The following is a 40,903-nucleotide window of genomic DNA, read 5'->3' as shown; positions in this document are numbered from 1 at the left end:
TCACCCGTCCGCCGCTCGTCAGCGAATTAGCAAGCTAATTCCTGTTACCGCTCGACTTGCATGTGTTAGGCCTGCCGCCAGCGTTCAATCTGAGCCATGATCAAACTCTTCAATTAAAGTTCTGTTGATTCTCTACTTAATAAAAAGCGTCGAATCGGCTCAATGATTTTTACTGATATTCTTGTTTCATTCTTCTCGCGAAGAAATGAAGCATAAATTGACTGTGTCATCTTGCGATGATTAAGGTCACTCAGTTCATTGATAAATCTTTCGACTTAAAATTTCACGAGTGCCCACACAGATTGCATGGTCAAATTGTTAAAGAACAACACTTAAAATCAAATTAATGCTTTAGCACCAACCATTCTTTGAAGTGGACGGACATTTTATCCAAATGCATTACCGTGTCAAGCACTTTGTAATGATTCGTTATCCGTGCATCGATTAACCGGCTATTCACCGTTTCGATGGGCTGCATTATAGATAATCAGAAACTCTTGGCAAGTAAAAAAAAACAAAAGAAAACCAACTGACTGCTTTCCCACCAAAGATGGCATTCTCGCACCAATCCGAACAATTTCAACACTATTATTTAAAGATCTTTACGAAGGGAGCTATCAGTAAATTAAGTAGTGAGCATCTACATTCTGGCATCAAGATTGTATGGCTAATAAAAGTGAAACTAACTTAATCAAGAGTATTTCAAATGAGTAAAGATATTTTAGCTTATAAGAAAGGAATACAAGTATGAACTTATCCCAACGATGCGCTTTCGGAGGGAAAGAGCATTGCCCATATCCAACATTAACAGCAAACCACTTTTGCCATCATATACCACTATGTATATATAGAGCCTAAACACGATGAAACGATGCAATCAATTATGGTTAGCGTTTGGCGGATGCATCTTAACTTATGTCGCGTGGGCTCAGTTGGGTACTGATAGCTTATTGCTCTGCGCAATCATTCTTTTTCCATTTATCATCAATCACTCATTTACTATATGCGTCTTCTTTATTCTTTTTTCTTACTTTCGCTTACATGAAGCTTTTCCTGTTTTAATGCCATTTCATATTCCATTGTTACTAGCAACTTTTAGCATTGCAGGGTTATGCATCCATCTATGGTTAAAACGAGATGAGATTCATTGGCATTCGTTGCAGACATTTTTTTTACTATTCAGTTTTTGGGTCTTCATCTCATGTTTGTTGGCGACGAATCGAGCCGAGGCATTCGCAACATTTAACAATAGCTTTATTAAAATAATCATTATGGTTTTTGCTATTAGCTGGCTACCGACTAAACAAAAACAATTAAAGCCGATACCTATTTTATTAATACTTTGTGGTGTCAGCCTCTCTATTCTTGCTTTATATAATCGGATCAACGGTATTGGGTTAGTAGAAGGTACTCGCGTCACTATTGGGCGAGATATCGGTTCAATCTTGGGTGATCCAAATGATTTATCCCTTGCTCTTCTATTCCCTCTTTCTTTTGCATTAACGAATATTTTTCAAGGCAACAAAGCACAGCGTACTATGACCGCCTTGTTTATGATCATTTTGGTCAGCGGCATTATAGCCACTCAAAGCCGAGGTGGATTACTTGGTATTACTTCCGCTTTCTTTACTTTAATGTTGCTACGCAGCCGCTCAATTGTCATTCCCTCAATAATCAGTGGTATTGGATTAATACTCCTCGTGGTATTTGCAGGTATAAGCGATCGATCTTCAGGAGGATCAGGAGAAGAAGGGATTGATGAGTCTTCAATGGGTCGCTTATTTGCATGGGAAGCTGCATTTAGAATGGCACTCGCAAACCCTTTGACAGGCGTTGGACTTGATAATTTTTATTTTAACTACTTTTTTTACTCCCCCCACTGGGACGGCAAGAATCATGCTGTACACAGTACATGGTTTCAAATTTTAGGTGAAACTGGCTTTATTGGCTTTCTCTTGTTTATTTGCTTACTTGTAGGAACTTTTACGCTGAGCTATCGGTTACTAAACCGCCTACGCAATCATGAAATGAAACCTATCGCAGAAGGGTTATGGATAGGGCTGATCACTTTTTGTGTTAGTGGCACCTTTCTCACCCAAGGAACAACATGGCCGTTATATATATTGATTAGCTTATTAATCGCCTTAGACAGGCTGACAAGTAATGTCACGACCGCACACTCAATATCGACACAATGACAATCTTTACGGCAGAGTTCACCCAATTTAAGGCTTAAATTGCAATTTGCAAAAACGGAAGTACAAAAAAAACTAAGGAATATTTATGGAATTTCTCGTATTTGGTGAAGATTGGGGGCGCCACCCTTCAAGTAGCCAACACTTACTTTCAGTATTAATGCATGATCATTCTGTAACTTGGATAAACTCCATAGGGTTAAGGCAACCCAACTTTACAATGCGAGATTTAAAACGCATTAATGAAAAAATCACTACCGCACTCACAAATTATGAACCACCAGCAATATCTATAAAGCCAAGAAAAATAATCAACCCCTTAGTATGGCCTTTAGCTAAAAGCGCTAACATGCTAAAAATAAATCAGTTTTTATTAAGACGACAAATTCCACCAAAGAAATACCATCGAATCATATGGGCTGCCCTACCTACAGCAGTTGACTATCTCGAGATAAGTGAAAGCGATTTGGTCATTTATTATTGTGGTGATGATTTTTCAGCCCTTGCAGGTGTTGACCATCAATATGTCGTAGAAGCTGAACAGCGCCTTATTCAAGTATCCGATATCATCCTTACCGCAAGCCCGACTCTGCAGCAAAAATTTCCACAAGATAAAACCTGGCTTCTTCCTCATGGTGTGGCTATCAATAACTTTAAACAACCGACCTCGAAGCCTACTGAAATATGTGTAGATCAACCTAGCATTGGATTTTATGGCAGCATTAACAATTGGTTAGATATTAAACTGCTAAAATGTTTAGCAGAATCTCGGCCACATATGAATTTTTACCTTGTAGGTAGAAAAGATGTTGACCCCTTTGAACTTAAGCAGCTCTCGAATATCCATTTTTTACCAGCCTGTCCTCACAATCAACTACCAGGGTATTTACAGCATTGGTCCATTGCCATTTTACCTTTTGTTGATAATCCCCAAATACAAGCTTGTAATCCTTTAAAGCTAAGGGAATATCTCGCTTCTGGATGCCCAGTAATTAGCTCCAACTTTCCTGCCGCAACGGAATACCAACCACTGGTCACCATTGCAACAACTGTTAATCAATGGCTTGAAGCAATCGATAAGTTAAGTCAGTTATCAGAATTAGAACGACAACATTATGCGAATAGAGCACAAGATAAAGTGAAAGATGAAAGCTGGGAAAATAGGGCCCAAGAAGTACTCCAATTAATTTCATCTACCTTAAAACAAAAGAAATATTCGAGTTAACCTCACATTAGGCATTTTTTTTGCTAAACCTTTCTGTATGCGGTAAACAAAAAGGAGAGACAGATGAAATGGATTGGGTACGTTATTTTAACGTCATTTTTATGGGGTTGTGCAAGTTCACCACAAACAAGCCAAAAACTGGAGCTATTTTTTAGCCCAGAACAAATATCATTAACAGCAGAACAAACACGAAAAATTAACGTTTTTTTAGACAATAATCCTTATAACCAACTAACGGTATACGTTGGCCCTGCAAACTTAGACGATAGATTCAAAGCTTTATTACAAAGCCAAAAACGTATTAAAGCGGTGAACAAATTATCACAAATGAAAAATATACCAATGCGGTTGGAGTTTGCACCACAGCAAGCAGCCGATACGCTGTTAATTCAGAGTCAGTAATATGCGACATTTATTGTTTGCTCGGCTCTACCCTTTGCTTCATGCCTTATGGCGCTATCGGTATTTAATTTTAATTCCGATCATTATCATGCCTATTCTAATGACAACGGGCGGCTTATTTAAAGCTAAGCGATACTATTCCGAGACAACAATTTTAGTACAAGAGTCTGCACTGCTAAATCCATTTTTGGAAGACCTCTCAATTTCGGTCAACTTAAAACAACGCATTAAAGCGTTGCAAGTCATCATTCATAGCCGAAATATTTTAGAAAATGTTACTCATGATTTAAATCTAGCGCCACCAGATGACTTACTACAAACAGATAATATGATTAACCTACTGCGTAAAAACTTATCTCTATCGCTACTTGGTAATGATCTTGTTCAACTTAGCCTAACCTGGCAAACGCCATCAGAAATTCCTTTGATTTTAAATAAAGTCTCTGATGTTTTTAAAGAAAAATTACGCGCTCCAGGACGAGCATCTGTTGATGGTTCAGAACTCTTTTTACAACGACAATTAGAAACAACCCAATTGGATCTCGAATTAGCTGAAAGTGCGCTGGCGAAATTCAAAGCAGCCAACGCTAATAACCTACCTCAATTACAAGGTGCAAAAGCACAAAATGACCGCCAGCTAGCCAATCAAACCCGTGAAACTGAACTGAATTTACTACAAGCTAAAAGTAAGCGAGCGAATCTCTACCAAAGGCTAGCCAGCACGAACCCTATCGTTGGCATCTTAGAACAAGAGATAGTCAAATTTGAGGCTGAACTTGCAATATTACGCGCGAGTTATACAGACCAACACTCATCCGTAAAAGGTGTGATCCGACGACTTAATCGCTTAAAGCAGGAAAGATCCCGTCTAGTTGATGAGCAACAAACGTTGAACCCACAGGAAATAAATCAACTGTGGCAGCGAATCGCGAACAGTAATCAAAGTAACGACCCAACTAAACAACCGATATTATTAAGTCAATTTGAAAAACTGCAACATGCAGAAAGCCAAATACAAGCACTAAGCGAAGAACTCACCTTATTAAAAGAACAAACCAACGAACTATCAGAAAAGCGGATGGAATTCGCTGATTTAGAAAAACAGTTGAAAATTTTACAGCGAAATTACGACGTTAAATCAAAAGTCTACAACCAACTATTTGAACGTTATGAGATGGCTAAAGTAACAGGGCACCTTGGACGCTTTGAAGAACCAGAAAAATTAAAAGTGATTGTGCAGCCAATAGAGCCTAAGAGACCACTGAATTGGCCATGGTGGATCAATTTTTGCTTGGGTATTGTTGTTGGTTTTGGATTAGGGGCTTCCCTTGCTGGAATTGTCATCCTCTTTGATACACGTCTTTATCAAACCAACCATATTGCCAAATTAACACAATCACAGGTACTGGTTCGAGTACCTCTGTTTTAGGGGGAGTCTAATGGAACACATCACATTACAAGTTGTTCAACATCTACAACCAGGGGGAATAGAAAAGCTCGTGCTAAATCTCGCTCGGTTTGCCTCCCCTTGCCATAACGTGTTTATCGTCGCGCTAGAAGGCAATAAAGAAACTGCCATAAAGCAGTGGCCTGAATTACGCTCTTTCGAATCACAATTATTTTTTCTCAACAAACCTATTGGTATGAATGTTTCAACGGTTATCAAGTTAAAGAAGTTGATAGCAAAACTGAATGTAACAATGCTTCATTCACACCATATCGGGCCTTTGTTTTATAGCCGGCTAGCATTGCTGGGACATAGCGCAACACACATACATACTGAACACGATAGTTGGCATCTCGCCGATAAAAAGCAGTGCCGCATGACTCGTTACTTACTAAATACCAATAGAGTAAAACTCATTGCTGATGCACCAAGAGTTGCCTATCAGCTAGAAAAGATATTATTACTCAGCCCAGATCATGTGATTTGCAATGGAATTGATACTCAGTATTTCACGCCAGGTAATCAGCTCATCGCACGGAAACAATTTAACCTACCGTTAGATAAGAAACTAATTGGCTGTGCCGGCCGACTGGTTAAAGAAAAAGGCATTGATACATTAATTAGAGCTCTTCATGACCTACCTGAAGATCACCACCTTGTTATAGCTGGTGATGGAACTCAATCACTACAATTACGCGCAGAAGCACAAAAATGGCTGGTTACCGATCGTATACATTGGCTTGGTTATTGCGCTCAAATGCGTAATTTCTACCGTGCGATAGATATCTTTTGTATGCCATCACGTCAAGAGGGGCTCCCTCTTGCATTATTAGAAGCACAATCTTGTGGCAATAGTATTGTTGCTACGACGGTAGGCGCTATACCTGATCTTATTTGCCCGCAAACAGGAATATTAGTTCCGCCTGATGATGAAACAGCGCTTACAAAAGCATTAATACAAGTGTTAGAACAAGACCCAAATGCAGCGAATCAAACAGTACAGTTCATTCAACACCAAGCAGACGTGAGAGCCATGACTGCTGCATATGAAGCATTATCTTGTTAAATAAACCTTAAACTCGAGGCTGTCATGATTTTAGGATGGATCATTTTATTTGTAATAACTGCCGTTATTATCTATCACCATTTTGTTTATACCGCAGCGTTAGTTTGGTTGGGAAACAAAAGAAAAGATGAAATAAAAGAAAAGCACAAAGACCCATTAATTTTTCCCAGTATCTCTCTCATCATGCCCGCTCATAATGAAGAGGCTTACATTGAAGCCAAGCTCGCGAATATATTAATGCTCGATTATCCGGCTGAAAAATTACAGGTTTTAATCTGCTGTGATGGTTGTAGTGATAATACCGCTGAAATTATTGCACAGTATGAATCACAATTTACCGCCGCGGGAATAAGTCTTAAATGCTGGGTCAAAAAAAACAACCGAGGAAAACTAGCCCGCCTCAATGAATTAATGACTTATGCAAAAAACAAAACCGATATTATTTCTCTTACCGATACCTCAGCTTTAATATCGATTGATGCTTTAAAACAAGTTGCTAGAAGTTTTGAAAATGAACAAACAGGTGCAATTACTTGCAGCTATTTACTCGCCTCTCCTTCTGAAGGTGAAAATCAATATTGGCAATGGCAGAATAATATCCGTTTTGCTGAGTCTCAATTAGGCAGCGTTATCGGAGGAAATGGGGCATTTTATGCCATGAGATCTCATCTCTACTCTCCCCTTCCCGAAGATACGATAAATGATGATTTCATCTTACCGATGATGGTATTAAAGCAAGGCTTTAACGTTATCTTTAATCAAAACATCAACAGTGTTGAGATTGCCCCGACAAGTCAAAATGAAAACCATCAAAGGCGACAAAGGATTGGAGCCGGTAATTTACAACAATTAGTACGTTGTCAATTCATCTTCACCCACAAAAGCCTGAGAGTCCGTTGGTTGTTTACTTCCGGTAAGGGCCTTCGCACAGTGATGCCATTCCTATTCGTGGGTTATTTTATTACTTCAGTATTAATGGCATTACAAGGCTCGGTATTGGCCTTGAGTATGGTGATTAGTCAATTATCCATATACGGCATTGCATCTCTACCGCTAATCAATATCCATTCAAAGATGATCAATAAAGTTCATTACATTATCGGGGCATACTATTCCTCTTTACTTGGCATGCTACGGTATTTGAACGGACAATTTAAGCAAGGATGGCGCCATTTACCGCCCCTGAGTAACTATCAAACACAATCGACCCAAACGATAAAGCGAATGAGCGATATCATTTTTAGCTGCATTGGTCTTACTCTAACACTGCCACTATGGCCATTCATCGCCTTCGCCATTAAATCTGATTCCTCAGGTCCTATCTTTTATCGTCAAATACGAGTCGGTCAAATAAGTGAAACAAAAGTAGAATTATTTGAAATATTTAAGTTTCGCACCATGACAAATGATGCTGAAAAAAAATCTGGCGCGGTATGGGCGACAAAAAATGACCCTCGAATAACCAATACTGGCCGTTTTTTACGAGCAACACGTTTGGATGAACTTCCACAATTCATTAATGTAATAAGAGGCGACATGTCCTTAATTGGTCCCCGTCCTGAACGACCAGAAATGTGCGGTAATTTGCAAAATGCATTGCCATTTTATTTAGAAAGAACGACAGGACTTCGACCAGGCCTAACCGGTTTAGCGCAGGTTAATAGTGGTTACGACAATGATCTTGAGGATGTAAAAAATAAAATAGCTTGGGATCACGCTTACGCCATCGCATTAAGCTCACCAATACAATGGCTTCGAATGGATTTGTATATTCTATTCAAAACATCTTACATCATGTTTGCCAAGCGAGGGCAATAACTGGCACACGCTTTGTATTACTGCTTATGAGTCCAAACATCCTATATAAGGCGGTTATATGTTAACTCTTTCCCAGCCAGCAGTAGCACTTTCTTTAGAGCATGAATTCGATGTCCAGAGTGCCAGGCAACTAGAAGTTGAATTTGAAACCTTAAGTAATACAGAAAAAAATGAGCTAGTAATTGATATGACACACGTACAATTTATTGACTCTTGTGGAATCGGTGCCATTGTTTTCTTATACAAACGTCTAAAAAGTCGTAATAAAAATTTGTGTCTACTCAATGTTAATGGTCAGCCTAGAAAGCTCATGCAAATGCTACGAATAGATAAAGTTATACCTCTGGTCACTTCTGCGGAGTTTTTATGATATGGAGACTGATCTGCTTGCTTACACCATTAGCCTTAGGAGGCTGCACTTTATGGCCGCCCGTAGAGGATAATGATCCAGATCCTCCGGTTCAAGTACAGCTTCGCCAACTAGAGCATCACAGTTTTGAACTGCAAATATTAGCAACTCGTGGTGCCAAGCTTTGTTTACCGGGTCAATATCAAAAGCTTGAGTACCTTTATTTAAAAGCGCGCGATGAGGCAAAAGCTGGGTTTGATAAAGATGCTGAAATCACCTTACTTCAATACAAGACCCAACAAGCTGTTATTCAAACTCAAATGGACTGGCTTGAATATCACACCACATGCTTTGACCATAGCTATTCAGAAGTTGAGCTAAAAGAAAAACTCCTTGTTTTCATGGCACTTGATAATCAATTTGCGTTAAATCGTGTAGAGCTCTTACCTGATTATCAACAAGCATTACGTTATGCCGCAACAATATTGAAGCGACAATCTCATTGGCACCTTCAACTTACAGGCCATACCGACTCATTAGGTACTAGTGATAGCAACATCCAACTAGGAATGAAAAGAGCTTCAGCCGTTAAACGATTTCTGATTGAACAGGGGGTTAAATCAAACCAAATAGCGGTATTTAGTGCAGGAGAAAGTATGGCTATGGATGATACTCACTCACGAACCCAACGCCTTGCAAATAGAAAAGTTGAGGCACAAGTTCTTGTTGAACATCACGCACAATCTTTACACCGTGTGTACTCACTAAAAGACTGGAACGCAGTAAGAGAATCATTATGAGAAGAATGCTCCTACTTCTTCTGCTAATAATGCCTTTTTCTTACGTATGGGGAGATACATTAACACCCGGTGATCGGGTTTTTTTACAACTTCCTGGTGAGGAGGCTTTTGATGATCCTTACACGATTAATGACCAAGGGCAATTACGGTTACCTGAAGTAGGCTTAGTCAATGTTGCAGGGTTAACCGTGATAGACGCCGAACAGCGTGTACGTCAAAAACTCGCATCTATATATCGCAACCTTGATGAATTTAAACTCACGATAATGGAGCAACTTATTCGAATTAAGGTGCTTGGCTATGTAGAAAAGCCAGGAACAGTATCACTTAAACCTGGAAGCAATGTACAAATGGCACTTTCCGCTGCTGGCGGGGCAAGACCAGGGGCACAATTAGATAAGTTCAAATTACTACGTAATAGCAATACCAAAATATTCAATTATAAAGCCTATCTAGATTCTGGCGATCAGACTCTGCTACCCAGCCTTAAAGGTGGAGATACTATTTTCATCCCTGCCTCTCCATTATTAGGCAACATCGAAATGAATTTTGATGATATGTCGATACATGAAAGAGGAGATGCCGACGAGGCACAAGGCATAACTATTTTCGGAGAGTTACGCAATCCAGGTACTTTCAGCTTCAAGCCTAATATGACGGTTGTCGATGCATTAATGCGAGCCAACGGTGTTACTCGTTATGCCGATGTAACAAAAATACGCGTGATTACCGATGGGATGTCTTATCGTTTCAATTTAAGTACCTACCTTGAAACTGGAGATACCAGTAATCTTCCTCCGATAAAACCAGGCACAACCATCTTTGCCCCAATTGAAGCACCTGAAAAAACGAGTACCGACGATACTCAAGGTGTCACCATTTTTGGTGAATTACACAAACCCGGCACCTTCAGCTTCAAACCGAATATGAACGTCGTCGACGCATTAATGCGGGCAGAAGGTGTTACCCGTTATGCTGATGTCACGAAAATACGCGTCATAACAGATAATGTTCCCAGCCAATTTGATTTAAAAGTCTACCTTGATACTGGTAAAACAGACAACATGCCAGAAGTTAAACCAGGTACGACCATTTTTGTTCCTATTGAAGTAAAAGATATCAACACAACCTCACGAACCATCTACGTGATGGGCGAGGTAAAAGCCGCAGGGCCCTATGAAACATCACCAGGTACAAGTTTCATCGATGTTCTTGCAAATGCAGGCGGGCCAACTCGTTTTGCTGATACTACGAATATAAAAATATTAAGTAATACAAAGGCTCCTATCGCAATTAACTTGGTTGAATATGCACAGAACCCAGCCCAATATACCCTTCCTACAATGTCCCCCGGAGATGTGATTTTCATACCTGAAAAAGTTGACCTTAATGAAAAGTCATGGCTAAAAGTGACCAATGATCGTGCAATCAAAATTATGGGGGCGGTCTATAAACCAGGTCGTTACGAATGGCATGACAGCATGACATTCATGGATTTACTCGCTCACTCTGGTGGCCCAAAACAACAAGCTAATCTCAGTAACATACGAATAATTAAAGAATCGACTGCTGAAAATAAAGGGCATGAGGTTCAGTTTTTCGACTTACAAGCGTTTACTAAACAAGGGAGCCCAACGAATTTACTTCCTAATTTAAATGCCAGCGATACAGTCATCGTCGATGAATTACCTCATGATCCTACCGATAATAAAGCCGGTTGGGTTAGACAGGCAGCTAAAGATTCCATTTATATTTTTGGTGAAGTAGGAGCGCCTGGTCGCTATGCTTTTAACCAAGAACTTGGTTTTTTAGATATTCTTTCCGCGGCCGATGGCCCAAATAGTGAAGCTGACATTCAAGAAATATTAATTAGCCACAGAAATGGTAAAACAAGTCGAGTGACACGTTTTGATTTAGCTCGATACTTTGAAACAGGCAATGAAAAGGTGTTGCCAAAAGTGAATGCTGGCGATGTTATTTATGTGCCAAAAACTGAAAGTGTCGCAGATACAAAAGCCGTCAAAGTCATTGGTGCCGTCAATACTCCTGGACGCTATAAATGGAATAACCAGATGTCTTTTCTTGATTTACTCGCGATGGCTGGCGGCCCAAAACAGGAAGCCAATATTAGTAATATTCGCATTATTAAAGAGAGTCGAGTTGGGAAAGAAAATGTCATTTATTTTGATCTCGAAAGCTTTATAAATGAAGGGGGTAGTTTTGCAGGTCTTCCTCGATTAGAATCAGGCGATACTATTGTTATTGATGAATTACCTCACGACCCTTCCGACAATAAAGCAAGTTGGATACGCCAATCATCAGATGATTCGATTTATGTATTCGGTCAAGTTGGCGTTCCTGGCCGTTACGCTTTTAACCGTGAATTAGGGTTTCTCGATATATTATCTGCAGCTGATGGCCCCAATGGTGAAGCAGACTTACGTCAAATTAGAATCAGTCATCGTGATGGCAATAAGACCAAAGTTACTCAATTAAATCTATCGTTATACTTTGAAACAGGTGATGAATCATTAATCCCCAAGGTTGTGCCTGGAGATGTGATATATGTACCTCGACGTCAAGGTGATTGGCTAGATAAACCTGCAGAACGCGTTGTTCGATTAATGGGGGCCGTCAATAAACCGGGGCGCTATTCGTTCAATACACAAATGAATATTTTAGATTTACTTGCTGAAGCTGGTGGGCCAACAGATAAAGCTTATATAGACAGAATAATGATCGTAAATACATCGTGCTGCGGTGATAAATCACAAACATTTAGCTTAAGAGATTATGTTAATGATCCCAGTCGTAGCCCACTCCCTCTACTTCGCCCTGGTGATACGGTGTACGTCCCAGATCAAGATGACTCAGTAACAGAGCAGTTCCGCCAAGGGATAAGGGATGCACTAGGTATTATCACGTTAATTGTATTAGGGGCAGCCTTATGAAGCCGTGGCTAAGCCAAGAATATGACCAATTATTCCAACAAATTCATCAACAAGAAGCGCGAGTCATTAGCTTTACTGGTGCAAGCCCACAATGTGGAAGTTCTACAATGTGCTATTGGCTTGCTAGACGTTGCGCTGAAGACAACAATAAAGTTTTATTGATCGATCTTGATCTATCGGGATCAGGGCAAGGAAATCACACCACAGACTGGGAAACGAATGGATCGGGTGAAATGGACGCTATTATTCATAAAACAGCACAACTCGATATTCTTCCCCCTCCTAAAAATCAAGAAACCACAATGGCTCTACGACAGCCTCAAACACTATTAAATACTATCCAACGGTGGCAACAAACCTATCACTACATTATTTTTGATGCTGGTACTGTTTCAGTGGCTAACTGGCGTAACCTTCCAGCAGCAAACATCTGTCATGCTAGCGATGCTGCTATCTTATGCATAGCGGCAGCAAAAACGACTGAAAGTGAAGTACTTACAAGTATCGATAGGTTAAAGCAAGGAGGTGTGAATTTATTAGGGTGCATCGTAAATGACCAACATAACCCATCGTTGGCCTGTGAAATACTACGAATCTTAGATACAAAAGCATCATGGCTTCCCAAAAAGATTAAAATAGGGCTCACCCACTATCTGAATCAAAACTCAATGCTACAAGGCAAATATCAATAGATGCAATAGATTCAGCAAACACAATTTCAGAACAGTCTGATGAGAACTCACAATTGATAGGCTTTTTCTATTTGTTCCCAGCGACTTTCACCACTGAAACCATCAACAATTCTAGTATGCGAATCTTTTGAAAGCGCTCTCCACGCAATATTATCGTAAGCATTCAACTTGCCAATTAAAATCGATAAGTTTTTCCAATCCGATTCTTCAACAATCCAATCACTTGCAACTAATTTAGAAAGATCACCTACGTTTGTCGCGATAACAGGAACGCCATGTGCCATCGCCTCTAACGCTGCCATTGGCAGCCCCTCAGCCCGAGAACTAATTACAAGCACATCAATCAAAGACCAATATTCATCCATGGCGTCAACTGCGCCATACCACTGAATGTTTTTTTTATTAATGAGTCGCGATTGTTCATCTCCATCACCAAAAACATGAAATTGGCAGCTGGTAAGCATGTCACTCAACTCAATATAGCGATCAATCCCTTTTTCATGACTAAGTCGACCAACAAAAGCAACTTGTAGAACTTGATGTTTAGATCGCATTTTAAACACTGGTAATTGCACAATGAAATTATTCAGCAAATGGCAACGAAAAGGGACTGTACTCTTAATCCTAGAACTGACTGCAAAATTATAGGAGAGAAAACTTGTTACTCGATTTAAATACTCATAAGACGCCAGTTTTCCACTTAATTTTTCTCCTGCATGGAAACTGCTAATTGCACGAAATGAATATCTAAGCCGATAAAACCGAGAGATTAAAGAAGCTTTATAGCCATGAGCATGAACAACATCAGAGGATAAAAGCAGACTAAAGAATGAAGAAGAGGCTATATCAGATAAGAAACGATACTTAATATTGTTTGCATAGAGACGTTGATATAGAGGGTGATCGGGATAATGGTCAACAAACAAAACTTCAATATCTTTGTTTTGTTGTTTAACTAGAAGAGCAAATTGCAGTATATGACTTTCGATACCACCAAAACCTGAACTGTCGATAAATAGATAAATCATGCCATTCTCCATGCTATGAAGAATATTACATGCAAAAAAAAAGCCGAGTTTAAAACTCGGCTTTCTCTTAATTTAGCAAACTAAAGCTTATTCAGCTGAAGTCGCTTCCTGAGCAGGACGATCTACTAGCTCGATGTAAGCCATTGGGGCTTTATCGCCAGTACGGAAACCGCATTTCATAATGCGCGTGTAACCACCTGGACGCTTAGCAAAGCGTGGACCTAATTCAGTAAACAATTTCGCTACCACTGCGTTATCACGCGTGCGGGCGAAAGCAAGACGACGGTTAGCAACACTGTCTGTCTTTGCTAGGGTAATCAATGGCTCAATTACGCGACGTAGCTCTTTTGCTTTTGGCAAAGTAGTCTTGATAATTTCGTGACTTACCAAAGAGCTAGCCATGTTGCTGAACATCGCTTTACGATGGCTGCTGTTGCGGTTGAGTTGACGACCACTCTTACGATGGCGCATGACCTAATCCTTCTAACTAGATATCAGTAACTATTAATCTTCAGCGATTGATGCTGGCGGCCAGTTTTCTAAGCGCATGCCTAGAGAAAGACCACGTGATGCCAACACATCTTTGATTTCTGTCAAAGACTTCTTACCAAGGTTTGGAGTCTTTAGAAGCTCCACCTCAGTACGCTGAACGAGATCACCGATGTAATGGATCGCTTCTGCTTTCAAACAGTTAGCAGAGCGAACAGTTAGTTCAAGATCGTCTACAGGACGCAGTAGGATCGGATCGAACTCTGGCTTCTCTTCTTTCTCTTCAGGAACTCGTACATCACGAAGATCTACAAATGCATCCAGTTGTTCAGCAAGAATAGTTGCTGCACGACGGATAGCTTCCTCAGGATCAAGTGTACCGTTTGTCTCCATATCGATTACTAGCTTATCAAGGTCAGTACGTTGTTCAACGCGAGCTGCCTCTACAGCGTAAGCAATACGGTCAACTGGGCTGTAAGTTGCATCAACTAACAGACGACCAATTGGACGCTCATCTTCTTCAGTGTGAATACGAGCTGATGCTGGTACATAGCCACGACCACGTTCTACCTTGATGCGCATGCTAATTTCAGCATGGTCATCAGTAAGGTGGCAGATTACGTGCTCTGGGTTCGCAATCTCAACATCACCATCATGGGTGATGTCACCTGCAACAACAGGGCCTGCACCAGACTTGTTCAGAGTAAGAATAACTTCATCTTTACCCTCAACCTTAACGGCTAGACCTTTAAGGTTTAAAAGGATCTCGAGAATATCTTCTTGAACTCCCTCTTTGGTGCTGTACTCATGTAACACACCATCGATTTCTACTTCAGTTACAGCACAACCTGGCATTGAAGATAATAAAATACGACGAAGAGCGTTTCCTAGCGTGTGGCCAAAACCACGCTCTAGTGGCTCTAGAGTTACTTTTGCGTGCGTCGTGCTAACTTGTTCAATATCAACAAGACGCGGCTTAAGAAATTCTGTTACAGAACCCTGCATTGTGTCCTCTCTTAACTATAGCTTTACTTAGAGTAAAGCTCGACGATCAAGTGTTCGTTGATGTCGGCAGACAAATCAGAACGTTCTGGAAGGCGCTTGAAAGTACCTTCTAGTTTGCTGTTATCTACTTCGACCCAAGTCGGTAGTTCACGCTGTGTAGCAACTTCAAGAGCTGCTTTAATGCGTGCTTGGTTCTTAGCTTTCTCACGAATGCTAACAACGTCGTTTGCCGCTACCTTGAAAGAAGGAACGTTTACGACTGTACCGTTAACTAGAATCGCTTTGTGGCTTACCAGTTGACGTGATTCAGCTCGTGTAGAACCAAAACCCATACGGTAAACTACGTTATCTAAACGACCTTCAAGAAGCTGAAGCAGGTTTTCACCTGTGTTGCCTTTAAGGCGAGCAGCTTCTTTATAGTAGTTACGGAATTGTTTTTCTAATACGCCATATGTACGACGAACTTTCTGCTTCTCACGAAGCTGAACACCGTAGTCAGACAGACGACCACGTCGAGCACCATGTTGGCCCGGCGCGTTATCAATTTTACACTTGGTATCAATCGCACGTACGCCTGATTTAAGGAATAAATCAGTGCCTTCGCGACGGCTAAGCTTCAGCTTAGGACCCAAATATCTTGCCATGTTCTTTCTCCAATATTCCTAGGAACGTTATACGCGACGTTTCTTAGGTGGACGACAACCGTTATGAGGAATCGGAGTCGCATCAACAATGTTAGTGATACGGAAACCCGCTGCATTTAATGCACGGATTGTAGACTCACGACCAGGACCAGGTCCCTTAACCATAACTTCCAGGTTCTTAACGCCATATTCTTTGGCCATTTCACCACAACGTTCAGCAGCAACCTGTGCAGCGAACGGAGTAGATTTACGAGAACCACGGAAACCTGAACCACCTGCAGTTGCCCATGAAAGAGCATTACCTTGACGGTCTGTAATGGTTACGATTGTGTTGTTAAAAGAAGCATGGATGTGCGCTACGCCATCAGCTACTTGCTTGCGTACGCGCTTACGAGCGCGAGTTGGTTGCTTTGCCATTGTACTCTACCTTATCCGACTATCTTTTGATCGGCTTGCGCGGACCTTTGCGGGTACGTGCGTTGGTTTTAGTACGCTGTCCACGTAGAGGTAGACTGCGACGGTGACGAATTCCACGGTAACAACCAAGGTCCATAAGACGCTTGATGTTCATAGAAACTTCACGACGTAGATCACCTTCTACAGTGTATTTAGCTACACCTTCACGCAGTTGATCGATCTGCTCTTCAGATAATTCACTGATCTTAACACTTTCAGCAATACCCGCTTCAGCTAAAACAGCCTTAGAACGAGTTTTACCGATTCCGTAAATCGCTGTAAGCGCGATAACAGAATGTTTTTGATCAGGAATGTTAATGCCTGCAATACGGGCCACTATTCACTCCTAGTACTTTACAAGAATAACCACTGCAGAGCCCGTTTAGGATACGCAGTGGTGGTACAATTCTTTGCACACACAAAAGATTGGTTGGCTAATTTAGCCAACCTACCTTCAATTTGCAAGAAATATTTCTGCTAATTAGCCTTGGCGTTGCTTATGCTTCGGCTCAATGCAAATTATACGCACAACACCGTTGCGCTTAATAACTTTACAGTTACGGCAGATTTTCTTAACGGAAGCACGAACTTTCATTGCTAAACTCCGTAAAGGTTATCTAACATCAAGGACTTAGCCTTTGAGGTTAGCCTTTTTCAAAACAGACTCATATTGTTGAGACATCATGTGTGTCTGAACTTGAGCCATGAAATCCATAATAACTACAACTACGATTAGTAGTGATGTGCCGCCAAAATAAAAGCGTACATTCCATGCAATCATCATGAACTCGGGGATCAGACAGATAAAGGTAATATACATCGCACCCGCTAAGGTTAAGCGTGTCATAACTTTATCAATATATTTCGCAGTCTGTTCGCCCGGACGAATACCAGGTACGAATGCACCAGACTTCTTCAAGTTATCAGCTGTCTCGCGAGGGTTAAACACCAACGCGGTATAGAAGAAACAGAAGAAAATAATCGCAGCTGCATAAAGCATTACATAAAGCGGTTGACCTGGGCTAAGAGCAAGCGAAATATCGCTTAACCAACCAAGGTTCTCGTTCTGTCCAAACCACTGAGCCAGTGTGCCTGGAAACAAAATAATGCTTGATGCAAAAATCGCTGGAATTACACCTGCCATATTAATTTTCAATGGCAAATGAGTGCTTTGCGCTGCAAAGACACGACGGCCTTGTTGACGCTTGGCATAGTTAACGACGATACGACGCTGACCACGCTCCATAAACACTACAAAATATATTACAGCGAAAGATATAACCGCAATTAACAGTAGAAGAAGTACGTGCAATTCACCTTGACGTGCTTGCTCAACAGTTTGTCCGATAGCTGGTGGCAAACCCGCTACAATACCAGTGAAAATAATCACTGATATACCGTTACCGATGCCACGTTCAGTAATTTGCTCACCTAACCACATTAAAAACATGGTACCAGTGATCAAACTAACAACCGCAACAAAGTAGAAACCAAGACCTGGATTAATTACCAGACCAGGAATCATACTTGGTAACCCTGTAGCAATACCAATTGCTTGGAAAGTTGCCAAAACAAGCGTGCCGTATCGGGTGTACTGGCTAATCTTACGACGACCAGATTCACCTTCTTTCTTCAACTCGGCTAATGCCGGATGAACTACCGTTAGCAACTGTACGATAATCGATGCCGAAATATACGGCATGATACCTAGAGCTAAGATAGAAGCACGCTCGAGTGCACCGCCAGAGAACATGTTAAACAGTTCAATGACGGTACCTTTTTGCTGTTCGAACAAATCGGCAAGTACAGCAGCGTCAATACCAGGGATAGGCACAAAAGAACCTGCTCGGAAAATTAAGATAGCACCTAATACGAATAGAAGGCGTGTCTTAAGCTCTGCTAGGCCACCTTGTGCACTACGAAAATCTTTTCCTGGTTGTTTAGCCATCTGTACCTCATCCTCGAGTTAATTATTCCTCGATTTTACCACCGGCAGCTTCGATTGCAGCTTTAGCGCCTTTAGTCACGCGAAGACCTTTAACTGTAACTGTGCGAGCGATCTCACCAGAAAGGACAACTTTTACAAACTTGATGTCTTTAGTGATAAGGTTTGCTGTTTTCAGTGTAGCTAGATCAATCACGTCACCATTGACTTTCGCCAGTTCGCCTAGACGAACTTCAGCTGTTACCAAACTCTTGCGAGAAGTAAAACCGAATTTTGGTAGACGCTGTTTCAAAGGCATTTGACCGCCTTCGAAGCCTGGTCGAACAGAACCACCAGAACGTGATTTCTGACCTTTGTGACCACGGCCACAAGTTTTACCCAGACCTGAACCGATACCACGGCCTACGCGCTTCGAAGAAGGCTTAGAACCCGGAGCCGGTGATAGAGTATTCAAACGCATACTGATTACTCCTCAATTTTAACCATGTAGTGAACTTTATTGATCATGCCGCGTACGCAGGCAGTATCTTCAAGCTCAACAGTGTGGTTGATACGGCGAAGGCCTAGACCACGCAAACAAGCTACATGCTTCGGTAAACGACCGATAGAGCTCTTTGTTTGTGTTACTTTAATAGTATTAGCCATGTCGATCACCCCAGAATTTCTTTAACAGAAAGGCCACGCTTTGCAGCGATCATTTCTGGAGAGTTCATTCCACTTAAACCAGCAATTGTTGCGCGAACAACGTTGATTGGGTTAGTAGAACCGTATGCTTTAGCTAGTACGTTACGGATACCCGCAACTTCTAGCACTGCACGCATTGCACCACCGGCGATGATACCAGTACCTTCTGAAGCAGGTTGCATGTACACTTTAGAACCAGTGTGGCGACCTTTAACAGCGTGGTGTAGAGTACCTTCGTTTAGCGCAACTGTAACCATGTTACGGCGTGCTTTTTCCATTGATTTCTGGATTGCAGCAGGCACTTCACGTGCTTTACCATAACCGAAACCGATGCGACCGTTACCGTCACCAACTACTGTTAGTGCAGTAAAACTGAAAATACGACCACCTTTAACCGTTTTTGAAACACGGTTAACAGCGATTAGCTTTTCATTCAAATCTGATTGAGTCTTTTCGTTAGCCATCTTTCCGCCTACCTTAGAATTTCAGTCCAGCTTCACGAGCAGCTTCTGCTAGAGCAGCTACACGGCCGTGGTATTGGAAACCAGAACGATCGAAAGCAACATTAGCAATGCCTTTTTCAATCGCGCGCTCAGCAATAGCTTTACCTACAGCTGCAGCAGCGTCTTTGTTACCGGTGTTCGCAATTGACTCACGGATCACTTTTTCTAGGGTAGAAGCGGCAGCGATAACCTCAGAGCCGTTCGGTGCAATTACCTGAGCATACACATGACGCGGAGTACGGTGTATTACTAGGCGAGTTGCGCCCAGTTCAGCAATCTTGCGACGTGCTCGGGTCGCACGACGGATACGAGATGCTTTCTTATCCATAGTGTTACCTTACTTCTTCTTAGCTTCTTTAGTACGCACGACTTCGTCGGCGTAACGAACACCTTTACCTTTATAAGGTTCAGGGCTACGGTATGCGCGAATGTCAGCCGCTACCTGTCCAATTACCTGCTTATCAGTACCCGTAAGTACGATTTCAGTTTGTGTTGGACATTCAGCTTTAACACCAGTTGGCAATTCATGCGCTACTGGGTGCGAGAAGCCCAAAGTAAGGTTAACAGTATTACCAGCAACATTTGCACGGTAACCTACGCCTTTAAGGGTTAGCTTCTTAGTAAAGCCTTCAGTAACACCAACAACCATGTTGTTCACTAATGCACGAGCAGTACCTGCTTGTGCCCAAGCTTTATCAAAGCCTTCGCGTGGACCAAATGTTATGGTGTTTTCTTCCTGAGTTAAAACTACTGCGCTATTGGCAACAAGAGCTAGTTCGCCCTTAGGACCTTTAACAGTAATTTCCTGACCGTTGAGTTTAACTTCTACGCCAGCAAGAAGTACTACAGGTGCTTTTGCAACACGAGACATGTCCTACTCCTATTATGCTACGTAGCAGATAATCTCACCGCCAAGACCCGCTTTGCGAGCAGCGCGGTCGGTCATAAGACCCTTGGAAGTGGATACAACAGCAATACCAAGGCCACCCATCACTGACGGTAGCGCATCTTTTTTCTTGTAGATGCGTAAGCCAGGACGTGAAACACGTTGGATTTGCTCGATAACTGGGTTAGCTTCGAAGTACTTAAGAGTAACTTCTAGCTCTGGCTTAACTTCACCTGTAACAGTGAATTCAGCCACAAAACCTTCTTCTTTCAAAAGAGCTGCGATTGCAACTTTTTGCTTAGAAGATGGCATTTTAACAGCAACTTTTTTTGCTGTTTGACCGTTACGAAGACGGGTCAGCATATCCGAAATCGGATCTTGCATGCTCATAGTCAATACTCCGTGATTCTAAATTGGTAACTAATTACCAGCTGGCTTTACGTAGACCCGGAATCTCGCCTTTCATGCAAGTTTCACGAACCTTGATACGGCTTAAGCCGAACTTACGTAAGTAACCGTGTGGACGTCCAGTCTGGTTACAGCGATTACGCTGACGAGATGAACTAGAATCACGTGGTAGAGACTGAAGCTTAAGCACTGCATTCCAGCGATCTTCTTCAGACGCATTCACGTCACTAATAATAACTTTTAGCGCTGCACGCTTTTCAGCGAACTTAGCTACTAGCTTGGCACGTTTAGCTTCGCGTGCCTTCATTGATTCTTTAGCCATATGTAACCCTTACTTTTACTTACGGAATGGGAAGTTAAAAGCAGATAACAGAGCTTTTGACTCTTCATCAGAAGCAGCAGAAGTAGTGATAGTAATATCAAGACCACGCACTCGATCTACTTTGTCGTAGTCGATTTCTGGGAAGATGATCTGCTCACGAACGCCCATGCTGTAGTTACCACGACCATCGAAAGAATTCGGGTTTAGACCACGAAAATCTCGAATACGAGGAACAGCAATTGAAATTAGACGTTCAAAGAAATCCCACATACGTTCGCCACGTAGGGTTACTTTACAGCCAATCGGGTAGCCCTCACGGATCTTAAAGCCAGCAACAGACTTACGAGCTTTAGTAATTAACGGCTTCTGACCTGCAATAGCAGTCATGTCAGCAGCAGCATTTTCTAAAAGCTTTTTGTCGTTGATCGCTTCACCCACACCCATGTTAAGTGTGATTTTTTCGATCCTTGGGACTTGCATGATACTCTTGTATTCGAACTTTTCAGCAAGCTCTTTTACAACAGTCTCTTTGTAGTAATCATGCAGTTTCGCCATAGTGTACTACTCCAAAATTACTTAATAGTTAAGCTATTAGATTTAAAGAAACGAACTTTTTTGTCGTCTTCAAATCGAAAGCCTACACGGTCTGCTTTGCCGGTTTCAGCATTGAAGATTGCAACGTTAGAAACATCAATAGCTGCTTCTTGTTCAACGATGCCACCTTGCACACCCATTGCCGGTACAGGCTTCTGGTGTTTTTTCACAAGGTTAATACCTTCAACGATAACTTTACCGGTTGCTAGAACCTTAGTTATTTTACCTTTCTTACCTTTATCTTTACCGGTAAGAACGATAACTTCGTCGTTGCGACGGATCTTAGCTGCCATTTTGTTACTCCTTACAGTACTTCAGGCGCTAGTGATACGATTTTCATGAATTTCGTATTACGAAGTTCACGCGTCACTGGGCCAAAAATACGAGTACCGATCGGTTGCTCTGTAGTATCGTTCAATAATACGCAAGCATTACGGTCGAAGCGAATGACAGAGCCGTCTTGGCGACGAACGCCTTTACGGGTGCGTACAACCACCGCCTTCAGAACATCACCTTTCTTAACTTTACCGCGAGGAATTGCTTCTTTCACAGTAATCTTGATGATATCACCGATGTGTGCGTAACGGCGGTGAGAACCACCCAGAACCTTAATACACATTACGCGACGAGCGCCGGAGTTATCGGCTGCGTCAAGCGTACTTTGCATTTGGATCATGTTAGTGCTCCGCTTATTTTAAAACATCTAGACCCACTACGGATCGATATGCCTTTTCTTCAAAGGCGGCGAATAATAACACCATTTTCGACCGATGGGTAGACAAAAAATAAACGGCCCCAATATTTTTCAGGGCCGTCTAATCATTTAGTTGCTAAGTTCGCTTAAACGCGAGCTTTTTCAACTACGCGTACCAATGTCCAAGACTTAGTCTTAGATAGTGGACGACATTCACGAACTTCAACAGTGTCACCTAGGTTACACTCATTGTTTTCATCGTGTGCATGAAGCTTAGTCGTACGCTTAATGTACTTACCGTACATTGGGTGTTTCACCATGCGTTCGATAGCAACAACGATAGACTTGTCCATCTTGCTGCTAATTACACGACCAAGCTGGATACGAGTTTGTTCGCTCATTATGCGCCAGCCTTCTCAGTAAGAACGGTTTTAACACGTGCGATATCACGACGTACAGCTTTCAGGTTATGAGTCTGCTGTAGTTGACCAGTTGCAGCTTGCATGCGCAAGTTGAACTGTTCACGTAGTAGGCTCACAAGCTCAGCATTTAGTTCTTCAACGCTTTTAGCGCGTAGATCTACAGCGTTCATCACATTACCGCCTTAATTACAAATGTTGTCTTGATTGGTAGCTTACGTGCAGCAAGGTTAAATGCTTCACGTGCTAGTACTTCAGGAACACCATCCATTTCATAAAGAACTTTACCTGGTTGGATTTGGGCAACCCAGTACTCAACGTTACCTTTACCCTTACCCTGACGAACTTCCAACGGCTTGCTTGTAATAGGCTTGTCGGGGAAAACTCGAATCCAGATTTGGCCTTGACGTTTCACATGACGAGTCATGGCACGACGAGCAGCTTCAATTTGGCGAGCAGTCAAACGACCACGACCAACAGCTTTAAGACCAAATGTACCGAAGCTTACGTCAGTACCGTTCGCTAGACCGCGGTTACGACCTTTAAAAGTCTTGCGGAATTTAGTGCGTTTTGGTTGCAGCATCAATAAACTCCTTATTTACGGCTTTTGCGCTGCTTCTTAGGCTTGTCAGCCTTAGGCTCTTCAATTGGCATACCGCCTAGAACTTCACCTTTGAAGATCCAAACTTTAACGCCGATTACACCGTATTGGGTGTGAGCCGAAGAAGTTGCGTAATCAATGTCAGCACGAAGAGTGTGTAGAGGTACGCGACCTTCACGGTACCACTCTGAACGTGCGATTTCAGCACCGCCTAAACGGCCACCTACTTGAACTTTGATACCCTTAGCGCCAAGACGCATAGCGTTTTGAACTGCACGCTTCATAGCGCGACGGAACATAACACGACGCTCTAGTTGAGAAGCGATGCTATCACCAACTAGTTGAGCATCTAGCTCTGGCTTACGTACTTCAGAAATATTGATCTGAGCTGGAACACCCGCGATCTTTGAAATATGAGCACGTAACTTTTCTACATCTTCGCCTTTCTTACCGATAACGATACCAGGACGAGCTGTGTGAATAGTCACACGGATGCTCTTCGCTGGACGCTCGATAACAACACGAGATAAAGATGCTTTTTTCAGTTCTTTAATAAGAAACTGACGTACCTTGAAGTCGCCATCTAGGTTGTCAGCGAATTCTTGGCTATTAGCAAACCAAGTGGTATTCCAAGGCTTAACGATGCCTAGACGAATACCATTAGGATGTACTTTCTGACCCATTGCTTTCTCTCCTAGTTAGCGATCTGCTACAACAACAGTGATGTGGCTAGAACGCTTCAAGATGCGATCGGCACGGCCTTTAGCACGAGGCATAATACGCTTCATGGTAGGACCTTCGTCAACGAAGATTTTTGCAACATTAAGATCATCAATGTCTGCGCCTTCGTTGTGTTCTGCGTTAGCGATAGCTGAATCTAGAACTTTCTTGATTAACTCAGCAGCTTTTTTGTTGCTGAAGTTAAGAATTTCTAGAGCCTGTGCAACTGGCTTACCGCGCAGTTGATCTGCTACCAAACGTGCTTTCTGAGGCGAAATACGAGCAAAACGATGTTTAGCAATAGCTTCCATATCCTACTCCTTAGCGCTTCTTAGCTTTCTTATCTGCAGCGTGGCCGCGATAAGTACGTGTTGGTGCAAATTCGCCTAGCTTGTGACCGATCATTTCTTCAGAAACGAAAACAGGTACGTGCTGACGACCATTATGGACAGCGATGGTCAAACCGATCATCTGAGGGATGATCATTGAGCGACGGGACCAAGTCTTTACAGGCTTCTTGTCTCCGCTTTCCACCGCTTTCTCTACCTTCTTCAGCAAGTGCAGGTCAATGAAAGGACCTTTCTTGAGAGAACGTGGCATGGCTTATCCTCTGATAATTATTTTTTATTACGACTACGTACAATGTACTTGTCGGTGCGTTTGTTCGAACGAGTCTTGTAACCCTTAGTTGGTACGCCCCAAGGGGATACCGGGTGACGACCGCCTGATGTACGACCTTCACCACCACCGTGTGGGTGATCGACTGGGTTCATTACAACACCACGTACAGTTGGACGGATACCACGCCAGCGTGAAGCACCAGCTTTACCAAGCTCACGTAGCATGTGTTCCGAATTACCAACTTCACCAAGTGTCGCACGACATTCAGAAAGAACTTTACGCATTTCACCAGAACGTAGACGTAGAGTCACATAAGTGCCTGTACGTGCAATGATCTGAGCGTAAGCGCCAGCTGAACGAGCCAACTGAGCGCCTTTACCTGGCTTAAGCTCAACACAGTGTACTGTTGAACCTACAGGAATATTGCGCATTGGTAACGTGTTACCAACTTTGATTGCAGCATCTTCGCCAGACTGGATCATGTCACCAGCTGACACACCCTTAGGTGCGATGATGTAACGGCGTTCACCATCAGCATAAAGTACTAGTGCAATGTTTGCACTACGGTTTGGATCATATTCCAAACGCTCTACTTTTGCCGGGATACCATCTTTAGTACGCTTAAAGTCGATTAGACGGTAATGTTGTTTATTACCACCACCGATGTGACGTACTGTGATACGACCGTTATTGTTACGACCACCAGACTTAGAGTTTTTCTCTAAAAGTGGTGCGTACGGCTTACCCTTATGCAGGTCAGAGTTAACCACTTTTACTACGTGGCGACGACCCGGGGAAGTCGGCTTACATTTAACAATAGCCATTCTTCTTTGCTCCTAGCCTTACTCTGCACTACCAGCGAAGTCGATGTCTTGACCTTCTTTCAAGATAACGTACGCTTTCTTCCAGTCACTACGACGGCCTTGGCGTGCACCTTGACTTTTGGTCTTACCCTTAGCAACAAGAGTATTTACAGACTTAACTTCAACCTCGAACAGTTTTTCAACTGCTGCTTTAATCTCTCTTTTTGTCGCAGTAATCGCTACTTTAAACACGATAGTATTCGCGCTTTCTGCAGCCATTGTTGCTTTTTCAGAGATGTGCGGAGCACGTAGAACTGTTAAAATACGCTCTTCAGTGATCATGCTAGCATCTCCTCAACTTGCTTAACTGCAGCTGCAGTCATCACAATTTTGTCAAAAGCGATCAAGCTAACTGGGTCGATTGTCGCTGCATCACGAACGTCTACCTTGTAAAGGTTACGTGCTGCAAGGAATAGATTCTCATCTAATTCGCCAGTTACGATAAGAACGTCAGACAGATCAAGCTCTTTAAGCTTAGCTGCTAGTTCTTTTGTTTTTGGTGCTTCTACAGAGAAGTTATCAACAACGATTAAACGCTCTTGACGAACTAGCTCAGAAAGAATGCTCTTCATTGCACCACGGTACATTTTTTTGTTAACTTTCTGGCTATGGTCCTGTGGACGAGCTGCGAAAGTTACACCACCGGTGCGCCATAAAGGACTACGAATAGTACCTGCACGTGCACGGCCTGTACCCTTCTGGCGCCATGGTTTTGCACCACCGCCAGAAACGTCAGAACGAGTTTTCTGAGCACGAGTACCTTGACGAGCACCTGCTGCGTAAGCAACAACTACCTGATGTACTAGAGCTTCATTGAAATCACGTCCAAAAGTAGTTTCGGAGACAGTTAGCGCATCAGCGCCTTTGACTACCAATTCCATTACTAACTCCTCGACCTACGCTTTAACAGCTGGTTTAACGATCACGTTGCCGCCGATTGAGCCTGGTACTGCACCTTTAATAAGAAGCAGATTGCGCTCAGCGTCAACACGTACGATCTCTAGGTTCTGAGTCGTAACACGCTCAGCTCCCATGTGACCAGCCATTTTCTTGCCTTTAAATACGCGACCTGGAGTTTGACATTGGCCAATTGAACCCGGTGCACGGTGAGACAAGGAGTTACCATGGGTCATATCTTGAGTACTGAAGTTCCAACGCTTAATTACGCCTTGGAAGCCCTTACCTTTAGATGTGCCAGTAACGTCTACTTTTTTAACTTCGTTGAACAGTTCAACATTTAGCTCAGCGCCAACTGTAAACTCTTCACCATTTTCTAGACGGAATTCCCAAAGACCGCGTCCAGCTTCAACACCCGCTTTCGCGAAGTGACCAGCAGCTGGTTTAGATACACGGTTAGCTTTCTTAGTTCCAGTAGTGATCTGAATTGCGTTGTAACCGTCAGTCTCAAGAGATTTAACTTGAGTTACACGGTTAGCTTCAACTTCAACCACTGTTACTGGGATAGAAATGCCTTCTTCGGTAAAGATGCGGGTCATGCCCACTTTACGACCGATTAGACCAATCATTTCTTACTCCCCTTAACCTAGGCTGATCTGGACATCAACGCCAGCAGCTAGATCTAGACGCATAAGAGCATCAACAGTTTTATCTGTTGGCTCAACGATGTCGATAAGACGCTTGTGAGTACGGATTTCGTACTGATCACGTGCATCTTTATTGACGTGTGGAGAAGTAAGAACAGTGAAGCGTTCTTTACGAGTAGGAAGAGGGATAGGACCCTTAACCTGCGCGCCAGTACGCTTAGCTGTTTCAACGATTTCCGCTGTTGACTGATCAATCAGACGGTGATCGAACGCCTTAAGGCGGATACGAATACGTTGGTTCTGCATGAGACAGAGCTCCAATTAAAATTTACACAAACAATATCGCCATTCTAATTCGAATAAACGAAAGAATGCCGATTGATTTATGTGAAACCGTAGTACCCCATTTGGGTACGTTGTCAGTCAATTTAATGACTGCGAACATAAGTCAGAGTATACATTATTAAGTCATATATAGATGACTTCTTCCTCAATGCTTATTGGTTCACAACTGTCTTTATAAGGACAGTGCGGTGCATTATACAGATCACACTTTAGAGTGCAAGCCCCGTTCGTAAAATAATCAAACAGGAGTGCTAAATAATAATTGATACCCATAATGGAATACCTAAAGCCGCCTCACCCTTACCGTATTCCATTGATATATAGGTTAATCTTCATCGACAATTTGAGCCTGATTGTAGTTTGCGATACCCATCTTATCTATCAAGCCCAATTGAGTTTCCAACCAATCGACATGTTCTTCTTCTTCTTCCAAGATATCTTGAAATAAATCACGAGAAACATAATCTCGAACTTCTTCAGAATAAGCAATTGCATCACGTAGATCGGGAATGGCTGCCATTTCTAACGCTAAATCAGATTCAATCATTTCTTGAGTATCTTCACCGATGTTCAACTTTCCTAAATCTTGTAAATTAGGGAGCCCTTCTAAAAACAAAATACGTTCAATTAAATGATCAGCGTGTTTCATCTCATCAATTGATTCATGGTATTCCTTATCAGCAAGGTGTTTTAATCCCCAGTCTTTATACATTCTGGCATGTAAGAAATACTGGTTTATCGCAACAAGCTCATTACCTAATATTTTATTTAAGTGTTGAATAATTTTGGGATCGGCTTTCATTGGAAGGCACTCCTCTGTCGGTTCATCTAAGAATAGAACCGATTTTAAGGGTGTCAAAGATAGCGGGGTGGCTACTAAGGGGGACTAACTGGCTTTTTCAAAGCTTATCGCTATTGTTTTTTCGATAATATTTTTCGCTTGTCGAATACATTTACCACATTGAGAGCCTAATGATGTAATTTCTCGAATGCTTCGTATATCACTGACTTTGTTCTGCTGGGTTAATCTTATGATTTTTTTATCGGAAATACCAAAGCATAAACAAACGTACATCGTGGTCTCACATAGTAATTAATCACGCAAAGAATATAAACGAGAATCGTTTGCATTTCCATTCAAAATACAAGAAATAGATAGATGATTTGGTTATTGAAAATAATTATTCGAGAGCATTTTAGAATAAGATTTAAATTCAGCAACTTAGACAGCGAAGATCTTTACAGAGAAATGAGTGAAATTTAGGCATTAAAAAAGGGAGCCTAAGCTCCCTTTTTGCGTTGTTCAATTATTGCAAATTAAGCAATGATTGTTGCAACAACACCAGCACCTACAGTACGGCCACCTTCACGGATAGCAAAACGTAGACCTTCATCCATCGCGATAGGAGCGATTAGAGTAACAGTCATAGCAATGTTATCACCAGGCATTACCATCTCAACGCCTTCTGGCAATTGAATAGTACCCGTTACGTCCGTTGTACGGAAGTAGAACTGTGGACGGTAACCTTTGAAGAAAGGAGTGTGACGACCGCCTTCATCTTTAGAAAGAACATAGATTTCTGAAGTGAAAGTAGTGTGTGGAGTGATTGAACCAGGCTTAGCAAGAACTTGACCACGTTCAACGTCATCACGCTTAGTACCACGTAGAAGAACACCAACGTTCTCACCAGCACGGCCTTCGTCAAGAAGCTTACGGAACATTTCAACACCAGTACATGTAGTAGTGGTAGTCTCTTTGATACCGATGATTGCAACTTCTTCACCAACACGTACGATACCTTGCTCAATACGACCAGTTACAACTGTACCACGGCCTTGAATTGAGAAAACATCTTCGATTGGAAGGATGAATGGAAGATCGATTGCACGCTCTGGCTCTGGGATGTAGTTATCTAGAGCTTCAGCTAGTTCAACGATTTTCTCTTCCCACTGAGCTTCACCGTTAAGTGCGCCTAGTGCAGAACCCATGATTACTGGGCAGTCATCGCCTGGGTAATCGTATTCAGAAAGAAGTTCACGAACTTCCATTTCTACTAGTTCTAGTAGCTCTTCATCATCAACCATGTCACATTTGTTCATGAATACGATGATGTAAGGAATACCAACCTGGCGACCAAGAAGGATGTGCTCACGTGTTTGTGGCATAGGACCATCAGTTGCAGCAACAACTAGGATACCACCATCCATTTGAGCAGCACCAGTGATCATGTTTTTAACATAATCGGCGTGTCCAGGACAGTCAACGTGTGCATAGTGACGAATAGGAGTATCGTATTCTACGTGAGACGTAGAAATTGTGATACCGCGCTCACGCTCTTCTGGAGCATTATCGATAGAAGCGAAGTCTTTTGCATTACCACCGTACACTTTTGCAAGTGTAGTACAGATAGCAGCAGTTAGAGTTGTTTTACCGTGATCGACGTGGCCGATTGTACCAACGTTAACATGCGGTTTTAGACGTTCAAATTTTTCTTTAGACACGATCGTGTTCCTTCCTAGTTAAGATACGCCCCCTACTAGGTTAGGGGACGCGTCCGAAGTTTGTATTTTATGCGTCTACAACTGCAGACGCAATATTGAAATTATGTTCGCTCTGCGATTATACGATTAGCAACATTCTTTGGTACTTCAGCATATTCACTAAATTCCATAGAATAAGACGCACGGCCTTGTGTTGCTGAACGTAAATCAGTTGCGTAACCGAACATTTCAGAAAGAGGTACTTGGGCACGAAGAATCTTAAGATTCGCCGGGCCATCATCCATACCTTCGATCATGCCGCGGCGACGATTAATGTCACCTACAACATCACCCATCCAATCTTCAGGTGTAGTTACTTCAACTTTCATCATTGGTTCAAGGATCACAGGGTTTGCATTTAATGCACCATCTCTGAAGGCCATAGAACCAGCAATTTGAAACGCAATTTCGCTAGAATCAACATCATGGTAAGAACCATCGAAGAGTGTCGCTTTGACATCAAGAATAGGGAAGCCCGCAAGCACACCGCTATTCATTTGCTCTTCAACGCCTTTCGCTACTGCGCCAATAAATTCTTTTGGTACAGAACCGCCCACGATTTCATCAACGAAAACAAAACCTTCATCAGGTTCTGCCGGTTCGATCTTCAGCCAAACATGTCCAAACTGACCGCGTCCACCAGATTGACGTATGAACTTGCCTTCAGATTTAGTTGTACCACGAATTGTTTCACGGTATGCAACTTGAGGGTTACCCACGTTGCAATCAACACTGAATTCACGTTTCATACGGTCAACAATGATATCAAGGTGAAGCTCACCCATACCAGAGATTAAAGTCTGGCCTGATTCATTATCGGTTTCCACTCGGAAAGATGGATCTTCTGCCGCTAGTTTACCTAGTGCAATCCCCATCTTATCTTGATCAGCTTGAGATCTTGGCTCAACCGCAATCTGGATTACTGGTACAGGAAATTCCATGCGCTCTAAAATAATTTTATTATTTAAATCACACAGAGTATCGCCAGTAGTCACGCTTTTAAGGCCAATTGCTGCAGCGATATCGCCAGAGCGAACTTCTTTGACCTCTTCACGTTTGTTTGCGTGCATCTGAACGATGCGACCTAAACGTTCACGTTTTTCTTTTACAGAGTTGTAGACAGTCTCACCAGATTTTACAACACCTGAGTAAACACGCATAAATGTCAATGTACCTACGAACGGGTCAGTTGCGATTTTAAACGCAAGGGCTGAAAACGGTTCATCATCATCAGAATGACGCTCTGCAGCATTACCCAGCTCGTCTTCACCAGTGATAGCTTTCACTTCAGTTGGTGAAGGTAAGAAATCAATAACAGCATCTAGCACAGCTTGAACACCTTGGTTCTTAAATGCTGAGCCACACGTTGCCAGTACGATTTCATTATTCAATGTACGTTGACGAAGACCTGCCTTGATTTCTTCTTCAGACAGCTCACCTTCTTCAAGGTATTTTTCCATTAGTTCGTCATTTGCTTCTGCAGCCGACTCAACTAAGTTCATGCGCCATTCATCAGCCAGGTCTTGCATATCTGCTGGAATGTCTTCATAGGTAAAAGTCATACCTTGATCTTCAGAAGACCAATTAATAGCCTTCATCTTGAGCAGGTCGATTACACCTTTAAATTCTTCTTCAGCACCAAGACTAAGCTGGATTGGTACTGGGTTCGCACCAAGACGGGTTTTGATCTGGTCAACAACACGAAGGAAGTCAGCACCAGCACGGTCCATCTTGTTTACGAAAACCATACGTGGCACTTCGTATTTATCAGCTTGACGCCACACAGTCTCAGACTGAGGCTCAACGCCTGAAGAACCACAGAAAACGACAACAGCACCATCGAGTACACGTAGAGAACGTTCAACTTCGATAGTGAAGTCAACGTGTCCAGGGGTATCAATGATGTTAATGCGATGCTCTGGAAACTGGGCTTCCATACCACGCCAAAACGTAGTAGTAGCAGCAGAAGTGATAGTTATACCACGCTCTTGCTCCTGTTCCATCCAGTCCATTGTAGCAGCGCCATCGTGCACTTCACCGATCTTGTGAGATAGGCCTGTATAAAACAGAATACGTTCGGTAGTCGTTGTTTTACCAGCGTCAACATGAGCACAAATACCAATATTACGGTATCGCTCGATAGGTGTTTTACGAGACACGGTTGTATCCTCTTACTAAGGGGGACCTTAGAGTATGGTTTAGATGCAACAGGAAACGCCTGCTGCATCCATTCGCTATTACCAGCGGTAGTGTGCGAATGCTTTGTTCGCATCTGCCATGCGGTGAACGTCTTCACGTTTCTTAACAGCAGTACCTTTGTTGTCAGCCGCATCAAGCATTTCGCCTGCAAGACGCTGAGCCATAGATTTTTCACCACGCTTACGCGCAGCTTCAACTAACCAACGCATAGCTAGTGCATTACGACGTACTGGACGTACTTCTACAGGCACCTGGTAAGTTGAACCACCCACACGGCGAGATTTAACTTCTACCGCTGGACGTACATTTTCAAGAGCTTTTTCGAATACTGATAAACAGTCTTCACCAGAACGCTCAGTCATAGTATCTAGTGCAGTGTAAACAATTTTTTCTGCAGTAGATTTCTTTCCGTCAACCATTAGGATGTTAACGAATTTTGCCAGCAAATCAGATCCGAACTTAGGGTCAGATAGAATTTTACGCTGGCCGATTACGCGACGACGTGGCATGGATATATCTCCGTTGTCTTCTTCAGGTTATCCAAAACTTTTCAGTTTTTTCAAATTTAATTTAAATGTTTGGCCTTACTTAACGGAATCCATTAAGACTTAGGACGCTTAACACCGTACTTAGAACGACCTTTCTTACGGCCATTTACGCCTGCACAGTCAAGTGCACCACGAACGGTGTGGTAACGCACACCGGGTAAATCTTTAACACGACCACCACGGATAAGAACAACTGAGTGCTCCTGAAGGTTGTGACCTTCGCCGCCGATGTATGAAGTAACTTCAAAGCCGTTAGTTAAACGAACACGACATACTTTACGTAATGCTGAGTTCGGTTTTTTAGGTGTAGTAGTGTAAACACGAGTACATACACCACGCTTTTGCGGGCACGCTGCTAGTGCAGGCACGTTGCTTTTTACAACTTGCTTTACACGTGGCTTGCGAACCAGCTGGTTAATAGTTGCCATTAAATAGCTCCTGAAATATTACTTTCGTAAAGTGTGAAAAATCTGCCTCCCAACAACAGGAGGACGCGAAATTTTAGGCGTCGCACATTAGGGTGTCAAGATGTATACAACGATCAATCAGGTGATCATTTCTTAAACAATCATGAAAATTGACAGTTCACCCGATCTAAAGCGGGATTTCACTCCCATTTCATCTGTGCTTCATGTTGAACAGACAAAGAAACAAACCCTGAATAATCAATAACTTCAAAATATTCATCAACTTTATCTACAATTCCTCTCGCCATGAGATCTTCTTTCAGTAAATATATTTTTACACCTGAAATTTTTATTGTTTTAGACCAAATATTTTCTCGTAATCCGGCAAAAACTGCATCTTGAAGCAATAAAATCTCATCATCTTGGCTTATATAGCGTAGACAGCTTTGCAAAGACTGGGTATGAAAAGGTGATGTGGTGACGGTATGAAGCATAAAACCCTCAGAAACTTAGAACACGGTGACAATGCTGTAATTTTGTTTTTATGCCAATTTCATCTAAGACAGTAATGTCGATAATGAAATCATTTTTAGTTAACCCACGCATATTCATTGAATCTTGGCAGACGTAAATATTATCAATGTCGTATAGCTCAAGCATTTTAAACGTCGCAATATAATCACGCGACAAAACAAGAGCAGGCTGCTGATTTTTTACTAATTGAAATACACCATCATCCATAAAAAATAAATGCAGGTCTTCACTGTAAGCCGATGTCGCCAATACCGCATCTAACCCTTCTCGACCGTTAGTTACGCCGTGAGGTGCAGTTCGAAATACAAAGCCTAATGGTTTCATGTTGCTCTCTTAAAATGCAGCTTAAACAAAGTTTTATTTAGAATTGAATAATCCGATCTGCAGTTAACATCGCTTCAGCTAACCCACCTAATCCAGCCTGTTCAAAGCCTGTTGCTAGGTTATCTGCTGATAACATGTTTTGTGCTGCTTCTTGCTTACCGACAACACCACGGCGTAATGCCGCAGCTACGCACGTTTGTAATTCAATTGAATGCGTTATTGAAAGTTGTTGCCAAGCGGCCACAAGATCAAATTCATCTGAGGCGGGTACCGTCAACGCTGAGCCATTTTGTACCCCCTCTTGGTAAAAGAAGATACGCGATAACTGATGGCCCTGCGCTAATAGTGCCAAGGCAAATTGGTAAGCTGAACGTGCTGCTTGTGTACCATAAACCGGCCCAGTAACCACCAACACGTAATTCAATGTCATTTTTCGCCATCCTCAGTCTTACGCTGGCGAATATATAAATACACAGTGTGCTTAGAGATATTCAGACGATCGGCAACACGGTTAATCGCGTCTTTAATATCGAAGATACCTTTATCATAGAGATCCATCACTATCTGACGGTTCTTGGCATTATTTGAAACACTTTTATCAGCGTTAATTTCTTCGATTGTACGCTCTACGGTTTGATCGACTAATTCATCTACATCACTTGCAAAGTTAACCGTTGATGCAGCTTGTTTTGCTTCATCTGTTGGCATAAATGATTGCAGAATCTGAGAAAAAGGAGCATCTAAATTAACGTTGATACATAACAGCCCAATGATACGGTCTTCACCATTGCGAATCGCAATAGTGATGGACTTCATTAAATCGCCACCTTTTGCCCGTGTAAAATAAGCACGCGAGAAATTACGTTCTGATCCTTCAATATCACGCAGCATGCGTAATGCTAGATCAGTAATTGGCGAACCGACTTTACGCCCCGTATTTTCACCGTTAGCAATTTTGATTGCAGAGGTATTGAGATCGTCCAAAGAGTGCAAAACAATTTCACAAAAAGGCCCGATCAAGGCTGCAAGACCGTCAACAACGGCTTCGTATGAACGCAAAATGATGTAGTCATGCTCAGTAAAAGTGCGCGTTTCCACTAAGTCATGTTCAATCATGACTTCAGAGCCAAAGTTATCTGTAGATGCCACTGCTAGTTCTTCCATTGCAAATATCCATTACATTCATAATCAGCCTAATGTGCATTAAGAGATAATCAATAGAATGGACATAAAATCAAATCCTGTTAGTAAGTTTATCAGAATATATATAAAAAAAGACCCGACATGAGTCGGGTCTTATCAAACTATATGCTAATAAAATTAGCTTTGATTGCACAAATTATTGCGTTTCAAGCTCTGTAGCTGGTTTATCTGCTTTAACAATCTGCAATAATTCAACTTCAAAAACTAAAGTAGAGTTTGCTGGAATGCTTGGGTTTGCTTGTGAGCCATATGCTAATTCAGGCGGGATAACAAACTTAAACTTAGAACCAACAGGCATTAATTGAACACCTTCAGTCCAACCAGGAATCACCTGATTCAGCGGGAACGTTGCTGGTTGATTACGCTTGTATGAGCTATCAAATTCAGTACCGTCAGTTAATGTACCTTTGTAATGAACTTGAACAGTATCTGTTGCTGCAGGTTTCTCGCCTTCAGCTGACTTTTCTACTTGGTATAGTAGACCTGATTCAGTCTTTGCTACGCCTTCTTGTTTTTCAAACTCTGCACGGAACTCTTCACCCGCTTTAATGCTTTGCTCTGATTCTACTTTTGCTTTCTCGGCAACAATATCAGATACACGCTTATCAAGATCTTGAAGCGCTTGTTGTGTTTCTTCTGGCGTCATACGGCTCTTATTAGCGAATACATCACTCACACCAGCAAGTACATCATCACTATTTAGCTCTAAACCAAGCTCTTTCTGCTGGTCTAAATTAGCTGATAAGTATTGTGCAAGTGATGCACCAATAGCATATGCTGATTTTTGATCTTCAGATGCAAACGCTTCTGTAGCTTTCTCAGAGGTTGCTTCAGCTGCTACCTGCTCTACTTTTGCAGGCTCTGCAGGTGTTGTTTCCGTCGTTTTTTCATCTTGGCAGCCAACAGCTAATAAAATAGTTGCAGCCAAAAGAGACATCTTTAGAACAGGTTTCATGTATTTCTCCGTCATTCGATGAGGCTTACCCTCATTTCTCGCTTTGCCTTTCACTGTAGATGTGAAAAACTTGCCATATTAATATACTAATACCAATCTGATTAAATTGCTGCTTAGTCAGTACGTTAATCAAATAATATTTTCTTACATGATAATAAAGTGAACCGGAACCAGACCTTAATGCGCAAAGTATTCCCTATAGTAGGCTTCATTTTGGCACTCACATCACTTAGTGGCTGTTTTTTTTCATCGTCAGAAGTTAACCGTTGGGTATTAGCTTCTGGTGGCGCCACCAGCTTTAGCCTCAGTCGTGATGGTCGCTTCGCTTTATTACACTCAACTAAACAAGGTATCTTGCTATGGGACTTACAGCAAAACAAAAAGTTAGCTGATTTTGGTTCTCAAGACCCACATCACAATACCGTCATTTCTAGTAGTATTTCTGATAACAACCGATTCGCCATTACTGCCACAGCCCAAAACTTTGCAGTATGGGATTTAGCGTGGGGAAAATCTGACGGGTTATGGTCTCTTTCCGATGGCGTTATTCGTGATGTTGATATCGCTAACAATGGTCAGCATGTTGTATTGGCTTTATCTAACGGTAAAGCCTTATACATCGACTTGGGCACTGGGCGACGCTTAGAGTTCCTTGCTCATCAAGAAAAAGTGAACTCAGTCGCGATTTCTGCCAATGGGCAATATGTTCTATCAGGCGGAAATGACTATTTTGCTTACCTATGGGATACCCGTTCAGGGCAGATCATTCATACCTTTGAGCATACTTCACGAATAAATCGAGTCGCCCTTCAGCGTGATGGTAAATTAGCGATGACGGCAGATGGGGGGAATGATATTTTTATTTGGGATTTGCAAACAGGGAAGAAACAAACAGCGCTTTCCATTCATTTACGTCAACAAAATTTATCCAGCGCGCGCTTTTCTGATGATGGAACAATGTTAGCAACTGGCACCCCTTCTCGCAGGGTGGAACTTTGGGATACCACAACAGGCAAGAACATAGGCCGATGGGAAGCGGCACCACTACAAGATGCTCGACCACCGTCAGCAGTGGTGTATGATGTTGCTATTACGCCTTCAGGGCTGGTAGTCTCTGGTACATCAGCTGGTATTGCCCAAACCTGGACAACAGATTAAATCCCATCAGAGTATTCTCTGAACGGTATAACATTTTTGGTACCTAACCTCATGACTGATATTGAAAAACTACAAGCTCAAGTTGACGAGCTAGAAATGAAGCAATCTTTTCAAGAACAAACAATCGATGATCTTAATGAAGCACTCACGGATCAACAATTTCAATTTGATAAAATGCAGGTTCAGCTTAAATTCTTAGTGGGTAAGGTTAAAGGCTTTCAGTCATCAAATATGGCCGAAGAATCGGAAGAGACTCCACCGCCACACTATTAAGTATTCTCGTAAACCAAATTCAAATAAAAAAACGGGAAGCAAGTGCTTCCCGTTTTTTGTTATTCATTAAGAGTAATACTTACTAAATAAAGATATTAGTGAGAACAGCCACAGCCGCCTTTTTCTTCGCCGCCACAGCAGCCTTCTTCTTTGTCTTCAGCGTGGTCGTGATCGCCACAGCTACCACCGCCACAACAACCACCACCTTGGTGAATGTGACCGTGTTCAATTTCTTCTTCCGTTGCAGCGCGAACAGCAACAACTTCAGCAGTGAAAGTCAGTGTTTGACCTGCAAGCATGTGGTTACCATCAACAACAACTTCGTCGCCATCAACTTCAGTTACTTCAACAGGAATTGGTCCCTGATCAGTATCAGCTAGGAAACGCATACCAACAGTAATTTCATCAACGCCTTGGAATACGTTTGCAGGTACACGTTGTACCATTTCATCTTCGTGTTCACCGTATGCATCTTCAGGAGCAACAGTTACTTCAAATTTGTCGCCAGCTTCACGACCTTCCAATGCTTTTTCTAAGCCAACGATTAGGTTGTCATGGCCGTGTAGGTAATCAAGTGGTGCTTCAACAGTTGACTGATCAACTACAGCGCCTTCTTCAGTTATTACTTGATATGCCAAGCTTACTACGATGTCTTTAGCGACTTTCATGTTTACTCCGAAAATTTGAGCTAGGTGTTAAGGCTGCATGATACCGAATTCTTGTACCAAGATGCTAATCATAAGCGATCTATTCAGGTTTAAAAATACCGATAACCTGCTGGCCCTTATCTTCAGCAAGGTGTTCACTTTGCTCTACAGACTTAGGAAGACGACGATCTACGTGATGACACTCTACGCATTCGACAATCTCAATTTCATTTTCTTTCCACCAGCGTAAGGTATCTTGCTTGCTACAAGCAGGACATACCGCACCAGCAATAAATCTTTTCTTTGCCATACTACTCATCCCTTTATTGCACGCGTCCCTTTACTACAACTTGCTGAATAACAACGATTCTGCATTGAGTATGATGTGTGCCTTGTTATAAACCCAGCAACATATCAATCCCAGCCATTGTGTCTATCTCGCTCACCACGCATCTCTCGGTCAAAAATTTCTTCGAGCTCTTTGCGGGCTTCTTTGGAACGAGAAGCAAGATGAACATCTTCCGAATGCTGCGGCAATAAATCTCGTAATGCCGTAGTGTCTAGTTTACGGAAGTGTGCTTCAGCGCGCTTGGCTTTGTATGGGTGCATGCCTAAAGATATGAGGGCTTGTCGACCTAAATCAAGAGCACCAGCAAAAGTTTCACGCGAGAAGTTATCAACCCCATGACTCAATAACTGGTGCGCCTCTACCCGGCTGCGTGCACGCGCCAGTACTTTCAGCTTTGGAAAATGCTGCTGGCAAAGGGTAACGACTTCCATCACTTCATCGGGTTCATCAGTACAAATTATAATGGCTTCTGCTTTATCAGCCCCTGCTGCCCGTAATAGATCCAGCTGAGTTGCATCGCCATAATACACCTTGTAGCCAAACTTACGTAAAAACTGAATTTGGCTAGGATCACGCTCTAATACCGTGACGCGTATTTTATTGGCAAATAATAGACGCCCTACCACCTGACCAAAACGGCCAAAGCCTGTAATGATCACTCGTGGCTCACGATCAATCACATCGCTTTCTAAAGCTTCATCTTCTGATTTAAAGGTATGAATAAACCAACGGTCTTGCAGTAAGAGAATTAAAGGCGTTGTCATCATTGAAATACTAACAACCACTAATAGGAATGATGACAACTGCGTCCCTAATAATCCTTCACCTTGAGCGGCGGTAAATAAGACAAACGCAAATTCACCACCTTGACTTAAAATTGCTGCCATCTGACTACGCGATTTAGCCCGAATACCGAATAGTCGAGCTAACCCATACAAGAGTAAACCTTTCACTATTACTAAGGCAGCAACTGCAGCTAATATTTGTAAAGGGAACTCGAATAACAGCCCCAAATTAACCGCCATACCGACAGAGATAAAAAACAGCCCCAGCAATAACCCTTTGAACGGTTCGATCGCAATTTCTAATTCATGACGGTATTCACTTTCAGCCAATAACACCCCGGCTAAAAATGCCCCTAGTGCCATGGATAGCCCTAGAGACTGCATACCTAATGCAATACCAATAACCAGCAAGAGTGCCGCGACATTAAACAGTTCACGTACCCCGCTAAGCACTACCCAGCGAAATAATGGGCGCAGTAAAAAATGACCGCCTACCAATAAAGCCGCAATGCCACCGATCATCCAAGCAAAATCAAGCCAACTGCCCCCTCCGCCTCCCGCTAAAATAGGTAACACCGCCAGCATGGGGATAACAGCAATATCTTGGAATAATAAGACGGAAAAGCTAGATTGACCGGTTTCGCTACCGTCGAGATTTTTCTCTTCAATAACCCGTAATGCAATCGCAGTAGAAGAAAGAGCCAATCCCATACCTATTACCAATGCATCTCGCCAAGTAATAGAAGGCATCATGCTACTGCAGGCCATAACAATGCCCGCAATCACCAAACTCGTCACCAATACTTGCCCGCCACCGAGCCCTAATATTGGGTTTCGCATCTGCCAAAGCTTTTTGGGGTTAAGCTCTAAACCAATCAAGAACAGCAGCAATACGACACCAAATTCAGAAAAATGCAGAATCGCTTCAACATCAGAAATTAGCCCTAACCCCCAAGGGCCAATCGCAATACCCGCGATGAGATAACCTAAGACTGAACCTAACCCTAAACGCTGAGCAATGGGCACGGCGACGACTGCCGCCGCAAGGAAAACAACCGTGACAGATAACACATCATTCGCCATTGTTTTTCTCCTTTCCTTTGCTATCAACGAATTGGGCTTGCTCGTTATCCACTAACGGATGCTTTAGCCACTCTCGATAATCGATGCAATGCTGCTGGCGCTCTTCAAGCGGTATGCGCCTAGCCCAGTGTAAAATCAACGGCTCTATCCATGTCATTTGGCACAAATCAGCCGTTAGCTC

At 42.4% G+C, this 40,903-nt stretch carries 56 protein-coding genes and 1 rRNA gene (1 of these 57 cut by a window edge); 12 read left to right on the top strand and 45 right to left on the bottom strand.

Annotation, left to right across the window (positions count from 1 at the left end):
- Positions 1 to 116 (bottom strand): 16S ribosomal RNA (locus tag C9J12_RS07590); the annotation flags it as partial.
- Between the two features lie 1,155 nt (positions 117 to 1,271).
- Here C9J12_RS07590 and C9J12_RS07585 point away from each other — a divergent pair.
- From C9J12_RS07585 to C9J12_RS07540, 10 genes are all read left to right on the top strand, one after another.
- Complete coding sequence (locus C9J12_RS07585; protein ID WP_227876296.1) at positions 1,272 to 2,198, top strand: O-antigen ligase family protein; 927 nt, start codon at positions 1,272 to 1,274, stop codon at positions 2,196 to 2,198.
- Between the two features lie 85 nt (positions 2,199 to 2,283).
- The gene (locus tag C9J12_RS07580; RefSeq protein ID WP_107242145.1) at positions 2,284 to 3,420 is read left to right on the top strand and encodes a glycosyltransferase; all 1,137 of its coding nucleotides are present in this window, start codon (positions 2,284 to 2,286) and stop codon (positions 3,418 to 3,420) included.
- 63 nt (positions 3,421 to 3,483) lie between these two features.
- A complete protein-coding gene (locus tag C9J12_RS07575) occupies positions 3,484 to 3,822 on the top strand; it encodes a hypothetical protein (RefSeq protein ID WP_107242144.1) in 339 nt (112 codons plus the stop codon).
- Between the two features lies 1 nt (position 3,823).
- Positions 3,824 to 5,251 carry a GumC family protein gene (locus tag C9J12_RS07570; RefSeq protein ID WP_107242143.1) on the top strand — a complete coding sequence of 476 codons (1,428 nt, stop codon included), beginning with the start codon at positions 3,824 to 3,826 and terminating at the stop codon, positions 5,249 to 5,251.
- A gap of 10 nt (positions 5,252 to 5,261) precedes the next feature.
- Positions 5,262 to 6,335, top strand: coding sequence for a glycosyltransferase (locus C9J12_RS07565; protein WP_107242142.1), 1,074 nt, complete (start codon positions 5,262 to 5,264; stop codon positions 6,333 to 6,335).
- Positions 6,336 to 6,359: 24 nt separating this feature from the next.
- The gene (locus tag C9J12_RS07560) at positions 6,360 to 8,153 is read left to right on the top strand and encodes a sugar transferase (RefSeq protein WP_107242141.1); all 1,794 of its coding nucleotides are present in this window, start codon (positions 6,360 to 6,362) and stop codon (positions 8,151 to 8,153) included.
- 58 nt (positions 8,154 to 8,211) lie between these two features.
- Positions 8,212 to 8,523 (top strand): STAS domain-containing protein, encoded by a 312-nt coding sequence (locus tag C9J12_RS07555; RefSeq protein WP_006232369.1) that lies wholly within the window; start codon positions 8,212 to 8,214, stop codon positions 8,521 to 8,523.
- On the top strand, positions 8,520 to 9,302 hold the full coding sequence (locus tag C9J12_RS07550; protein ID WP_107242140.1) for an OmpA family protein: 783 nt from the start codon (positions 8,520 to 8,522) through the stop codon (positions 9,300 to 9,302). Before C9J12_RS07555 ends, C9J12_RS07550 begins: the two co-directional genes overlap by 4 nt.
- A complete protein-coding gene (locus tag C9J12_RS07545; protein WP_107242139.1) occupies positions 9,299 to 12,253 on the top strand; it encodes an SLBB domain-containing protein in 2,955 nt (984 codons plus the stop codon). The genes C9J12_RS07550 and C9J12_RS07545 overlap by 4 nt, the downstream gene beginning before the upstream one ends.
- On the top strand, positions 12,250 to 12,945 hold the full coding sequence (locus tag C9J12_RS07540) for a CpsD/CapB family tyrosine-protein kinase (protein ID WP_107242138.1): 696 nt from the start codon (positions 12,250 to 12,252) through the stop codon (positions 12,943 to 12,945). The genes C9J12_RS07545 and C9J12_RS07540 overlap by 4 nt, the downstream gene beginning before the upstream one ends.
- Positions 12,946 to 12,992: 47 nt before the next feature.
- Here C9J12_RS07540 and C9J12_RS07535 read toward each other — a convergent pair whose 3' ends face one another.
- The 40 genes from C9J12_RS07535 to fkpA form a co-directional block, all read right to left on the bottom strand.
- A complete protein-coding gene (locus tag C9J12_RS07535; protein ID WP_107242137.1) occupies positions 12,993 to 13,973 on the bottom strand; it encodes a glycosyltransferase family 4 protein in 981 nt (326 codons plus the stop codon).
- A gap of 87 nt (positions 13,974 to 14,060) precedes the next feature.
- Positions 14,061 to 14,444: a 50S ribosomal protein L17 gene (gene rplQ / locus C9J12_RS07530; RefSeq protein ID WP_107242136.1), complete on the bottom strand. Its 384-nt coding sequence runs from the start codon at positions 14,442 to 14,444 to the stop codon at positions 14,061 to 14,063.
- A 33-nt stretch (positions 14,445 to 14,477) separates the two neighbouring features.
- Positions 14,478 to 15,467 (bottom strand): DNA-directed RNA polymerase subunit alpha, encoded by a 990-nt coding sequence (locus C9J12_RS07525; protein ID WP_006232363.1) that lies wholly within the window; start codon positions 15,465 to 15,467, stop codon positions 14,478 to 14,480.
- Between the two features lie 23 nt (positions 15,468 to 15,490).
- The gene (gene rpsD / locus C9J12_RS07520) at positions 15,491 to 16,111 is read right to left on the bottom strand and encodes a 30S ribosomal protein S4 (protein ID WP_006232362.1); all 621 of its coding nucleotides are present in this window, start codon (positions 16,109 to 16,111) and stop codon (positions 15,491 to 15,493) included.
- A gap of 27 nt (positions 16,112 to 16,138) precedes the next feature.
- Complete coding sequence (gene rpsK / locus C9J12_RS07515) at positions 16,139 to 16,528, bottom strand: 30S ribosomal protein S11 (protein WP_005370963.1); 390 nt, start codon at positions 16,526 to 16,528, stop codon at positions 16,139 to 16,141.
- Positions 16,529 to 16,547: 19 nt separating this feature from the next.
- Positions 16,548 to 16,904: a 30S ribosomal protein S13 gene (gene rpsM, locus C9J12_RS07510; protein WP_107242135.1), complete on the bottom strand. Its 357-nt coding sequence runs from the start codon at positions 16,902 to 16,904 to the stop codon at positions 16,548 to 16,550.
- Between the two features lie 144 nt (positions 16,905 to 17,048).
- Positions 17,049 to 17,162 (bottom strand): 50S ribosomal protein L36, encoded by a 114-nt coding sequence (gene rpmJ / locus C9J12_RS07505; RefSeq protein ID WP_006232360.1) that lies wholly within the window; start codon positions 17,160 to 17,162, stop codon positions 17,049 to 17,051.
- Between the two features lie 36 nt (positions 17,163 to 17,198).
- Positions 17,199 to 18,515: a preprotein translocase subunit SecY gene (gene secY / locus C9J12_RS07500; RefSeq protein ID WP_006232359.1), complete on the bottom strand. Its 1,317-nt coding sequence runs from the start codon at positions 18,513 to 18,515 to the stop codon at positions 17,199 to 17,201.
- 22 nt (positions 18,516 to 18,537) lie between these two features.
- On the bottom strand, positions 18,538 to 18,972 hold the full coding sequence (gene rplO, locus C9J12_RS07495) for a 50S ribosomal protein L15 (RefSeq protein WP_107242134.1): 435 nt from the start codon (positions 18,970 to 18,972) through the stop codon (positions 18,538 to 18,540).
- A 5-nt stretch (positions 18,973 to 18,977) separates the two neighbouring features.
- Positions 18,978 to 19,157 carry a 50S ribosomal protein L30 gene (gene rpmD / locus C9J12_RS07490; RefSeq protein WP_006232357.1) on the bottom strand — a complete coding sequence of 60 codons (180 nt, stop codon included), beginning with the start codon at positions 19,155 to 19,157 and terminating at the stop codon, positions 18,978 to 18,980.
- A 5-nt stretch (positions 19,158 to 19,162) separates the two neighbouring features.
- Entirely contained in the window at positions 19,163 to 19,660 is a 498-nt protein-coding gene (gene rpsE, locus C9J12_RS07485) for a 30S ribosomal protein S5 (RefSeq protein ID WP_011217141.1), read from the bottom strand.
- A gap of 13 nt (positions 19,661 to 19,673) precedes the next feature.
- Complete coding sequence (rplR, locus tag C9J12_RS07480) at positions 19,674 to 20,027, bottom strand: 50S ribosomal protein L18 (protein ID WP_107242133.1); 354 nt, start codon at positions 20,025 to 20,027, stop codon at positions 19,674 to 19,676.
- 9 nt (positions 20,028 to 20,036) lie between these two features.
- Complete coding sequence (gene rplF / locus C9J12_RS07475) at positions 20,037 to 20,570, bottom strand: 50S ribosomal protein L6 (protein WP_107242132.1); 534 nt, start codon at positions 20,568 to 20,570, stop codon at positions 20,037 to 20,039.
- 12 nt (positions 20,571 to 20,582) lie between these two features.
- Complete coding sequence (rpsH, locus tag C9J12_RS07470) at positions 20,583 to 20,975, bottom strand: 30S ribosomal protein S8 (protein ID WP_006232353.1); 393 nt, start codon at positions 20,973 to 20,975, stop codon at positions 20,583 to 20,585.
- A 34-nt stretch (positions 20,976 to 21,009) separates the two neighbouring features.
- The gene (rpsN, locus tag C9J12_RS07465; protein WP_006232352.1) at positions 21,010 to 21,315 is read right to left on the bottom strand and encodes a 30S ribosomal protein S14; all 306 of its coding nucleotides are present in this window, start codon (positions 21,313 to 21,315) and stop codon (positions 21,010 to 21,012) included.
- A gap of 15 nt (positions 21,316 to 21,330) precedes the next feature.
- Complete coding sequence (gene rplE, locus C9J12_RS07460; protein ID WP_006232351.1) at positions 21,331 to 21,870, bottom strand: 50S ribosomal protein L5; 540 nt, start codon at positions 21,868 to 21,870, stop codon at positions 21,331 to 21,333.
- Between the two features lie 17 nt (positions 21,871 to 21,887).
- Positions 21,888 to 22,202: a 50S ribosomal protein L24 gene (gene rplX / locus C9J12_RS07455; RefSeq protein ID WP_006232350.1), complete on the bottom strand. Its 315-nt coding sequence runs from the start codon at positions 22,200 to 22,202 to the stop codon at positions 21,888 to 21,890.
- Positions 22,203 to 22,213: 11 nt separating this feature from the next.
- Positions 22,214 to 22,585: a 50S ribosomal protein L14 gene (rplN, locus tag C9J12_RS07450; RefSeq protein ID WP_006232349.1), complete on the bottom strand. Its 372-nt coding sequence runs from the start codon at positions 22,583 to 22,585 to the stop codon at positions 22,214 to 22,216.
- A 164-nt stretch (positions 22,586 to 22,749) separates the two neighbouring features.
- The gene (rpsQ, locus tag C9J12_RS07445) at positions 22,750 to 23,004 is read right to left on the bottom strand and encodes a 30S ribosomal protein S17 (protein ID WP_107242131.1); all 255 of its coding nucleotides are present in this window, start codon (positions 23,002 to 23,004) and stop codon (positions 22,750 to 22,752) included.
- The gene (gene rpmC / locus C9J12_RS07440; protein ID WP_006232347.1) at positions 23,004 to 23,195 is read right to left on the bottom strand and encodes a 50S ribosomal protein L29; all 192 of its coding nucleotides are present in this window, start codon (positions 23,193 to 23,195) and stop codon (positions 23,004 to 23,006) included. Before rpmC ends, rpsQ begins: the two co-directional genes overlap by 1 nt.
- Positions 23,195 to 23,605: a 50S ribosomal protein L16 gene (rplP, locus tag C9J12_RS07435; protein WP_011217133.1), complete on the bottom strand. Its 411-nt coding sequence runs from the start codon at positions 23,603 to 23,605 to the stop codon at positions 23,195 to 23,197. Before rplP ends, rpmC begins: the two co-directional genes overlap by 1 nt.
- A gap of 11 nt (positions 23,606 to 23,616) precedes the next feature.
- Positions 23,617 to 24,306, bottom strand: a complete 690-nt coding sequence (gene rpsC / locus C9J12_RS07430; RefSeq protein WP_011217132.1) for a 30S ribosomal protein S3 — start codon at positions 24,304 to 24,306, stop codon at positions 23,617 to 23,619.
- A gap of 15 nt (positions 24,307 to 24,321) precedes the next feature.
- Positions 24,322 to 24,654 carry a 50S ribosomal protein L22 gene (rplV, locus tag C9J12_RS07425; RefSeq protein ID WP_107242130.1) on the bottom strand — a complete coding sequence of 111 codons (333 nt, stop codon included), beginning with the start codon at positions 24,652 to 24,654 and terminating at the stop codon, positions 24,322 to 24,324.
- A 10-nt stretch (positions 24,655 to 24,664) separates the two neighbouring features.
- On the bottom strand, positions 24,665 to 24,943 hold the full coding sequence (gene rpsS / locus C9J12_RS07420; RefSeq protein ID WP_007469141.1) for a 30S ribosomal protein S19: 279 nt from the start codon (positions 24,941 to 24,943) through the stop codon (positions 24,665 to 24,667).
- A gap of 17 nt (positions 24,944 to 24,960) precedes the next feature.
- A complete protein-coding gene (gene rplB, locus C9J12_RS07415) occupies positions 24,961 to 25,788 on the bottom strand; it encodes a 50S ribosomal protein L2 (protein WP_006232342.1) in 828 nt (275 codons plus the stop codon).
- Between the two features lie 18 nt (positions 25,789 to 25,806).
- A complete protein-coding gene (gene rplW, locus C9J12_RS07410) occupies positions 25,807 to 26,109 on the bottom strand; it encodes a 50S ribosomal protein L23 (RefSeq protein WP_006232341.1) in 303 nt (100 codons plus the stop codon).
- Positions 26,106 to 26,708, bottom strand: coding sequence for a 50S ribosomal protein L4 (gene rplD, locus C9J12_RS07405; RefSeq protein ID WP_006232340.1), 603 nt, complete (start codon positions 26,706 to 26,708; stop codon positions 26,106 to 26,108). The genes rplW and rplD overlap by 4 nt, the downstream gene beginning before the upstream one ends.
- A 15-nt stretch (positions 26,709 to 26,723) precedes the next feature.
- On the bottom strand, positions 26,724 to 27,353 hold the full coding sequence (gene rplC / locus C9J12_RS07400) for a 50S ribosomal protein L3 (protein ID WP_107242129.1): 630 nt from the start codon (positions 27,351 to 27,353) through the stop codon (positions 26,724 to 26,726).
- A 12-nt stretch (positions 27,354 to 27,365) separates the two neighbouring features.
- The gene (rpsJ, locus tag C9J12_RS07395; RefSeq protein ID WP_006232338.1) at positions 27,366 to 27,677 is read right to left on the bottom strand and encodes a 30S ribosomal protein S10; all 312 of its coding nucleotides are present in this window, start codon (positions 27,675 to 27,677) and stop codon (positions 27,366 to 27,368) included.
- 364 nt (positions 27,678 to 28,041) lie between these two features.
- The gene (gene bfr, locus C9J12_RS07390; protein WP_107242128.1) at positions 28,042 to 28,518 is read right to left on the bottom strand and encodes a bacterioferritin; all 477 of its coding nucleotides are present in this window, start codon (positions 28,516 to 28,518) and stop codon (positions 28,042 to 28,044) included.
- An 84-nt stretch (positions 28,519 to 28,602) separates the two neighbouring features.
- Positions 28,603 to 28,791: a bacterioferritin-associated ferredoxin gene (locus C9J12_RS07385; protein WP_107242127.1), complete on the bottom strand. Its 189-nt coding sequence runs from the start codon at positions 28,789 to 28,791 to the stop codon at positions 28,603 to 28,605.
- Between the two features lie 242 nt (positions 28,792 to 29,033).
- The gene (gene tuf, locus C9J12_RS07380; protein WP_107242126.1) at positions 29,034 to 30,218 is read right to left on the bottom strand and encodes an elongation factor Tu; all 1,185 of its coding nucleotides are present in this window, start codon (positions 30,216 to 30,218) and stop codon (positions 29,034 to 29,036) included.
- A gap of 101 nt (positions 30,219 to 30,319) precedes the next feature.
- On the bottom strand, positions 30,320 to 32,416 hold the full coding sequence (gene fusA / locus C9J12_RS07375; protein WP_107242125.1) for an elongation factor G: 2,097 nt from the start codon (positions 32,414 to 32,416) through the stop codon (positions 30,320 to 30,322).
- A gap of 78 nt (positions 32,417 to 32,494) precedes the next feature.
- Positions 32,495 to 32,965 (bottom strand): 30S ribosomal protein S7, encoded by a 471-nt coding sequence (gene rpsG / locus C9J12_RS07370; protein ID WP_107242124.1) that lies wholly within the window; start codon positions 32,963 to 32,965, stop codon positions 32,495 to 32,497.
- 92 nt (positions 32,966 to 33,057) lie between these two features.
- Complete coding sequence (gene rpsL / locus C9J12_RS07365) at positions 33,058 to 33,432, bottom strand: 30S ribosomal protein S12 (protein ID WP_006233900.1); 375 nt, start codon at positions 33,430 to 33,432, stop codon at positions 33,058 to 33,060.
- A gap of 179 nt (positions 33,433 to 33,611) precedes the next feature.
- Complete coding sequence (tusB, locus tag C9J12_RS07360; protein WP_107242123.1) at positions 33,612 to 33,905, bottom strand: sulfurtransferase complex subunit TusB; 294 nt, start codon at positions 33,903 to 33,905, stop codon at positions 33,612 to 33,614.
- 7 nt (positions 33,906 to 33,912) lie between these two features.
- Complete coding sequence (gene tusC / locus C9J12_RS07355) at positions 33,913 to 34,269, bottom strand: sulfurtransferase complex subunit TusC (protein ID WP_107242122.1); 357 nt, start codon at positions 34,267 to 34,269, stop codon at positions 33,913 to 33,915.
- A 37-nt stretch (positions 34,270 to 34,306) separates the two neighbouring features.
- The gene (gene tusD, locus C9J12_RS07350; protein WP_107242121.1) at positions 34,307 to 34,699 is read right to left on the bottom strand and encodes a sulfurtransferase complex subunit TusD; all 393 of its coding nucleotides are present in this window, start codon (positions 34,697 to 34,699) and stop codon (positions 34,307 to 34,309) included.
- Complete coding sequence (locus C9J12_RS07345) at positions 34,696 to 35,385, bottom strand: helix-turn-helix transcriptional regulator (RefSeq protein WP_373456046.1); 690 nt, start codon at positions 35,383 to 35,385, stop codon at positions 34,696 to 34,698. The genes tusD and C9J12_RS07345 overlap by 4 nt, the downstream gene beginning before the upstream one ends.
- A 223-nt stretch (positions 35,386 to 35,608) precedes the next feature.
- Complete coding sequence (fkpA, locus tag C9J12_RS07340; RefSeq protein ID WP_107242120.1) at positions 35,609 to 36,427, bottom strand: FKBP-type peptidyl-prolyl cis-trans isomerase; 819 nt, start codon at positions 36,425 to 36,427, stop codon at positions 35,609 to 35,611.
- 180 nt (positions 36,428 to 36,607) lie between these two features.
- Between fkpA and C9J12_RS07335 the strand changes: the two genes are divergently transcribed.
- Positions 36,608 to 37,585 (top strand): WD40 repeat domain-containing protein, encoded by a 978-nt coding sequence (locus C9J12_RS07335; RefSeq protein ID WP_107242119.1) that lies wholly within the window; start codon positions 36,608 to 36,610, stop codon positions 37,583 to 37,585.
- Between the two features lie 51 nt (positions 37,586 to 37,636).
- Entirely contained in the window at positions 37,637 to 37,858 is a 222-nt protein-coding gene (locus tag C9J12_RS07330; RefSeq protein ID WP_107242118.1) for a SlyX family protein, read from the top strand.
- A gap of 95 nt (positions 37,859 to 37,953) precedes the next feature.
- Here the strand turns inward: C9J12_RS07330 and slyD are convergent, their stop codons facing one another.
- The 4 genes from slyD to kefG form a co-directional block, all read right to left on the bottom strand.
- Positions 37,954 to 38,526, bottom strand: a complete 573-nt coding sequence (slyD, locus tag C9J12_RS07325; RefSeq protein ID WP_107242117.1) for a peptidylprolyl isomerase — start codon at positions 38,524 to 38,526, stop codon at positions 37,954 to 37,956.
- Positions 38,527 to 38,605: 79 nt separating this feature from the next.
- Positions 38,606 to 38,815, bottom strand: coding sequence for a YheV family putative zinc ribbon protein (locus tag C9J12_RS07320; protein WP_006233822.1), 210 nt, complete (start codon positions 38,813 to 38,815; stop codon positions 38,606 to 38,608).
- Positions 38,816 to 38,919: 104 nt separating this feature from the next.
- Positions 38,920 to 40,722 (bottom strand): glutathione-regulated potassium-efflux system protein KefB, encoded by a 1,803-nt coding sequence (gene kefB / locus C9J12_RS07315; RefSeq protein ID WP_107242116.1) that lies wholly within the window; start codon positions 40,720 to 40,722, stop codon positions 38,920 to 38,922.
- Positions 40,712 to 40,903: the 3' end of a glutathione-regulated potassium-efflux system ancillary protein KefG gene (gene kefG / locus C9J12_RS07310; RefSeq protein WP_107242115.1), read on the bottom strand. 408 nt of this gene lie beyond the right edge of the window; only the last 192 of its 600 coding nucleotides appear in the window; the start codon falls outside the window, past its right edge — the gene reads right to left on this strand; it ends in the stop codon at positions 40,712 to 40,714. The genes kefB and kefG overlap by 11 nt, the downstream gene beginning before the upstream one ends.

This window comes from Photobacterium frigidiphilum (genome assembly GCF_003025615.1).
Classification (GTDB): Bacteria; Pseudomonadota; Gammaproteobacteria; order Enterobacterales; family Vibrionaceae; genus Photobacterium; species Photobacterium frigidiphilum.
The sequence above is the reverse complement of the archived record's forward strand: the minus strand, read 5'-3'. Positions and strand labels throughout refer to the sequence as shown.

Coding starts and splice junctions, on each gene's coding strand:
- C9J12_RS07585 (WP_227876296.1), top strand. CDS start 1,272: ATGGTTTTTGCTATTAGCTGGCTACCGACTAAACAAAAACAATTAAAG.
- C9J12_RS07580 (WP_107242145.1), top strand. CDS start 2,284: ATGGAATTTCTCGTATTTGGTGAAGATTGGGGGCGCCACCCTTCAAGT.
- C9J12_RS07575 (WP_107242144.1), top strand. CDS start 3,484: ATGAAATGGATTGGGTACGTTATTTTAACGTCATTTTTATGGGGTTGT.
- C9J12_RS07570 (WP_107242143.1), top strand. CDS start 3,824: ATGCGACATTTATTGTTTGCTCGGCTCTACCCTTTGCTTCATGCCTTA.
- C9J12_RS07565 (WP_107242142.1), top strand. CDS start 5,262: ATGGAACACATCACATTACAAGTTGTTCAACATCTACAACCAGGGGGA.
- C9J12_RS07560 (WP_107242141.1), top strand. CDS start 6,360: ATGATTTTAGGATGGATCATTTTATTTGTAATAACTGCCGTTATTATC.
- C9J12_RS07555 (WP_006232369.1), top strand. CDS start 8,212: ATGTTAACTCTTTCCCAGCCAGCAGTAGCACTTTCTTTAGAGCATGAA.
- C9J12_RS07550 (WP_107242140.1), top strand. CDS start 8,520: ATGATATGGAGACTGATCTGCTTGCTTACACCATTAGCCTTAGGAGGC.
- C9J12_RS07545 (WP_107242139.1), top strand. CDS start 9,299: ATGAGAAGAATGCTCCTACTTCTTCTGCTAATAATGCCTTTTTCTTAC.
- C9J12_RS07540 (WP_107242138.1), top strand. CDS start 12,250: ATGAAGCCGTGGCTAAGCCAAGAATATGACCAATTATTCCAACAAATT.
- C9J12_RS07535 (WP_107242137.1), bottom strand. CDS start 13,973: ATGATTTATCTATTTATCGACAGTTCAGGTTTTGGTGGTATCGAAAGT.
- rplQ (WP_107242136.1), bottom strand. CDS start 14,444: ATGCGCCATCGTAAGAGTGGTCGTCAACTCAACCGCAACAGCAGCCAT.
- C9J12_RS07525 (WP_006232363.1), bottom strand. CDS start 15,467: ATGCAGGGTTCTGTAACAGAATTTCTTAAGCCGCGTCTTGTTGATATT.
- rpsD (WP_006232362.1), bottom strand. CDS start 16,111: ATGGCAAGATATTTGGGTCCTAAGCTGAAGCTTAGCCGTCGCGAAGGC.
- rpsK (WP_005370963.1), bottom strand. CDS start 16,528: ATGGCAAAGCAACCAACTCGCGCTCGTAAGCGCGTACGCAAGCAAGTA.
- rpmJ (WP_006232360.1), bottom strand. CDS start 17,162: ATGAAAGTTCGTGCTTCCGTTAAGAAAATCTGCCGTAACTGTAAAGTT.
- secY (WP_006232359.1), bottom strand. CDS start 18,515: ATGGCTAAACAACCAGGAAAAGATTTTCGTAGTGCACAAGGTGGCCTA.
- rplO (WP_107242134.1), bottom strand. CDS start 18,972: ATGCGTTTGAATACTCTATCACCGGCTCCGGGTTCTAAGCCTTCTTCG.
- rpmD (WP_006232357.1), bottom strand. CDS start 19,157: ATGGCTAATACTATTAAAGTAACACAAACAAAGAGCTCTATCGGTCGT.
- rpsE (WP_011217141.1), bottom strand. CDS start 19,660: ATGGCTAACGAAAAGACTCAATCAGATTTGAATGAAAAGCTAATCGCT.
- rplR (WP_107242133.1), bottom strand. CDS start 20,027: ATGGATAAGAAAGCATCTCGTATCCGTCGTGCGACCCGAGCACGTCGC.
- rplF (WP_107242132.1), bottom strand. CDS start 20,570: ATGTCTCGTGTTGCAAAAGCACCTGTAGTACTTCTTGCTGGCGTAGAA.
- rpsH (WP_006232353.1), bottom strand. CDS start 20,975: ATGAGCATGCAAGATCCGATTTCGGATATGCTGACCCGTCTTCGTAAC.
- rpsN (WP_006232352.1), bottom strand. CDS start 21,315: ATGGCTAAAGAATCAATGAAGGCACGCGAAGCTAAACGTGCCAAGCTA.
- rplE (WP_006232351.1), bottom strand. CDS start 21,870: ATGGCGAAACTGCATGATTACTACAAAGAGACTGTTGTAAAAGAGCTT.
- rplX (WP_006232350.1), bottom strand. CDS start 22,202: ATGGCAGCTAAGATCCGTCGCAACGACGAAGTTATCGTTCTTACCGGT.
- rplN (WP_006232349.1), bottom strand. CDS start 22,585: ATGATCCAAATGCAAAGTACGCTTGACGCAGCCGATAACTCCGGCGCT.
- rpsQ (WP_107242131.1), bottom strand. CDS start 23,004: ATGAGCGAACAAACTCGTATCCAGCTTGGTCGTGTAATTAGCAGCAAG.
- rpmC (WP_006232347.1), bottom strand. CDS start 23,195: ATGAACGCTGTAGATCTACGCGCTAAAAGCGTTGAAGAACTAAATGCT.
- rplP (WP_011217133.1), bottom strand. CDS start 23,605: ATGCTGCAACCAAAACGCACTAAATTCCGCAAGACTTTTAAAGGTCGT.
- rpsC (WP_011217132.1), bottom strand. CDS start 24,306: ATGGGTCAGAAAGTACATCCTAATGGTATTCGTCTAGGCATCGTTAAG.
- rplV (WP_107242130.1), bottom strand. CDS start 24,654: ATGGAAGCTATTGCTAAACATCGTTTTGCTCGTATTTCGCCTCAGAAA.
- rpsS (WP_007469141.1), bottom strand. CDS start 24,943: ATGCCACGTTCTCTCAAGAAAGGTCCTTTCATTGACCTGCACTTGCTG.
- rplB (WP_006232342.1), bottom strand. CDS start 25,788: ATGGCTATTGTTAAATGTAAGCCGACTTCCCCGGGTCGTCGCCACGTA.
- rplW (WP_006232341.1), bottom strand. CDS start 26,109: ATGATCACTGAAGAGCGTATTTTAACAGTTCTACGTGCTCCGCACATC.
- rplD (WP_006232340.1), bottom strand. CDS start 26,708: ATGGAATTGGTAGTCAAAGGCGCTGATGCGCTAACTGTCTCCGAAACT.
- rplC (WP_107242129.1), bottom strand. CDS start 27,353: ATGATTGGTCTAATCGGTCGTAAAGTGGGCATGACCCGCATCTTTACC.
- rpsJ (WP_006232338.1), bottom strand. CDS start 27,677: ATGCAGAACCAACGTATTCGTATCCGCCTTAAGGCGTTCGATCACCGT.
- bfr (WP_107242128.1), bottom strand. CDS start 28,518: ATGAAAGCCGATCCCAAAATTATTCAACACTTAAATAAAATATTAGGT.
- C9J12_RS07385 (WP_107242127.1), bottom strand. CDS start 28,791: ATGTACGTTTGTTTATGCTTTGGTATTTCCGATAAAAAAATCATAAGA.
- rpsG (WP_107242124.1), bottom strand. CDS start 32,965: ATGCCACGTCGTCGCGTAATCGGCCAGCGTAAAATTCTATCTGACCCT.
- rpsL (WP_006233900.1), bottom strand. CDS start 33,432: ATGGCAACTATTAACCAGCTGGTTCGCAAGCCACGTGTAAAGCAAGTT.
- tusB (WP_107242123.1), bottom strand. CDS start 33,905: ATGCTTCATACCGTCACCACATCACCTTTTCATACCCAGTCTTTGCAA.
- tusC (WP_107242122.1), bottom strand. CDS start 34,269: ATGAAACCATTAGGCTTTGTATTTCGAACTGCACCTCACGGCGTAACT.
- tusD (WP_107242121.1), bottom strand. CDS start 34,699: ATGACATTGAATTACGTGTTGGTGGTTACTGGGCCGGTTTATGGTACA.
- C9J12_RS07345 (WP_373456046.1), bottom strand. CDS start 35,385: ATGATTGAACATGACTTAGTGGAAACGCGCACTTTTACTGAGCATGAC.
- fkpA (WP_107242120.1), bottom strand. CDS start 36,427: ATGAAACCTGTTCTAAAGATGTCTCTTTTGGCTGCAACTATTTTATTA.
- C9J12_RS07335 (WP_107242119.1), top strand. CDS start 36,608: ATGCGCAAAGTATTCCCTATAGTAGGCTTCATTTTGGCACTCACATCA.
- C9J12_RS07330 (WP_107242118.1), top strand. CDS start 37,637: ATGACTGATATTGAAAAACTACAAGCTCAAGTTGACGAGCTAGAAATG.
- slyD (WP_107242117.1), bottom strand. CDS start 38,526: ATGAAAGTCGCTAAAGACATCGTAGTAAGCTTGGCATATCAAGTAATA.
- C9J12_RS07320 (WP_006233822.1), bottom strand. CDS start 38,815: ATGGCAAAGAAAAGATTTATTGCTGGTGCGGTATGTCCTGCTTGTAGC.
- kefB (WP_107242116.1), bottom strand. CDS start 40,722: ATGGCGAATGATGTGTTATCTGTCACGGTTGTTTTCCTTGCGGCGGCA.